Raw genomic sequence first — 55532 nt, forward strand, 5'->3', positions numbered from 1 at the left:
CGGGGTGGAGCAGCCCGGTAGCTCGTCAGGCTCATAACCTGAAGGTCACAGGTTCAAATCCTGTCCCCGCAACCAACGATATTACAACAGCCCCGTCCCTCATCGGACGGGGCTTTGTTGCATCCGGGCCTCCCGCTGTCGCCACCTCCAGCATCCGGAACAGGGCGCAGCGTGCCGGGCTGACATCAGAGGCGCTCTTTTCATAACGCCTCGGCGCCCGCCCGCCACCCCGAGATCTCAGCGGCAGCTCGTGGCGTGGCGGATCGCGACGTCGACAGGAACGTCGTGCAACCGGCGGAAACGCGCCTCTACAAGGCTGAACAGACCACAGCATGCGCTGATCGCATCAACACGGCGTTCCGGTTTGCAGTCTGTCGATGCCTGATGGGCCAGATCGACAAGTTTTCGGTTAACGTATTCAGCAACAGAGACTAAGGGCCCGCGACCTCGGGGAGGCTTAAAAAATCTGGAGCGTGTCTCTTGGCAACGGAAAGTAACAAACTGTTAGGATTGCGAGATGTTCGGCGGTGGATCACGCAGATCCTTTTGCCGGACGCATCCTTCATGAGGATGGCGATCATCTACGGCATCGCAATCAGTTTGTTATCCTTGGCGACGCCTATATCTGTTCAATTGTTGATAAATTCAGTTGCGAACACGGCCCTTCCTGCGCCCTTGTTCACGCTGTCGATGATCCTTCTCATCCTGTTGTTGATTTTCGTCGCACTATCGGCGTGCCGCATTCACCTGATGGCGTTGTTCGAACGCCGGCTATTCGCGCGGATCGTGGCCGAGATCACGTTGCGCGCCGTTCACGCGCAAAACCCGTTCTTCAACGACGAACGGCGCGGCGACCTGTTCAATCGCTATTTCGATCTGATCACCGTGCAGAAGGCGATCCCCAGCCTGTTGATCGGCGGCTTTGCTATCCTGCTTCAGGCCGCGGTCGGCCTTGCGGTGACGAGTTTCTATCACCCCTTCTTCCTCACCTTCAATCTGCTGCTGGTGTTCTGCATCTGGCTGATCTGGCAACTGGGCGTCGGCGGCGGGGTGCGAACCGCGGTCTGCCTCAGCCATGCCAAGCATGATGCCGCCCGGTGGCTGGAAAGCGTCGGCAGTTCCAACGGCTTCTACAAGTCGCATCGCCACCTGTCGTTCGCGATGGATCGATCAGACGCGATGACCGCCGCTTACGTGGCGGCGCACCGGCATCATTTCCGCTACACCTTCACGCAGAACATCGCGTTCATGCTGCTCTATGCCGTGGCAAGCGCGGCGCTGCTGGCGCTTGGTGGCTGGCTTATCATCCAGAACCAGCTTTCGATCGGGCAACTGGTGGCGGCCGAACTGATCCTTTCGGGCGTCTTCTACGGCATTTCGCAGCTCGGCATCTATGTGGAGTCCTTCTACGATCTTGCCGGATCGCTGGAGGAGCTGTCGCTGCTCTACGCGATCCCCAGGAGCGCTCTGCGGGCCACGAGGGGCGCCGTCCGCGGGACGGGTCGGTCCGGCTGCGCAACGTGGCGTTCGGCGAAGACCGGTTCGATTTCGAGCTCGATAGCGGGGAGCGGCTGGTCGCCGTGGCCGAACCGGGCGCCGATCATGCCGTCGCGCTGCTGCTGAAGCGCCATGTTCATCCCGATCGGGGCATGGTGATCGTTGGTGGCGCCGATCTTGAGGCGCTCGACATGTACCTGCTGCGATCGGACGTGACCGTGCTCGATCGGCCGAGCATCGTCGAGGTTACGATCCGTGAATATCTTCGGCTCGCGCAGCCCGATGCGCCTCCCGCGGCGGTGATGGACGTGATCGCGCTGATCGGGCTGGAAACGCGCATCGCGCAGCTTCCCGAGGGGCTCGACACCATGCTCTCCGCCTCCGGCAGCCCTCTTCTCATCGACGAGGTGATGGCGCTGAAACTTGCCGCGGCGCTGCTCCGGCGGCCGCGGGTGCTGATGCTCTCGCCGCTGTACGACATGCTGCCCAAGGCGTGCCTGACTGCGGCGCTGGATCAGCTTCGCACCAGCGAGACGACGGTGCTGCTCTTCTCCAACCGCCCGGAGGAGATCGTGCTCGACGGCTATCTGTGGCTCGGTCGCAAGCGACAGGAGAGGGTGGCGAATCCGGAGGCGCTTGCCGCCCGAACTGGTGGGGTGGAGGTGAACGATGCCCTTCCGCGCTGAACATATTACGCACTTCCAGACGCTGGCGTCGCTCCGTCCGCCCCGGGCGCTCACCGCGATTGGCTGGATGCTGGCGATCGGCATGGTGCTGGTGACGGTGCTGCTGTTCGCCGTCCCCTGGGTTCAGACCGCTGCAGGCGCCGGTCAGGTCGCGGCGCTCAACCCCGGAGACCGGGTGCAGGCGATTACCGCGCTCGTGCCCGGGCGGGTGGAGCGTTGGTACGTGCAGGATGGCCAGGCCGTGCGCCGCGGCGATCCGATCGCCCGGATCGTCGATAACGATCCCGATCTGCTCACCCGCCTGGCGGCCGAGCGTGACCAGGTGGTGGCGGAGATCGCTGCCGCAGAACAGGCGCTGGCCGTGGCCCGCGTCGACGTCGACCGATCCCGGCAATTGCTGGAGGAAGGGCTGATCGCGCAGCGCGACCTGGAGGCACGCCAGATTGGCGTGGCCGAGCGCCAGGCCCGGATCGCAGACGCGCGCGCGAAGCTGACGCGGGTCGACATCTCGCTGAAGCGCCAGTCGGTGCAGACCGTCTATGCGCCGCGCGACGGGCGGATTCAGCAGATCAATGCCGCCGCTGGCGCGACGCTGGTCAGCGCGGGTGATCTGCTGGCGACGCTCGCACCGGAAGCGCCGGTCCGCGTCGTCGAGTTGATGGTCGTCGGGCGCGACGTGCCACTCGTGAAGCGCGGACAACCGGTGCGGCTGGAGTTCGAAGGCTGGCCCGCCATCCAGTTCAGCGGCTGGCCGTCGGTGGCAAGGGGTATGTTCGACGGACGCGTGCGCTCGATCGATCCGGCGCCGCAGACCACCGGGCTGTTCCGGGTGCTCGTCGAGCCCCGTCCCGGCTTTCCGCCATGGCCGGATCAGGACTTTGCCCGCGTCGGCGCCAAGGCACGCGGCTGGATCCAGATGGAAACCGTCTCGGTCGGCTACGAACTGTGGCGGCAGCTCAATGATTTCCCGCTCGAGTTCCGCCGCCCGGCAAGCGACGCCAAGCCAGCCGGCGAGGTCGAGCCGATCGTGAAGGTGAAGGCGAAATGAGGCGCTTCCTGCTTCTCGCCGCGGCCTTGCTGTTGCCCGCCAAAGTGATCGCGCAGCCAGGCGTCGCGCCCTTGTCCCTCGACGAGGTACTGCGATCCTCCGCCACGCATTCGCCGCAGATCGTCGAGGCGCTGGCGCGGGTTCGCTCGGCAGAGGGGCGCGAGCTCTCCGCGGCCGGGGCGTTCGACACGGTGTTCCAGGGCGAGGCGCGCAGCCGGCTGAGCGGCTATTACGACGGAAGCGTCGTCGAGAGCCGGCTGTCGCGCCCGCTCAGCAATAACGGCGGCGAGGCCTATGCCGCCTATCGCCTCTCACGCGGCGCCTTCCCGGTTTATGAGGATCGCAACTACACCAATCGCCGGGGCGAGGTGAAGATCGGGGCGACCTTCGCCCTCATGCGCGATCGACTGATCGACGAGCGTCGCGCCCGGCTGGGGCTCGCGGCGGCGGACGTCGACATCGCCCGGTTCGAAGGCGAGCTGGTCGCGATCGGCGTGCAGAGCAGGGCGCTGCAGGCCTATCAGGCCTGGGTCGCCGCCGGGCTGCGGCTCGCGACCTACCGTAGCCTCCTCGATCTTGCCGTGCAGCGCCGCTCCAGCATTGGCCGGCAAGTGGCGCTGGGCGCACAGCCGCGTATCCTGGAAACCGAGAACGAGCAGAATATCGTACGACGGCGTGCCCTGGTGGTGCGGACCGAACTGGAGCTGGCGACGGCAGCGAACACGCTTTCGCTCTATTACCGCGACGCGAACGGCACGCCGATCGTCCCCGATTCTGCCCGGCTTCCGGACGCCCTGCCGGCAATTCCGCGCGCGCCGCGAACGGCGGGTGCCATGGACCTGCCCGATCGGCCGGACTTCAACACGATCATGGCCCGGATCGGGCAGGCGGAGGATCGCTTGATGCTCGCCGAGAACGAGCTGCGTCCCAAGGTGGACGTCTTCGCCGAAGGCGCGCGCGATCTCGGCCCGATTGGTCTGGGCGGCCCGTCGCGTGAGGGGACCGACGCGATCGCCGGCGTTCGCTTCTCGGTGCCGCTGCAACGCCGCGTCGCGCGCGGAAAGGTTGCCGAGGTGCGGGCGGAAATCGATGCATTGCAGAGCCGGCGCAGGATGCTCGTCGATCAGGTGACGGCCGACGTGAATGCCATCGTCGTTGCGGTGGATGCGGCAGCGCGGCTGGTGACGCTGGCCAGCGAGGAAGCCGATCTGGCGGAACGCATGGCCCAGGCCGAGCGCCGCCGGTTCGGCCTGGGGGCAAGTGACTTCCTGATCGTCAACCTGCGTGAGGAAGCCGCCGCCGATGCCCGCATCCGCCTGCTCGACGCCGATTACCGGCTCGCGACAGCGCGTGCCGATTACGTCTCGATCACCGTCAACCGGGAGGCGCTGAGGTTGCCGGCGCTGTAGCGGAAAGCTCCGCTTCGCATTGCACGGCCCGCGCGATCAGGCCGTCGCGCGCGGCATCGCTTGCCGCGCCCGCGAGCAGCAGGGCGTAGCCGAGACGGATCGTCGGGCCGAGGGCGTCTGGCGCGAGATCGCCGGCTACCCAGTCCAGCATCACGGAGCGGAACTGATGGTCGAGCTGTGTCAGCAGCATTTCGGGGTCGATCTCCGGCCGGATCGATCCGTTGGCGGCGGCCTCGTCCACCAGATGCTGCCAGAAGGCGGCGCGCGTGGGGTTGTAGATCGCCTTGCGCACCTCGCCGGACGCGGCGAACACCTCGCGCCACAAGGTTTTGTAGAACGGCGGATCGGCGAGGTAGAAAGCGACGGCGAGGTCGACCGCGGCGAAGATCTGCTCCAGCGGATCGGCGTCGCGCAGGCCCGCGAACCGCGCCTGGAACTCGCGCACGTCCTGAAGCACGCCAAGGATCACCGCGCCGCGCGATCCGAACAGGTTGTAGGGTGTCGCCAGGCTGACTCCGGCACGGGCGGCAAGCGCCCGCATCGAAAGGCCGGTGCTGCCGGATTCGCGGATCATCTCGCGCGCCGTCTGGATGATGCGCCGGCGACGCTCTTCCTTCCCCGCCTCCCGGCGGCTGCCCTTGGCTGCGCGGACGCCAGCACCGGCGCTGGGCATGGCTTGCGGTGGGTCGCGCTGGGTCAACGATCCGGCTCCTTCATCAGCCATGCCGGAGCACCTGTCAGGTTCCGTATGAACTATAACGGGTTGCAACTGACGGCATCGCTACGCTGATCTCGGCCGGTTGGCGCTTCGCAATTCCACCTAGCCGTTGGCGGGTGCAGAGGCGCGAATGAGGCCCCGTCAAAGCGAGAGGAGGGTGGACCGGCGCCACCACCATCCTCGGTCCGATCGGGCCCAGCTGCTGTTTCGGCGGGACGGCATGCACTCGGCCTGGTTCGCGCGATTGGGCACGGGCAAGCAGTTCTAACGGCCGCTGGGCCGCCGTTCGCTCCCGCCGGCCTGACCAACTTACTTACGTTAAGACGGTCGGTTCAGCTCGGAACCCTGCCCGCGCGCCGATGGTTCGCAGCGAAAGCCCAGAACATCAGCGTGTTCGCGCACGTGTCAGTCCTGCTGCCACGAGCGCAGCGCTTGCAACAAGGAGCATCGACATGGCCGATCCGACGCCGCCGTTCCCCGATCAGCAGCAACCCGTGCCCGGCACCACCGCGGCAATGAACCCGCGGCCGGATCATGGCGAGGAAAGCTATGAGGGCCACGGGCGCCTCGCCGGCAAGAAGGCGATCATCACTGGCGGCGACAGCGGCATCGGTCGCGCGGTCGCCATAGCCTTCGCGCGCGAAGGCGCGGACGTGCTGATCTCCTACCTCAACGAAGACGAGGACGCGCAGGAGACAGCGCGCTGGATCGAGAAGGCCGGGCGCAAGGCCGTGCTCGTCCCGGGCGATATCGGCTCGCCGCAGCATTGCCGCACCATCGTCGACAATGCGGTGGAGGCGTTCGGCCGCATCGACATCCTCGTCAACAATGCCGCGCACCAGATGACGTTCGAGAAGCTGGAGGACATTCCGGACGAGGAGTGGGACATGACGTTCCGCACCAACATCCACGCCATGTTCTATCTGTCGAAGGCCGCGGTGCCGCACATGGGCGAGGGCGGGGCGATCATCAACACGACGTCGGTGAATGCCGACAATCCGAAGCAGACACTGCTTCCCTATGCCACCACCAAGGGCGCGATCCAGAACTTCACCGGCGGCTTGGCGCAGTTGCTGGCGGAAAAGGGCATTCGCGTGAACTGCGTCGCTCCCGGTCCGGTGTGGACGCCGCTGATCCCCTCCACCATGCCGCCGGATCAGGTGAAGGAGTTCGGCCAGGCTTATCCGATCGGCCGGCCGGCGCAGCCACGCGAACTCGCCCCTGCCTATGTGATGCTGGCAAGCGACGAGGCGAGCTACGTCTCGGGCGCGACAATTGCGGTGACGGGCGGCAAGCCGGTGATCTGATTGGCGAGCCGCCAGGCAGCTCCGCGATTTCGGATTAGGTTCTAAGTCGATCGTGTTATATGTTCTCCCGAAAAGACGGGAGAGGATGCCATGGTCGTCGACTGGGCCGAGAAGCGTGCTGCCTATAAGCGGGACGGGGTGGTCCATGTCCCGGGCCTGCTCGATCCCGATCAGCTCGCCGCCACGCTGAAGGCGTGGGAATGGAGCCTCGCCAACCCCACGCCGCGCAACGCCCCCGCGCTGAAGCGCGACGGCACGCCGCTGTTCTACAACGATTCCTTCCACCCCAATGTGCTCGATGGCTATCGCGAGATGCTGGAAAGCTCGCCGATCCCGGCGGCGTGCGCGCAGCTCTGGGGCCGCGACCCCGTCTGGTTCATCTACGAACAGGTGTTCCTGAAGGAAGGCGGCGATACGCGGCGTACGCCCTGGCACCAGGACGGCTCGTACATCCCGATGGATGGCGAGGATAATGCCGTCGCCTGGATCACCTTCGATCCGCTCGCGCGCGGGGACAGCCTGGAATTCATCCCCGGCTCGCATCTAGGCCCGATGTACAACACCTCCGCCTTCGATCCGAAGGATGACACCCGCCCGATCGACGATCGCCTGCCGCTCCCGCGCCTGCCCGACGTCGAGGGCGAGCGTGACCGGCACCGCATCGTCTCCTGGGCGGTGGAGCCCGGCGACGTCATCTTCTTCCACTTTCGCACCCTGCACGGCGGCGCACGCACGCGCCCCGGCCAGCGCCGCCGCACGCTGACGCTGCGCTTCTTCGGCGAGCGCACGCATTACGATCCAAAGGCGGCGAAATCCCTGCCCAACTTCCCCGACATGGCGACGAAGCTGAAACCCGGTGACACGATGCGCGCGCCCGGCTTCCTGCGCCTCCACCCCAAGGCCGCGGCGTCCGCCGCGTGATCCGGCGCCGCGCCAACACGACAAGGAGAGCATCGCGATGAAGGATTTCGGCGGAAAGCTGGCGGTGGTCACCGGCGGCGGCACCGGCATGGGCCGCGAACTGGTGCGCCAGCTCGTCGCGCAAGGCGCCAGCGTCGCGATGTGTGACCTGTTCGCCGAAACGATGGCCGAGACGATGGCGCTGTGCGAGGCTGACGGGCTGCCCCAAGGCGTGCGCATCACCAGCCACATTGCTGATGTGGGCGACGAGGATCAGGTGACGCGCTTCGCTGCGGAGGTCGCGCGCGATCACCAGAGCGATCACATTCACCTCCTCTTCAACAATGCCGGCATCGGTGGCGGCGGCAGCTTCGTGCTCGATGACCGCGCCGAATGGGACCGCGTGTTCCAGATCTGCTGGTTCGGCGTCTATTATTCCTGCCGCGTCTTCTTCCCGATGCTGGAACGCGCGAGCGAAGGGCATATCGTCAACACATCGAGCGCCAACGGCTTCTGGGCGGCGCTGATGCCGGGCGTGTCGCACACCGCCTACAGCGCGGCGAAATTCGCGGTGAAGGGCTTCACCGAGGCGCTGGTGACGGACCTGCGCAACTATGCCCCGCACATCAAGGCGTCGATCGTCATGCCCGGCGGCGTCGGCACCCCGATCGGTCGCAACTCGCGCCGCGTCCTGTCGGGCGATGTCCTCACCGACGCGAGCCGGCGCAAGCTGCGCCAGCATCTGAAGGCGGTCGGTATCCCGAACGCCGAGGCGATGGACGATGCCGCGCTGCAGGCGGCGCAAGCCGAACTCACCAAAAGGTTCGAGGAACTGGCGCCGACCAGCGCGGCGCGGGCGGCCACTATCATCCTCGATGGCGTGAAGGCGGATCGCTGGCGAATCCTCGTCGGTGAGGATGTGACCCGGCTCGACCGCCGCGTCCGCGCTGATCCCGAGCGCGCCTACGAGCCCGATTTCCTTGCCTACGCCGAGGAATAGCGACGGGGCAGCGACACAAACAAAGAAACTGGAGAGGCACGATGAGCAACGGCGAGACCCAGGAGGCGGCGCTCGAGGCTGATTTCGACATCGAGGCACTGCGCGCGCGCTACAAGGCGGAACGCGACAAGCGGCTGCGCACCGATGCCGACCGGCAGTACAAGGAATTGTCCGGCGATTACGCCCGCTACGCCGAGGAAGACCCCTATGTCGAACCCGGCTTCACCCGCGATGCGCTGACCGATTTCGTTGAGGTGGCGGTGATCGGCGGCGGGTTCAGCGGGATGCTCGCCGCCGCGCGGCTGAAGGAAAAGGGCGTCACTGACCTGCGCATCATCGAGGCGGGCGGCGACTTCGGCGGCACCTGGTATTGGAACCGCTATCCGGCGCGCAATGCGACATTGAAAGCTATTGCTACCTGCCGCTGCTCGAGGAACTGAATTACCTCCCGAAGGAGAAATATTCCTACGTCACCGAAATCTACGAACACTGCCAGCGGATCGGGAAACACTACGATCTTTACCCGATCACGCTGTTCCAGACGCGCGTGTCGGAACTTGCCTGGGACGATGCGGAAAAGGTCTGGGTGATCCGCACCAATCATGGCGATGCGATCCGCGCGCGCTTCGTCGTCTCCGCGCTCGGCACCGCCAGCCGCGCCAAGCTGCCCGGCATCCCCGGCATCGAGAGCTTCGAAGGGCACAGCTTCCACACCAGCCGCTGGGACTATGGCTATACCGGCGGCGACACGACCGGAAACCTTTGGAAGCTGGAGGACAAGACCGTCGCCATCATCGGCACCGGCGCCACTGCGATCCAGTGCATTCCCGCGCTCGGGCGCCATGCGAAGCAGCTCTACGTCTTTCAGCGTACGCCCTCATCGGTCGACACGCGCGGCAACAAACCGACCGACCCCGAATGGGCGCAATCGCTGCAACCCGGCTGGCAACGCGCCCGGCGGCATAACTTCGCCGACATCATCGAAGGCCGCCCGTTCGAACATGACCTCGTCAACGACAATTGGACCTCGATCTTCCGCGAGGTTCAGTCCTTCGTGATCCGCAATGCCAAGACGATGGGGCCGGAGGCTGCGATCCGCCATGCGGAGGTCGCCGACTTCCGCAAGATGAACCGTATCCGTCAGCGCGTGGACGAGGTGGTGAAGGATCCCGAAACCGCCGAGAAGCTGAAGCCCTGGTACCGCCAGTTCTGCAAGCGGCCGACCTTCAACGACGAATTCCTGCCGACCTTCAACCGCCCGAACGTGACTCTGGTCGACGTCAGCGAAAGCAAGGGGGTGGAACGGATCACGCCCAAGGGGCTCGTCGCCAATGGCCGCGAATATGAGGTCGATTGCATCATCTACGCCTCAGGGTTCGAGATCACGACCTCGTTCAAGCGCCGCGTCGGCTTCGACATCAAGGGGCGGGACGGCGTGCTGCTGCACGATCACTGGGCCAACGGGTACAAGACGCTGCACGGCTTCGCGACCACCGGCTTTCCCAACTGGTTCTATATCGGCGTGTCGCAGAACGGCCTGTCGGTGAACATGACCGCGATGTTCGACGATCAGGCGCAGCACATCGCCTATATCATCGCGGAGGCGAAGAAGCGCGGCGCGACCGAAGTGGAACCGACGCCGGAGGCGCAGGACGCCTGGGTCACCACGATCAAGAAGCTGTCGGTGGTGAACCGCGCCTACCTCGAAAGCTGCACGCCCGGCTATTACAACAATGAGGGCGATCTGGAGGGTGGCCAGGCGGGGCAGACCTATGCGCCGGGCATCAACGCCTTCAACGCCTTGCTCGCCGACTGGCGCAACAATGGCGAGCTGCAGGGGCTGGCGCTCAGGGCCTGATGACAAAGCCCGGCGATGGCGCACAGTCATCGCCGGATCGGCGGGAGATAGACGATGGCGACGATGATCCGCGCCGGTGATGGCGCAGCGAACGATCAGGCCCGGCCCGCCGGCGAGATGGCCGCGGCCAGGCAGCAGCTTCGCGAGGAGGGGTGGTGCGTCATTCCCGACGTCATCGATGCGGAGACCACCCGCCAAGCGCTCGACCGGCTCTATGCCGCGGCGGAGGCCAGCGAGGCGCGCGGCGTCTCCACCTTCATGCCGGTGCTCGATCCCAACGACAGCAACGTGCGCGTCTTCTACCTCCTCGAACATGACGCGATCTTCCGCGAACTGATCTGCCATCCGCTCGCGCTGGACATCGTCGAGGCGGTGCTTGGGCGCGGCTTCATGATCTCGAACTTCACCGCCAACATCGCGCGGCCGGGTGCCCGGTCCATGGCGCTTCATTCCGACCAGTCGATCGTCGTGCCCGCGCCGTGGCACGATGCCTGGGCGATCAACATCATCTGGTGCCTCAGCGACGTTCGCTTCGAGAATGGCGCCACGCTGTTCATCCCGGGCGGCCACCGCTGGCAGTCGCATGATGACGTGCCGGGCGACGCGAAGGATCGTCTGCGGCCGTTCGAGGCCAAGGCAGGGTCGATCGTCGCAATGGACGGTCGGCTGTGGCACACCTCCGGCGCGAACGTCACCGCGGACGAGGAGCGCGCCCTGCTTTTCGGCTATTACAGCAAGGCGTTTCTGCGCCCGCAGGTGAACTGGAACGCGGCGCTGTCGTCCGAAACGCAGCGCGCGGTCTCGCCAGAACTGTTCCAGCTTCTCGGCCTTGGCGTCACCGCCAACACGGGTGAGGCGCGCCACATCAGCCGTAGTGAAGCGGCCGCCTGAGCAGCGCCCGGCTGATACCAGCTGGCCGGATCGCCTGACAGTCGCGCCAGTTGACCGGCCGGAATGTTCAGCGCCACGGCCGCTGCCAAGATCCGATCGACATCAAAGGAGAGGGTGATGAGCGAAGAACTGCTGACGCACGACCAGGACGGTATCCTGGTCATCACGATCAACCGGCCCGAAGCGAAGAACGCGATGACCAAGGCGGCGGCGGAGGGCATCGCCGCGGCGCTCGATCGGCTCGACAGTGAGGATTCCCTGCGTGTGGCGATCATCACCGGTGCGGGCGGCACCTTCTGCTCGGGCATGGACCTCAAGGGCTTCCTGCGCGGCGAGACGCCGTCGGTTGCGGGCCGCGGTTTCGGCGGTCTCACCGAGGCCCCGCCGAAAAAGCCGCTGATCGCCGCGGTCGACGGTTATGCGCTCGCCGGCGGGCTCGAACTGATGATCGCGTGCGATCTCGTCGTCGCAAACGCCTCGGCCAAGTTCGGCATTCCCGAGGCAAAGCGTGGTCTCGTTGCCGGTGCCGGCGGCCTCATCCGCCTGCCGGAACAGATCCCGCCGCGCGTCGCGATGGAGCTGGCGCTGACCGGCGACTTCATCGATGCCGAGCGTGCTTATGCCCTTGGCCTCGTCAATCGCCTGACGGATGGCCCCGCGCTTGATGCAGCGCTTCAGCTTGCCGCGACGATCAGCGCCAATGGCCCGCTCGCCGTGCAGGTCTCGAAGCAGATCATCAGTGAGTATAAGAGCTGGCCGGTCGAGGAACGCTGGAGCCGCCAGGGTGCGCTGATGGGCCCCGTATTCACCAGTGCCGATGCACGCGAAGGCGCCGCGGCCTTCGCCGAAAAGCGCAAGCCAAATTGGACTGGCAAATAAGTCGATCGGCTCATTTGCTGCACTGCAAGTAAAACGTGGATATCACCTCGGGCATGTACCCGAGGTGATATTTCGTTAAGCGTTACCTTATTTCGAGCCACGCGGATTTGCCGCGCACGGATCAATCAAGCCTTTGTCGCTGACTGAGCGTTCAGGCACGGTATAATCTTCGCGGGCTAATCTACATCATTGTGTGTCGTTGTTATATTCGACAAAGTCGAGAGAAGACCAGAGTGGAGCCCCGAGTAATTCAGCAGCTCCATTTTGTCATAGCATGAATGTTGCTAGCTAATTGACTTGCGGCCGGACCGTCCAAGGGCGCTTCACGCCTAGGCGGATTTGTCTCATTTTGGTCGCGTTATCGCTCGCCGCCATGTCCTGGCCGACTGGCGCCTGACGTGAAGCTGCCGTATCAATTACGCAGTCACTATCGGCCTGGGAGCAATGCACGTTCAAAGCGCCGCGCAGATGTGGTTCACGGCAGAGCAGTCTCTAGCCGATGCAATGGCGGTCACGGCGGCGCGTCACCCCGATGCGCGGCTTGTCGTCAGCGGTGGCGAGCGGTCCGGTCCCTATCGTCTGAATGAGGTGCACGCCGCCGGTTTGCGCTTCGGTGCGCATCTGAGCCGGCTCGGGATCAAGCCGGGTGATTGCGTCGCGGTACAGCTGCCGGCCAGCGTCGAATGGCTGATCACCACCATCGGCGTCGTTCATGCCGGCGCCGTGTTGCTTCCGATCGTGCCCGGCCGTGCCGAGGCGGATACCAGCTTCATGCTGAAAGAATCCCGCGCCCGCCTGATCGTCTCCGTCAGGCACGATCCCAATCGTTCGCGTGATGCATCGCTGCAGCAGATCGTGATCGTCGATGCATCCGAAGGGACGATCCCGTGGGAGGCGATGTTCGCGCCGATCGCCGCAACGCCGGGCGCGCCGCGCGCGCCCGATGATCTGGCGATGCTGATCTACACCTCGGGCACCGTCGCCGGCCCAAAGGGGGTGAAGCACAGCGGCCGATCGTTGCTTGAGGAATTGCTCGCGCTCGCATCGGTGCGGGATGATCAGGCGGGCGCGCTGTCGCTCAACGCTTGGCCGCCTGGCCATGTCGCTGGCGCGCTTTCGATGCTGCGTTTCGCCGTGCTGGCGGCGCCGATGGTGATGATGGATCGCTGGGATCCTGCCCAGGCAGCCTGGCTGATCGAGCAATATGGCGTCACTACCTGTTCGTTCACGCCGCTGCATCTTGCCGAACTGATCGACGCAGTGGAGCGGGAAGGGCGCAGCCTCGCGACGTTGCGACAATGTCTGGTCGGTGCCGCGCCCGTGCCACCGACGCTGATCGACCGGTGCGCCGCACATGGCGTGCGCACCTTCCGATGTTATGGGTCGAGCGAACATCCGACGATCACCATCGGCCATCCCGATGATCCGCTCGAAAAACGGCTGACCACCGAAGGGCGCCCGATGCGCGGCGTCGAGATCCGCTTTGTCGACGAGGACGGGCTGGACGTGCCCGCCGGCGAGGAGGGGGAGATCGCCGTGCGCGGCCCGGATCAATTCATTGGTTATCACGATGAGAGGCTGAACGAGGAGGCGTTCCTGCCCGGCGGATGGTTTCGCACCGGCGATATCGGCCGGCTCGATCCGGACGGCTATCTGATCGTCACGGATCGCAAGAAGGACGTGATCATTCGCGGCTGGCACCACATCGCCAGTCGTGGCGTGGAGGAACATCTGCGCGCGCATCCCGACGTCGCGGAGGTCGCCGTCGTCGGCGCGCTCGATCGCGGCGTGGTGGAAGTGGTGTGCGCCTTCGTCGTTCCCAAGCCCGGCCGGACCACCACGTTGGCTGCCATCCAGGCGCATTTCGCCGCCGCCCGCATGCCCGAGCATATGGTCCCCGAGCGGCTGGTGCTGATGACCGAGCTGCCACGCAACCAGGCCGGCAAGGTATTGAAGGCGGATCTGCGCCAGCGCGTCCGCGGCGTCGCTCTCTAACCATCGGCTCCGTGTCAGCGGTGACGCTTCGGCGGCCGGCCATGCCCTCCCTACGGCCTGCTACGAGTTGAACCTGCCCCGGCTTTGTGGCTGTTGCGGCGCAGTCCGATTGTAGCAGGGAGCGAGTTCATGGTGGACGATCGGGTGGTGATCGTCGGTGGGGGCTTTTCAGGCGCGCTGCTCGCGATCAACCTCATGCGCTACGAAGGCCCGCGCGCCACACTGATCGAGCGACGCCGGCCGCAGCTTGCCCGCGGCGTCGCCTATAGCGCCGCCAGCGAGGAGCATCTGCTGAACGTGCGCGCCGGCAACATGAGCGCGTTTCCTGACGAGCCGGATCATTTCGTCACCTGGCTGGAAAACCACGGCCTTGGCAACCGGGGCACCTTCGTGCCGCGCCGCGTCTACGGCGCCTATCTGCGCGACATGCTGGACGAGGCGAAGCGGGAGCACGGCGACCGCCTGACGTTGGTGGATGGCGAAGCGATCGCGGTGGACCGCGGCGAAAGCGTCTCCACTGTCCGGCTTGCCGATGGTCGAACGATCGAGGCGGAGACGGTGGTGCTCGCGCTCGGCAACCTTCCGCCGCACACCCCGCCGGGCCTCGACCCCGATGCGCTGCCGCCCGGCACCTATGCCGGCGATCCCTGGGCAGAAGATATTACGCGGGGCCTGTCGAAGGACGATACCGTCGTGCTGGTCGGCAGCGGCCTCACCGCGATCGATGCGGCGCTCCTGCTCGATGCATCCGGCTTTCAGGGCCACATCCTGTCGATGTCGCGCCGCGGGCTGGTGCCGCGCGCCCATGCCACCATCCCGCCAGTGACTGGCCTCAGCGAACGGCCAGGCACGCGCCTCTCCGCGCTCGTCGCTACCCTGCGCCGGCGCGCCGAGGAGGTCGACTGGCGCACCGCCGTCGACGAGCTTCGTCCCGTCACGCAAATGCTGTGGGGGGCGCTCAGTGACGAGGAACGCCAGCGCTTCCTGCGCCACGCACGCCCGTTCTGGGATGTGCACCGCCACCGCCTTGCGCCGTCGGTCGCGGCGCGGATCGACGGCTTGTGCGCGGCCGGCCGGCTGCGCTTCGCTGCCGGCAAGATCGTCTCGGCCGCTGCCGAAGGGGAGGGGGTTCGCCTACGCTGGCGCCCGCGCGGCATCGATCGCATCGAGGAAACGCTCGCCCGCCGTATCGTCAACTGCACCGGGCCGCAGGGCGATCTTCTTCGCTCGCCCGAGCCGCTGATCAAGCAATTGCTGGCAGCCGGCGCGATCCGCCCCGATCCGTTGCGGATCGGGCTGGAGGTTGATGCCCAGTCACGGGTGATTGCCGCTGACGGCACGGTCCAGGACTCGCTCTACTGCATCGGCCCGATGACCCGCGGCGGGCTGTGGGAAGTCGTTGCGGTGCCCGATATCCGGCAACAGAACTGGACGCTCGCCCGCCGGTTGGCGAATGCGCAATGGGTCGGCGGCGAAGGGCTTTGACGGCAGCCGTTGCCTTTGCCGCTCCGCCATCGCTCGACCGGCTAAGATGACGGTAGTGCCTTGCCCGCCAAACCATACGCCGATCCCTTCCTGGCGGAGCGCGAGAAGCTGGCGCTTGGTTGATCGGCCATTTCGCTCCCGCCGCGGCCATCCTAAGGGCGCGGCATGACTGATGCCCTGCTGCCCCCGCCGTCGCTCGAACCCGCCCGGCACTGCCTGCTGCTCGATTTCGACGGCACGCTCGTCGATCTGGTCGATCGTCCCGACGGGGTCGTCGTCGATGCCCCGCTGGTTGATCTCCTGTGTCGCCTGCGCGGAACTTTTGCCGGCCGAATTGCCTTAGTCAGTGGGCGGTCGATCGCGCAGGTCGATGCGTTCCTAGGGGAAAAGGTGCCCGGGATCGCGGTGGTCGGCAGCCACGGGGCGGAGCTGCGTATCGGCGATGCGCTGATCGTGCCGGATCGGCCGGCTGCGCTGGTCGATGCGGAGCAGGCGCTGCGTGACGAATTCAGGGGGGACGACAGGGTAGTGATCGAGGTGAAATCGCTGGGGGTCGCAGCGCATTACCGGATGGCGCCGCAGCATGAAGCCGCCGCGCGGCATCTGGTGACGGAATATGCCGGTGCCGACGGCCTCGTGGTGCAGGACGGCAAGATGATGGTCGAGCTGCGCGTCGGCGGTCAGGACAAGGGAAGCGGGATCAACGCGCTGCTCGATCACGCGCCATTCGCCGGCCACGTGCCCGTCTTCGCGGGAGACGATGTGACGGACGAGGCAGGGTTCGTCGCAGTCGCCGATCACGGCGGCATCGGCGTGCTGGTCGGCGCCGAACGGCCCACCGCCGCGCGCTATCGCCTCGATGACGTCGCGGCCGTGCGGCGCTGGCTGGGGGAGGCGGCATGACCGCGACGCTCGATCTCTGGCCGATCGGCAATTGTCAGGTCTCCGCGCTGGTCGATCGCGCCGGCCGCTTCGTGTGGGGCTGCACGCCGCGCGTCGACGGGGATCCAGCCTTCTGCTCGCTGCTCGACGATAAGCCACCCGCCGGCGAGGACGCCTATGGCTTCTGGGAGATCGACATCGATCAGCCTGCCAAGGTCAGCCAGCGGTACAAGCGCAACACCCCGATCCTCGTCACCCGGCACGAGGACGTGCACGGCAATGCGATCGAGGTGACCGACTTCTGCCCGCGCTTCCATCGGACCGGCCGGATGTACCGCCCGGTCGCGTTCGTGCGCATCGTCCGCCCCGTCGCGGGCAGCCCGCGCATCCGCGTTCGCCTGCGCCCGGCGGTGGACTGGGGCAAGGCGCGGCCGGAAACGACGCGCGGTTCGAACCACATCCGCTATCTCCTCGACGATAGCGTCATGCGCCTGTCCACGACGGCGCCGGTCGGCTGGATCGAGGACGAGCGGCTGTTCCGCGTCGAACGCCCGCTGCACTTCTTCCTCGGGCCGGACGAAAGCTTTTCGCAGGATATCCCGGCCGCGCTCGAGAACATGCTCGATCGCACGACGGAGGAATGGCGCCACTGGGTACGCGGCCTCGCCACGCCGCCGGAATGGCAGGAAGCGGTGATCCGCTCGGCGATCACGCTGAAGCTGTGCCAGCATGAGGAAACCGGCGCGATCGTCGCGGCGCTCACCACCTCCATCCCCGAACATGCCGGATCTCAGCGCAACTGGGATTATCGTTACTGCTGGGTGCGCGACGCTTATTACACCGTCCAGGCATTGAACCGCCTGGGCGCGCTCGATGTGCTGGAGGGCTATCTCGAGTATCTCCGCAACATCGTCGACAACGCCACCGGCGGCCATATCCAGCCGCTGTACGGCGTCGGCGGCGAAGCGACGCTGATCGAACGCGAGGCGCCCGCGCTGAACGGCTATCGCGGAATGGGCCCGGTGCGCGTCGGCAACCAGGCCTATGAGCAGGTCCAGCACGACGCCTATGGCCAGATCGTCCTGTCGAACGCCCAGGCCTTCTTCGACCACCGCCTGCTGCGCATCGCCGGGCGCGACGATTTCAAGGCGCTGGAGCCGGTCGGCGAACGCGCGTGGGAGAAGTTCGACCAGCCCGACGCCGGCCTGTGGGAGCTTCGCACCAAGAGCCACGTCCACACCTATTCGGCCGCGATGTGCTGGGCCGCGTGTGACCGGCTGGCGAACGCTGCCGGCGCGCTTGGTCTTGGCGATCGCCAGATGTTCTGGCGCGATCGCGCGGATCGCATGCGCGTGCGCATCGAGGAAGCGGCATGGCGGCCGGAGAGCGATCGCATGTCCGCGACGTTCGGCGGCGACGATCTCGACGCCAGCCTGCTTCAGCTGCTCGACCTGCGCTTCCTCGCGCCGGACGATCCCCGCTTCCGCTCGACGCTCGACGCCTGCGAGGCAGGGCTGCGGCGCGGGTCGCACATGCTGCGCTACGCGACCGAGGATGACTTCGGCCTGCCGCATACCGCTTTTAACGTCTGCACCTTCTGGTTGATCGAGGCGCTGCATTTCACCGGGCGAGACGCGGATGCGCGCGAATTGTTCGAGGAGATGCTGTCGCGCTGTACCCCCGCCGGCCTGTTGTCGGAGGATATTGATCCGGTGACCGGCGAGTTGTGGGGCAATTACCCGCAAACCTATTCGCTGGTCGGCATGATCAACTGCGCGGTGCTGCTGAGCCAGCCGTGGAGTGCCTTCCGTTGAGCCGCCTGATCGTCATCTCCAATCGCGTTTCCGCCCCCACGAAGGAACAGCCCACCGCCCAGGGCGGCCTCGCCGTCGCGCTGACCGCCGCGTTGCGCGAGGCGGAGGGGATCTGGTTCGGCTGGTCGGGCGAAACGGGCGAGACCGGCGAGCTGAAGTTCGAAACCTACGCCGGCGTCACCTCCGCCACGATCGACCTGCCGGAGCAGGACGTGGAGGAATATTACGAGGGCTATGCGAACCGCACCCTCTGGCCGCTGTTCCACTATCGCCTCGGCCTCACCGAGTTCGAACGCGATTTCCAGGGCGGCTACGAACGGGTGAACCAGCTGTTCGCGGACGTGATCAGCCCGCATGTCGAGCCCGAAGACCTCATCTGGGTCCACGATTACCACATGATCCCGCTTGGCTGGCTGATGCGTCAGCGCGGGGTGTCGAACCGGCTGGGCTTCTTCCTCCACATCCCCTGGCCGCCGACCGATCTCCTCGTCGCCCTGCCTGATCATCGCCGCATGGTGGAGGCGCTGTTCGCCTATGACGTGATCGGCTTCCACACGCGCGAGTGGCTGGAAACCTTTCATGACTATGTGGTGCGCGAGATGGGCGGCTCGGTCGGGCCGGACGATCTCGTCACCGTTGGCGGGCGGACGATCCGCGCGATCGCCTGCCCGATCGGCATCGACGCGCGCGAGTTCATCTCTGCCGCGCGCGGCGACGCGGCCACCGCCACCTATGAGCGGATGATGCAGAGCGCGGACGGGCGCGCGCTGCTCGTCGGTGTCGACCGGCTGGATTATTCCAAGGGCATCGAAGAACGCTTCAACGGCTACCAGCGCTTCCTCGAAACCCGGCCCGAGGAGCGTGCCAAAGTGACGCTCCTGCAGATCGCGCCGCCGTCCCGCGCCACGGTGCAGACCTATCAGGATATCCGCAACACGCTCGATGCCCTGTCCGGGCGCATCAACGGTGCCTTCGCCGATATCGACTGGGTGCCGCTTCGCTACGTCAACCGCGGCTTGCCGCGCGACGTCCTCGCCGGCGTTTACCGCGCCGCGCGCATCGGCCTCGTCACGCCGCTTCGCGACGGGATGAACCTCGTCGCCAAGGAATTCGTCGCCGCGCAGGATCCGGAGGATCCCGGCGTGCTGATCCTGTCCCGCTTTGCCGGCGCCGCCGCCCAGCTGGAGGGCGCGCTGCTGGTGAACCCCTACAGCCCGGACGAGATCGCCGACGCGATCGCGCGTGCGCTTTCCATGTCCCGCGAGGAGCGGATCGAACGCTGGCAGCCGATGTTCGAGAATGTCCGCGATCATGACGTGATCTGGTGGCGCAAACGCTTCACCAACGCGCTCGCCGCCGTGCAGCCGACCGAGCAATTCGCCTGAGCAACCCGTGACATGCGGGTTGCGCCGGCCCGCCTACCCAACCCATAGGCGGGCGATGATCCGCCTGTCCTCCGCCGCGCTCGGCGCCGTATTCCTGTCCACCACCGCGCTGGCGCAAAGCGGGCCGGATATCGTCGTTACCGGCCGTGGCCTCGACGAGCGGGCAGGGGATCGCACGGCGGACGTCGTCACGATCGATGCCGATCGGATCACGGCCAACGCCAGTGACCGGCTGGAAAGCGTGCTCGCCGATGTCGCCGGCCTGCAGCAGTTCCGCCGCTCCGATTCGCGCTCCGCCAACCCGACGAGCCAGGGCATCTCGCTGCGTGGCATCGGTGGCAATGCCTCCAGCCGGGCGCTGCTGGTGCTGGACGGTGTGCCGCAGGCCGATCCGTTCGGCGGCTGGGTGCCGTTCCCGGCCTATGCCACCGATCGCATCGGCAGGGTCCGCGTCACGCGCGGCGGCGGCAGCGGCTATTTCGGTCCGGGCGCGCTCGCCGGCACCGTGGAGCTCGAAAGCGCCGATCCGCGTGATCGCCCCGCCCTGATGGGTAGCCTCGCGTACGGCAGCCGCGATTCGGTCGAGGCGCAAGGCTCGGGCACTTTCCTCTCCGGGCCGGGCTTCGCGACCGTCTCGGCAGCGTACGCCCGCGGCGACGGCTTCATCCCGACGGTGGCGGAGGACCGCGGCCCCGCCGATCGCCCGGCGCCCTACGAACAGGCGTCGGCCGCGATCCGCGGCGTCATTGCCGTTGCCCCGGACACCGAATTGCAGGCAAACCTCAGCGCATTCACCGATACGCGCGACCGCGGGACGGACTTCACGCGCAACCGCAGCGAAGGCGCCGACGCCAGCCTCCGCCTCGTCGGCCGCGGCGACTGGGGCTTTTCGGCGCTCGCCTATCTGCAGACGCGCGCCTTCGCCTCGCAGTTTGCCAGCCTCTCTGCCGGCCGCACCACCGCAACGCAGACGCTCGACCAGTACAACACGCCCGCCACCGGCCTCGGCGCTCGCGTCGAACTGGTGCCACCGGTGGGCGAGGGGCGGGAGCTGCGCATCGGCGCCGATGTCCGCGACGTGACCGGGCGGACGCAGGAGAATTACACCTTTGTCGCTGGCGAGCCGACCCGCCGCCGCGTGGCGGGGGGCAGCAGCCGCACTTTGGGCCTCTTCGCCGATGCCAGCGCGGAGGCAGGCGCCCTCACGCTGACGCTCGGCGGCCGGATCGATCGCTGGCGGATCACCGATGGCCGCCTCGATGAATATACGATCGCGACGCTCGCCCCGCTAACTGACGTTAGCTACGCCGATCGCAAGGGGACCGAATGGACCGGCCGGGCCGGCGCTGCCTTTGCCGCCAGCGACGCGGTGACGCTGCGGGTGAGCGGCTATCGCGGCTGGCGCCTGCCGACCTTGAACGAGCTGTATCGTCCGTTTCGTGTCGGCGCGGACGCGGTCGTTGCCAATGCCGCGCTCGCGCCTGAACGGCTGACCGGGGTGGACGGCGGTGTGACGATCACGCCGGCCGCCAACGTGTCGCTCGCCGCCACCGTGTTCTGGAACCGGCTGAAGGGCGCAATATCGAACGTCACCGCCGGCCGCGGGCCGGGCAATTTCCCGGGCGTCGGCTTCGTCGGCGCGGGCGGCGTCTATCGTGTGCGGCAGAATCTGGACGCGATCCGCTCGACCGGCTTCGAGCTAGACGCGAACTGGTCGTCGGGGCCCGTCTTCGCGATCGCGTCGTGGAGCCATGTCGATCCGCGCGTCGAGGCGTCCGGCGCGGCCGCGCCGCTCGATGGCCTTCGCCCGGCGCAGACGCCGCGCGATCTGGTTTCCGCGACGCTCGGCTTGCGGCAGGATGCGCTGACGGTGTCGGCAACCGTGCGCCATTCGGCGCGCCAGTTCGAAGACGATCAGAACAGCCGCAGCCTGGTGCCGGCCACCACGCTCGACGGCTATCTGGCGCTGCCGATCACCCGTGCGCTGGCGATCGAGGCGCGCGGCGAGAACCTCTTCGACGAGCGGGTGGAGGCCGGCATCAGCGGCGCCGACATCATCGAACGCGCCATGCCACGCACGCTTTGGATCGGCCTGCGCTTCCGTAGCTGAGGCCCGTCACCCCAAGCCCGATCCGGGTGACGCCGTTTCTCTCTTCAGATAGTCACGTGGGGGACGCGCAGCCAGCTCACGGTGCCGCGCGAAGCTCCTCGATCGTCGCATCGATGCAGTGCATCAGCCCATCGATCGCCGCATCACTAGGCTGGTCGACCGCGGTCAGCCGTCGCTGGAACACGCCGGCGGCGACGGTGTGGATCATCTCCGCCACCTGCTCGATCCGCTCCGATGGCGCGGCTGGCCCGGCCAGCACGCGCAACGCCGCGGTCAGCTTCCCGCGCATGCCGTCGTGCAGGGTGCGGACGATCTCCGCGATCCGCTGGTTGCGTGATGCCTCGGCCATGATCTCGGCCACCAGGCGGCCGCCTTCCGGGTCCGCGCAAGTGACGAATCGCGTGATCCAGTCGTGGACGGCGGCGGCATCGCCCTTTGCGCCCGCTTCGCACAGGCCGCCCTCGGACAGGAACTCCTCCAGATCGCGAGTCACGATCTCGGCGACGATCGCCTCCTTGTTGGCAAAGTCGCGATAGATCTGGCCGACGGCCACGCCGGAGGCGTGCGCGATCTGCGCAATGCCGGTGGCATGGAACCATTCGCCTTGAAAGCCGTTCTCGCCGCTTGGATTACCTTTTCGCGTCGAGCGGTGGCACGCCCGGCGCGCGCATTTTGCGTTGAGGGGCAGCACACGGTGATGTCAAAATCTCCTCTGTCGCTTCTTTTGTCGCTTCTTGACGCGTGCGCCTGTTCGCAGTAGCAAAAAACGTGAGTGAACGATCACTCACAATAATCACAGAGAATCGCATGTCTTTCAAGAGGGTCGCGCTTTCGGCGCTGATGCTGGCGCCGTTGGTGGCGTGCGGGCAAGGTAACGATGCGCAACAACAGCAACAGCAGGGGCCCGCTGAGGTTGGCGTTGTAACCGTTACCAGCCAGCCGGTGACGCTCACGACGGTTCTGCCGGGTCGTACGTCCGCGTACGAGACGTCGGAGGTCCGCCCGCAGGTCAACGGCATCATCATCGAACGCCTGTTCCGCGAAGGCGACATGGTGAAGCGCGGCCAGCCGCTCTTCCGTATCGATCCTCAGCCCTATGTCACCGCGGTCGCCAGCGCGCGCGCCTCGCTCGCCCGTGCCCGCGCGGCGATCGCGTCGAGCAGCGCGCTGCAGCGGCGCTACGGCGAACTGGTCAAGATCAACGCGATCGCCCGGCAGGATTACGAGAACGCGATCACGTCGGCGCAGCAGGCGCAGGCCGATGTTGCCGCGCAGCAGGCCGCGCTTCGCTCCGCCCAGATCGATCTGGAGCGCACCACCGTTCGCGCGCCGATCTCGGGCCGCATCGGCACTGCCGTCGCCACGACCGGCGCCTTGGTCACCTCCGGTCAGGCCAGCGCGCTGACCACGATCCAGCGGCTCAACCCGATCTATGTCGACGTGCCCCAGTCCAGCGCCGATCTCCTTCGCCTGCGTCAGCAGATCGCGGCGGGCGATCTCGCCCGCGGCGGCGGCGCGGCGCGCGTCCGGCTGCGCCTGGAGGACGGGTCGATCTACCCGATCGAGGGCCGATTGCTCTTCACCGACGTCAGCGTCGATCCGGCCACGGGCACGCAGACGATTCGCGCGATCTTCGATAATCCGCAGGGGCTGCTGCTCCCGGGCATGTACGTCCGCGCCGAACTGATCGAGGGGACGCAGGAGAACGGCATCCTCGTGCCTCAGCGCGCCGTCTCGCGTGACGAGCAGGGCCGCGCCACGGTGCTGGTCGTCGGCAAGGACAGCAAGCTTGAGCCGCGCGTCCTTTCCACCTCGCGTACCATTGGTGAGGACTGGCTGGTCACCAGCGGCCTGAAACCGGGCGACAAGGTCGTGGTCGAGGGCGCGATGATGCTCCGCCCCGGCATGCCGGTGAAGCCGTTCGCCTGGAGCCCTAACGCAAAGCCCGCCGGTGGCGCGCCCGGTGCGCCCGGCGGCGCCCAGCAACAACAGGGCGGCCAGCCCCAGGGTCAGGCCAGCAACCAGGCCCAGGCGCAGGCGAAGTAACCCCAGATGTCACGCTATTTCATCGATCGCCCCATCTTCGCATGGGTGATCGCGATCGTCCTGATGCTGGCTGGCGCCATCGCCATCCGCTCGCTCCCGGTCGCGCAGTTCCCGGAGATCGCGCCGCCCGCGGTGTCGATCACCGCGACCTATCCCGGCGCCGACGCGGAGACGCTCGAGCGGACGACGACCCAGATCATCGAGCAGCAGCTGCGCGGCATCGACAACCTGCGCTACTTCTCCTCCTCGTCGTCCTCGGCCGGCATCCTCACCATCACGCTGACGTTCGAGCAGGGCACCGATCCTGACATCGCGCAGGTGCAGGTGCAGAACAAGATCCAGGCCGCGACGCCGCTGCTGCCGCAGGAAGTGCAGCAGCAGGGGCTTCAGGTGCAGAAGTCCGCGGCGAGTTTCCTCGTCATCGTCGGCCTCTATTCGCAGGATGAATCGCACAGCGCGACCGATCTTGCCGACATGGTCGTCTCGCGCCTGCAGGATCCCGTCAGCCGCGTCACCGGCGTTGGCGAACTCCAGGTGTTCGGCGCGCAATATGCGATGCGCATCTGGGTCGATCCGCTCAAGCTCAACAATTACCAGCTGACGATCGCGGACGTGCAGAACGCCGTGCGCGCCCAGAACGCGCAGGTTTCGGCGGGCCAGATCGGCGCGCAGCCAGCGCCCAAGGAGCAGATGCTGAACGCGACCGTCTCGGTACAGTCGCGCCTCCAGACGCCCGAACAGTTCGGCGCGATCCGCATCAAGACGTCGCAGGACGGCGCGATTGTGCGCCTGCGGGACGTCGCCCGGGTCGAGCTCGGCGCGGAAAACTACGGCTTCGATGCGCGCTACAACGGCAAGCCCGCCTCGGGCTTCGGCGTCCGCCTCGCTGCCGGCGCCAACGCGCTCGACACCGTCGAGGCGGTGAAGGCGCGGGTGGAGGAGATCGCCAAGAGCTTCCCGTCCGACGTCAAGGTCGTCTACCCATACGATACCACGCCGTTCGTCCGCCTGTCGGTCGAGCAGGTCGTCCACACGCTGATCGAGGCGGTGGTCCTCGTCTTCCTCGTCATGTTCCTGTTCCTGCAGAACTGGCGGGCGACGATCATCCCGACCATCGCGGTGCCGGTCGTGCTGCTCGGCACCTTCGCGGTGATGGCGATCGCGGGTTATTCGATCAACACGCTCACCCTGTTCGGCATGGTGCTCGCCATCGGCCTGTTGGTCGACGACGCGATCGTCGTGGTGGAGAATGTCGAGCGCCTGATCGTCGACGAGGGGCTCAGTCCCAAGGACGCCGCGCGAAAGTCGATGGACGAGATCTCCGGCGCGCTCATCGGCATCGGCATGGTGCTGTCCGCGGTGTTCCTGCCGATGGCCTTCTTCGGCGGATCCACCGGCGTCATCTATCGCCAGTTCTCGATCACGATCGTCTCGGCGATGGTGCTCTCGGTGCTGGTCGCCTTGATCCTGACCCCGGCGCTTGCCGCGACGATCCTGAAGCCGCACGATCCGAACAAGAACCAGGGCAACGGGATCTTCGCCCGCTTCTTCCGCTGGTTCAACGACAAGTTCGATCGCGGCCAGGCGAAATACGAACGCGGGGTGCGCAAGACGGCGCGCAACTGGAAGCGCTCGATGCTCGTCTATCTGCTGATCGTCGGCGGCATGGTCGTGCTCTTCGCGCGCCTGCCCAGCGCCTTCCTTCCCGACGAGGATCAGGGCACCGTGATCGCGCTGGTGCAGGGCCCCGCCGGCGCCACCACCTCGCGCACCGAAAAGGGCCTGCAACTCGTCCGCAACTACTTCCTGTCCCAGCCGGGCGTGGAGGCGGTGTTCACAGTCAACGGCTTCAGCTTCGCCGGCCAGGGCCAGAATGCCGGCCTTGCCTTCGTGAACCTGAAGCCGTGGGACGAGCGCAAGGGTGGCGAGAACAGCGCCCAGGCAATCGCCGCCGCCGCGATGGGCCCGTTCTCGCAGTATAAGGACGGCATGATCTTCGCCCTGGTGCCGCCCGCGGTGCAGGAGCTCGGCAATGCCACCGGCTTCGACGCGCAGCTCGTCGACGTCGGCAACATCGGCCACGCGAAGCTGACGCAGGCGCGAAACATGCTGCTCGGCATGGCCGCGCAGGATCCGCGCGTCGCGCAGGTCCGCCCGCTCAGCCTGGAGGACGCGCCCAGCCTCAAGGTCGATGTCGATGAGGACAAGGCGCGCGCGCTTGGCCTCGATCTCGGCCAGATCAACTCGACGATCGCGACCGCGCTTGGCGGCTCGTACATCAACGACTTCATCGATCGCGGCCGCGTGAAGCGCGTCTATGTGCAGGCGGACGAGCCCTATCGCATGCGCCCCGAAGACATCGGCTCCTTCTACGTGCGCGGTGACAATGGACAGATGGCGCCGTTCAACGCCTTCTCGAAGCTGGAATGGACCAACGCGCCGGTCCAGCTGACCCGCTACAACGGCCAGCCGGCGATGCAGCTGCAGGGTTCGCCCGGGCGCGGCGTCAGCACCGGTACGGCGATGGAAGCAATGCAGGAAATGCAGGCCAAGCTGCCGCCCGGCACGCAGCTCGAATGGACCGGCCTTTCCTATGAGGAGCGGCTGTCGGGCGGCCAGGCACCGGCGCTCTATGCCCTGTCGCTGCTGATCGTGTTCCTTTGCCTTGCCGCGCTGTACGAAAGCTGGTCGGTCCCGATCTCGGTCATCATGGTGGTGCCGCTCGGCGTCATCGGTGCGCTGCTCGCGGCGGCGATGACCGGGCTCAACAACGACATCTATCTGCAGGTCGGTCTCATCACCACGATCGGCGTGTCAGCGAAGAACGCGATCCTCATCGTCGAATTTGCGGAGGAACGGATTGCCGAAGGCATGAAGCCGTTCGACGCCGCCGTGGAGGCAGCCAAGCTGCGCTTGCGTCCGATCCTGATGACCAGCCTTGCATTCATCTTCGGCGTGCTCCCGCTTGCCTTGTCGAGCGGCGCGGGCGCCGGTGGCCAGCATGCGATCGGTCGCTCGGTCGTCGGCGGCATGTTCAGCGCCACCGTGCTGGCGATCTTCCTGGTCCCGATGTTCTTCGTCGTGATCGCGCGGCTGTTCGGCCACGGTAAGGGCGACGATGCCGAGGGCAACGATCCGCAGCCGCACAATTACCCACCGTTGCGGGAGCAGGACGAGGGTCCGGCGCCGCAGGGAGCATGATTACGATGAAGCGCCGTTCCCTCCTTGCGCCCCTGGCGTTCGCGACTGCCCTGTCGGGGTGCAACCTCGCGCCGAAGTACGTGCGCCCGGTCGGCGCCGTCCCGGCGACTCTGCCGGAAGGCGGCGTCTATCCGCGCGCCGCCACCGACGTGCCGGACATCACGGCGGTCGGCTGGCGCGACTTCTTCGTCGATCCGCGCCTGCGGCAGGTGATCGAGACCGGCCTCGCCAACAATCGTGATCTGCGTGTCGCCGCGGCGAACGTGCTTCAGGCGCGCGCGCAATATCGCGTCCAGCGATCCGATCTCGTGCCCACCACCTCGCTCTCGGGCGGCGCGACCTACACCAACAACATCTTCGGCGCCCAAGGTGCCGGGGCGGGCGCGGGTGGCGGCACCGGCGCTGGCGGCGGCACTGGTGCCGGCGGCGGAGTGGGCGGCGGGGTCGGCGCAGGGGCGGGCGCTGGCGCGGCGACCGGCGGTTCGTCCGATCTCAGCATCTACACCGCCAATCTCGGCTTTTCGGCCTTCGAACTTGATCTGTTCGGCCGCGTCCGCAACCTGAGCCAGGCCGCGCTCGAGCAGTATTTCGCCTCGGAAGAGGCGCAGCGGTCGGCCCGGATCAGCCTGATCGCGGAAATCGCCACCGCGTGGCTCACGCTGGCGGCGGATCAGGAACAGCTGCGAATCAGCCGTGAAACGCTGAAGGCTTTCCAGCAGTCGCTGGACCTTACCCGCGCGCAATTCCGCATCGGCGTCGCGTCGGAGCTTGCCGCGCGGCAGGCGGAAACCAACTATCAGGCCGCCCGCAACGACATTGCCGTGCTCGAAACGCGCGTGGCGCAGGATCAGAATGCGCTGAACCTCCTCGCCGGCACCACCATTCCGGCCGATCAGCTGCCCGGCGGCCTCGGCGCCGAGACGCCGACGCGTGACGCGCTGCCCGGCAACCTTTCCTCCGAAGTGCTGCTGCGCCGTCCGGACGTGCTCCAGGCGGAACACCAGCTCATCGCGCAGAACGCCAACATCGGTGCCGCGCGCGCCGCCTTCTTCCCGCGCATATCGCTGACGGCGGCGATCGGCACCATCTCCACCGCGCTGTCCGGCCTCTTCGGCAGCGGCAGCTTCACCTATTCGGGCAGCCCGCAGGTTGCGCTGCCGCTATTTGATGGCGGTCGTAACGCGGGCAACCTCGAATATGCCCGCGCGTCTCAGCAGGCGGCGGTCGCCACCTACGAACGCGCGATCCAGAACGCCTTCCGCGAAGTGTCCGATGCGCTGGCGCAGCGTGGCACGATCGAGGAACAGGTTGCAGCGCAGACCGCGCGGGCAGAGGCGGCACAGGTCGCCGCTCGCCTCTCGGACGCGCGCTACCGCGCCGGGGTCGATTCATTCCTCGTCGCACTGGATGCGCAGCGCACGTCCTATGCGGCGCAGCAACAGCTGGTGACGACCCGTCAGGCACGCGCGACGAACCTTGTGGAGCTTTACCGGGCGCTCGGCGGCGGCCTCAACTGAGCGGCTTGCACCCCGGAACCAAATGGTTACTCTCCCGTACTATAAATAGGAGAGAACCCATGGTGCATGAATCGCACTCGGGCGAGGAAGCCGTCGTCATCCTGCAGAGCTTGCTGTGTCTGCTTCGTGAAAAGAACATCCTCACCCGGGCTGATATCGAAACCTTGTGCGATCGCGTCGCGATGCGCGCGACCCAGGCGGACGTTGATCCGCTGCCCTGCTGCGGCGAAGCGGCCCGTGCCGCGGCCGATCAGATGGCGCGCATCGGCGGCTATATCGGCAAGCAATATGGCGGGAAGCATCGTCGTATCTGATGATGTGATTGCAACCATCGCGATTGCCCGCGAACCATTAGGCGGGCAGGGCGTTGGCCATGCCAATGAAGCTATTTCACGTAAGCGACGTGCACTTCGGTGCGGAGGATCCTGCGGCGCTCGCCTGGTTCGAACGCTGCGTCGCCGAAGAACGGCCGGACGCGGTGATCATGACCGGCGATCTGACGATGCGGGCCAAGCCGCACGAATTTGACGCTGGCGGCAAATGGCTGCGCTCGCTGGGCGTGCCGGTCACCGTCGAAGTCGGCAATCACGACATCCCTTATTATTCCGATCCGATCCGCCGCCTGTTCAGCCCCTACAAGCGCTACGGCGCGGCCGAACGCCTGATCGAACAGCCGCTCGACCTTCCCGGCGTCTCCATCATCCCGCTGAAGACGACCGCGCGGGCGCAGCTTCGTCTCAACTGGTCCAAGGGTCGCGTCAGCGACGGCGCCCTGCAGCGGGCGCTCGATCTCACCCGCCAGGCGCCGAAGGGCAATCTCATCTTCGTTGCGGCGCATCACCCGTTGATCGAAGGTCCGACGCGCGGCACGGCGCGCACCCGCAACGGCGCCGAGGCACTGGCGGCGCTCGCCGATGCCGGCGCACATGCGGTGCTGACCGGCCATGTCCACGATCCCTTCGACGTGCCCTATCAGCGCGGCGACTGGACGGTGCGGCTGATCGGCGCCGGCACGCTGTCGAAGCGGCTGCGCACCTCGCCGCCCGCCTTCAACGAGATCCGTATCGCCGATGGCGGGTTCGAGACGCTCGCCCGCACGCTGTCGCCCGAACCGAAGCATCCGATCAGCGAGACCACCGCAGCCGGCGCGCAGGGCTGATCACCACGCTTGCGCGTACCAGCGCGCTTCTTTGACATAATCGTGCGACAAATTCGTTCCATGGGGTGGCGCACGAGGATTTGTGAGAATGAGCGAACGATCGATCGCGCTGAACCGCTTTGGCCTGGGTGCGCGTCCCGAAGATGCGCTGCCGGATGATCCGCGCGGCTGGCTTGAACGGCAGTTGAAACAATATCAGCCGCGCCCCGCGTCGCTCAAGTCGCTGTCCTCCACCGCCACCGTGGTGCAGGACATCGCAGACTATCAGGAGCAGGCCCGCGCGGTGAGGCGCGCCGGCCGTGATCAGGGCGACGGCGCCGGTCAGGGAGGGGCGGGGGACGACGACGTCACTGCCGCGATGATCCTGCGCCGCGATGCGCGCCGCGCGCTTCGCTTCCACTATAATGATGCGGTCGACGCGCGGATCGCCGCAGCGCTCACCACGCCTACCCCGTTCGCCGAGCGGCTGGTGCATTTCTGGGCCAATCATTTCGCCGTATCGGCGGACAATGCGCCAAGCACCGCGCTCGCCGGCGTCTTCGAAATGGAGGCGATCCGGCCGAACATCATGGGCAGCTTCGCCGATCTGCTGCTGGCGGTGGAGCAGCACCCCGCGATGCTGCTCTATCTCAACCAGGCCGAATCGATCGGCCCGGGCAGCAGCTTCGGCCAGCGTCCCCGCGTCATGGCGCGCAAGGGCGGGCTGAACGAGAATCTCGCGCGCGAGATCCTCGAGCTTCACACCATGGGCGTGCGCACCGGCTATTCCCAGGCCGACGTCACGGAGCTTGCCCGCGCGCTCACCGGCTGGACGGTGCCGGGAATCGGCCGCCGCACCGGCGCACGCGAGGTAACCGGCGGCTTCGCCTTCGCCGCCGATCTGCATGAACCGGGCCCGCGGACGATCCTTGGCAAGACTTATCCCGAAGCCGCGGAGGATCAGGCCCGTTCAGTGCTGTCCGATCTTGCGCATCATCCCGCCACGGCGCGCCATCTGGCGACCAAGCTTGCCCGTCATTTCACCAGCGATACCCCGCCCGAGCCCATGATAGCACGGCTGGAACGGGCTTTTCTGGGCTCCGGCGGCGATTTGCCGACCGTCTATCGCGCGATCATCGCCTCCCCCGAAGCCTGGTCGCCGCAGCCCGCCAAGTTCCGCAGCCCGTGGGAATGGTCGATCGCCGCGATGCGCGCGACGGGCAGGGAGGCGGTCGCTGCCGGCTCCGGCGCAGGCCTCCAGAACCAGCTTGGCCAGCCCGTCTGGAAGCCCGGTCAGCCGAGCGGTTTCGACGACATATCAACAACCTGGTCGAGTTCCGACGCGCTGATGCGCCGCGTCGAAGCGGCCGAGCGGCTGGCCCAGCGCAGCAGCGATGTGGACGCCCGCGCGCTCGCCGCCCGACTCTTCCCCGATGCCCTGTCTCCCGCAAGCGCGGAAGCGCTGCGCCGCGCGGAAAGCCCGGGGCAGGCGCTCGCGCTGCTGCTCGTCACGCCCGAAATGATGCGGAGGTAACGCCATGTACGATCGTCGTTCCTTCCTCATCGGCGGCGCGCTGACGACGCTCGCCGCCGGCCTCGCCCCGCGCATGGCCTTCGCCCGTGCCGCCACCGAGCGCCGCTTCGTCTTCATCATCCAGCGCGGCGCCGCCGATGGCCTCGCCACCGTGATGCCGGTCGGCGATCCCGCCTTCGCCGGCCTGCGCGGTGCCTTTGCGGAGGATGCCGCCGCCGCGACGAAGCTCGACGGGATGTTCGCGCTTCACCCGTCGATGACGAACGCGGCACAGCTGTACCGCCAGCGTCAGGCCCTGTTCGTCCAGGCGATTGCCTCACCCTATCGTGATCGCTCGCATTTCGACGGCCAGAACGTGCTCGAGACCGGGGGCGCCGCCGCCTACCAGTCGCGCGATGGATGGATGAATCGCCTACTCGGCCTGCTGCCGCAGGACGGCGCGCGCGCGATTGCGGTTTCCTCCACCGTGCCGATCGCGCTTCGCGGCGACAACAAGGTGGCGAGCTACGCCCCGTCAGCGCTGCCCGATGCGTCGGACGACCTGCTCCAGCGCGTCTCGATGCTCTACCAGGGCGATGCGCAGCTTCACGCGCTTTGGAGCGAGGCGCTCGGCACGCGCGAGCTCGCCGGCGATCTCACCCGGAACAACGGCCAGAACGCTGCGCAGACCGGTGCACTCGCGGCGCGCCTGCTGTTGCCGACGGATGGCGCGCGAATCGCGATGATCGAGACCGGCGGGTGGGATACGCACAGTGGCCAGAAGGGCCGGCTCGCCGCGCAGCTCAAGGGGCTGGACGCGATGATCGCCGCGCTCGAACAGGGGCTCGGCCCGGTGTGGAACGACACCTTGGTGCTGGTCGCCACCGAATTCGGCCGCACCGTCGCGGTGAACGGCACCGGCGGGACGGATCACGGCACGGGCGCCGCGGCGATGCTGCTGGGTGGGAGTGTGAAGGGCGGCCGCGTGCTGGCCGACTGGCCGGGGCTCGCCCCGGCGACACTCTACGAAGGGCGCGATCTGAAGCCGACCATGCGGCTCGACGATCTGATCGCCGGCGCGCTCGCCGGCCATTTCGCGCTCGATCCCGCGCGTACCGGCGCGGCGCTGTTCCCGGCGATCGGAAAGGGCGCGCCGCTCTCAGGCCTCGTGGCCTGAACCCGGGCGGGCGCTGTAGCCCGCCCGTCTTCAGCTCAGTTGGCGGCGGTGACGATCGCGGTGCCGCCGGCCGGCGGCGCGCGGAACGCGACCGGCGTGTTGCCGACGTTGCCCGTGACGCGCTGACCCTTCAGGATCAGGCGGAAACGCTCACCACCGATGCGGCGACCCGTGATCACGGTGCTGCCATCGGCGTTGTTCGCGGTCTCGTAGACATAGGTGTCACGCTCGTGCGTGAAGGTCTTCTGATCGTCGGCATGCGCTGCAACGGGGGCCAGGACGGTCAGGAAAGCGGCGGTGGTGATCAGCTTACGCATCGGATATCTCCTGAGTGGAAAACCCGGCACCCCTCCTTGATCTTCTGCAATGCAGCGTATGTGCTGCGCTGCAACATGGCGATGGCAAAGTGTGCCGATCCGGTTGCAGTTTCTGCACGCGCTGCTCACCGTTTGTCGCATCGCTCCGGTTGGTCTATCGGGCGCGGCTTCACGGACAGAACGGTAGTCATGACGCTTTATCCCCGCTTCGCCGCGCATGTTGACGCTGCGCTCGACGCCCTCGTTGCCGCCGGCGCGCTGGATGCGTCGGTCGATCGCCGCAACGTGACGGTGGAGCCGCCGCGCGATCCCGCACACGGCGATCTTGCTACCAATGCAGCCATGGTGCTGGCGAAGCCCGCCAAGCAGAACCCGCGCGCGCTGGCCGAGAAGATCGCGGCGGAACTCGGCAAGCTCGAGGATGTCACCGCCGTCGAAGTCGCCGGACCAGGCTTCATCAACCTGCGCCTGACGGACGAAAGCTGGCGCGCCGAGCTGGCGGCGATCGCCACCGCCGGCGCGGACTATGGTCGAGCGACTCGCGGGCAGGGGACGACGGTCAACATCGAATATGTCTCGGCCAACCCCACCGGCCCGATGCACATGGGCCACTGCCGCGGCGCCGTGGTCGGCGATGCGCTTGCCTCGTTGCTGGAATTCGCCGGGCACAAGGTGATCCGCGAATATTACGTCAACGACGCCGGCGGCCAGGTCGACGTGCTCGCCCGCTCCGCACACCTGCGGTATCGCGAGGCACTGGGCGCCGACATCGGCACCATTCCGGAGGGCCTGTACCCGGGTGACTATCTGGTCCCGGTCGGTGAGCACCTCGCCCAGACCTATGGCGATCGGTACGTCGACGCACCCGAGGCCGAGTGGCTGGCGCTGTTCCGCAAGGAAGCCGTCGCTGCCATGCTGCGCCTGATCAAGGCGGATCTCGCGCTGCTCGGCATCCATCACGAGATCTTCTCGTCCGAAGCGGAGCTGCAGGCGGCGGGCAAGCCGGAGGCGGCCGAAGCGTGGCTGCGTGCGCGCGACCTGGTGTATGACGGCACGCTCGAAGCCCCCAAGGGCGAGACGCCGGAGGACTGGGAGCCGGTCGAGCTTCCGCTGTTCAGCTCTACGCAATTTGGCGACGATCAGGATCGCCCGATCAAGAAGTCGAACGGCCAGTGGACCTATTTCGGCGCCGATCTCGCCTATCACTTCCAGAAGGCGCAGACCGCTGACGAACTGATCGACATCTGGGGCGCCGATCACGCCGGCACGGTGAAGCGCATCCAGGCCGCCGTCGCCGCGCTCACCGAGGGGAAGGTCCGCTTCGACGTCAAGCTCGTGCAGATGGTGCGCCTGCTCCGCGCCGGTGAGCCGGTTAAAATGTCCAAGCGTTCCGGTAACTTCGTTACGCTTGCTGATGTGGTGCGTGAAGTTGGAAAGGACGTGGTGCGCTTCACGATGCTCACCCGGCGGTCTGACGCGCAGATGGATTTCGACTTCGCCAAGGTGGTCGAGGCGTCGAAGGACAATCCCGTCTTCTACGTGCAATATGCGCATGCGCGGATCGCCTCGCTCCGTCGCCGTGCCGCGGAGGCGAAGGTCGAACTTTCCGCGCCGGACTTGTCCCGGCTTGATACGGAGGAACTGGCGCTGGTGAAGCTGGCTGCGCAATTCCCGCGTGTCGTGGAAACCGCCGCGGCGGCGCGCGAGCCGCACCGGATTGCCTTTTATCTCTATGACTTGGCGGCTGCGTTCCACGCCTTGTGGAATGTCGGCAACGATCGCCCCGATCGCCGCTTCGTCCTCGCCGACGATCCCGCCGTCACGGCCGCACGACTTTTCTTGGCCGATGGGATCGGGCAAATCATTCGTAACGGTCTCTCCATTATGGGGGTGGAGGCAGTATCGGAGATGTAGGGCATGGCGAGCGACGAATTCGATCTCAGGGACGAGGACCGGCTACCCTGGCTCGAAACCGTTGAGCCTGACGAGCCGGAAGGCTCGGGCATCTTCCGCGTCGTCGTCCTCGTTCTCCTTGGCTTGGCGCTGCTTGCCGCGATCGTCTTCGGCATCTTCAGGATGCAGGGCAGCGCGCCGGATGGGCAGGGCGAGCTGATCGTCGCCCAGGAAGGCGATTACAAGATCAAGCCGGAGGATCCGGGCGGGCTGAAGGTGGAAGGCGAGGGCGATTCCGCCATCGCCGCCAGCGCGGGCGCCGATTCCAAGGCCTCGATCGATCTGAAGGCAGTGCCCGAAGCGCCGATCACCGGCCGCCGCGCCAGTGATCCTGCCCCTGCCAAGGATGGCGCGCCCAAGGTCGTCGCATCGGTGCCGCAGGCGGTCGAGAAGCTGAAGGCTGCCGCCCCGATGACGGCGCCGAAGGGCCCGGTCCCCGGCGCCGCCTCGGGTGGCTCGCTCGTCCAGCTCGGCGCCTTCCCCAGCGAAGCCTCGGCCAATGCCGCGTGGAGCGCGATCGCCAAGCGCTTTGCCTATGTCGCGACGCTCGGCAAATCGGTGCAGCAGGCGGAGGTCAACGGGCGCAAGGTCTATCGCCTGAAGGTCAACGCCGGCAGCGCTGGTGCCGCCGCTGACATCTGCGGTCGCCTCACCGTCGCCGGCGAAAAGTGCTTCGTCACCAGCTGAGCCGACGAAGCGAACGGCCCAATGCGCCCGCGGGGTGACGGATTCCGCGGGACCGGCTAACCACCGCCCATGAAGCCAGTGATCTTCGGCCTGTCCGGCCCGGTCCTCACCCCCGACGAGCGCGCCTTCTTCGCCGAGGCGCGCCCCGCCGGCTACATCCTGTTCAAGCGCAACGTCGTCGATCGCGCACAGCTTCGCGCGCTCTCCGACAGCCTGCGCGATCTGGAGGGGCGCAGCGATGTCGCCATCCTCGTCGATCAGGAGGGCGGCCGCGTCGCCCGGCTCGGCCCGCCCGAATGGCCGGCCTTCCCCGCAGGCCCGGCCTTCGACGCATTATACGAAAAGGCGCCGATCTCCGCGATCGAGGCGGCGCGCGCGAACGCGACGGCCCTTGGCCTGATGCTCTCGGAAGTCGGCATCACCGTCGATTGCCTGCCGCTGCTCGACGTTGCTCGCGCCGAGACTACCGAGGCAATCACCAGTCGTGCCTATGGCTGCGAGCCCAAGCGCGTCGCTGCGATGGGCCGCGCGACGCTGGAAGGGCTGGCGGCCGGCGGCGTCGTCGGCGTGGTGAAGCACATGCCCGGCCACGGCCGCGCGATCGTCGACACCCATTATCACCTGCCCACCGTCACCGCGTCCGAGGCGGAGCTGGAGGACGACCTTGCGCCGTTTCGCGCGCTCGCCGGCGCGCCAATGGGGATGACCAGCCACATCATCTTCGAGGCGTGGGACAAGGAGCGCCCCGCTACCCTCTCGCCGATCGTGATCGAGGACGTGATCCGTCGCCGCATCGGCTTCGACGGCCTGCTCATGACCGATGATATCGACATGAAGGCGTTGTCCGGCACGCCGGGAGAGAAGGCCGCCGGCGCGATCGCTGCCGGTTGCGATCTCGTGCTCGATTGCTGGGCGCGCATGCCGGAAATGATCGAGATCGCCGGCCGCCTGGGCGAAATCGCCCCCCGCTCGCGCGAACGGCTCGATGCGGCGATGGCCTGCGTGCCCCCTGCCGCTGGAGATTTCGCGGCGCTGATCGCGAAGCGCGACGCGTTGCTTGCCGTGGCGGCGGCGTGATCGGGGAGCAGCTGACGCTCGATCTCGACGGCTGGGAAGGGCCGCTTGACCTTCTGCTCAACCTCGCGCGTGCCCAGAAGGTCGATCTCAAGCAGATCTCGATCCTCGCGCTGGTCGAGCAATATCTTCTGTACGTCGAGCGCGCCCGCACGCTGAAGCTGGAGCTTGCCGCCGACTATCTCGTCATGGCGGCGTGGCTCGCGTACCTCAAATCCGCACTCCTTCTGCCGCGCGACCCGGAGGTGGAGCCCAGCCCGGAGGAATTGGCGCTTCGCCTCCAGCTGCGGCTCGAACGGCTGGCCGCGATGCGCGAGGCGGGCGCCCGGCTGATGGCGCGGGACCGGCTGGGACGTGACGTCTTCGGCCGCAAGGCACCCGAGGGGCTGCGCACGATCCGCAAGGCGCGCTGGTCGGCCGAGATCTACGATCTCATCGCCGCTTATGGCCGGATCAGTGCGCGTACCCGCCCCGTGATGCACGTCGTGCAGGATCGCCAGGTGATGACGCTTGAGGCGGCGATCGCCCGCGTGTCGGAGCTGCTCGGTACCGAGATCGACTGGACGGTGATTGAGGAGTTCCTGCCGCCCGCCGCGAGTGAAGGCTTCCGTCGCTCCGCGCTCGCCTCGAGCTTCCTTGCCGCGCTGGAGCTTGCGCGCCAGGGCCGGGTCGAACTGCGCCAGGCATCCCCATTCGCACCCTTGTACCTGCGTACCCCGGCATGACCCCGCCCGATGAACTCACCCGCGCGGTGGAGGCGGTCCTCTTCGCCGCGGCCGAGCCGCTGACGCTCGATTCGATCCGCGCCCACGTCGGCGAGGGGGACGTGCGCGCCTCTCTAGATCGGCTGGCGCAGGACTATGCCGGCCGCGGCATCAATCTCGTCCGGCGCGGCGATCGCTGGCTGTTCCAGACCGCGGGCGACATGGCGCACCTCTTGCGCCGGCACCGCGAGGAGGCACGCAAGCTCAGCCGCGCCGGTATCGAGACACTCGCGATCATCGCCTATCACGAACCCGTGACCCGAGCGGAAATCGAGGCAATCCGCGGGGTTCAGATCTCCAAGGGCACGCTCGACGTGCTCATGGAGGCGGGCTGGGTCCGTCCCGCCGGCCGCCGCGAAGTGCCCGGCCGCCCGCTCACCTTCGTCACCACGCCGGAATTCCTCGCCCATTTCGGCCTTCAGTCACGCCGCGACCTCCCGGGTATCGAGGATCTGCGGGCGGCTGGCCTGCTCGACCCGATCGATCTCGCCTTCGATCAACTCGCGGTGGAAAAGAGCGACGATCAGGACTAGATGGGCGGGACTTCAGGAGAATTCCCATGGGTAGCTTCAGCCTCCCGCACATTCTTGTTCTTGCAATCGTTGCCATCCTGCTGCTCGGCGGCGGGCGCTTCTCGAGCATGATGGGTGACGTCGCCAAGGGCGTGAAGAACTTCAAGAAGGGCATGGCCGACGAGGAGGACGAGGTGTCCGCCAAGCCGGCGCAGCGTATCGAGGCGCAGTCGGCAGCCCGCCCGGCCGCCGAGACGACGGTGCATGAGGACAAGGTGGCGCGCTGATCTGACGATCCGTCGCGCCGGGTTCTCGCATGCTTGATTTCAACTTCTCCGAGATGGCGGTCGTCGCCGTCGTGGCGCTGGTCGTCATCGGCCCCAAGGATCTGCCCAAGGCGCTGCGCGTCGCGGGCTATTGGGTCGGCAAGGCGCGTGGTGTCGCGCGCCAGTTCCGCGCCGGCTTCGACGAGATGGTGCGGGAAGCCGAACTCGCCGAGATGGAGAAGAAGTGGCAGGCCGAGAATGAGCGGATCATGCGCGAGCATCCGATGATCACGGCGACGCCGGCGCCGTCCGAACCTCAGGCCGCTTCACAGTGGACGGCGGGCGAGGATGAGCCGCCGGTAATGGTCGAGAAGCCGTTGATCGAGCCTGCGCCGGAGGCCCAGGACGGCGCTCCGGCGGGGCCCGGCGTGCCGACGCCCCCGCCAGCTGAGCGTCCCGCCGCAGCCGAGGGCAGGGCCGCGTCCTGATGTCCGACGAGCTCGACGAAACCCGCGCGCCGCTGCTCGATCACCTGATCGAGCTTCGCCGCCGCTTGCTCTATTGCATCGCCGCGATCGTGGTCGCTTTCGCGATCAGCTATTATTTCGCGGAAGACATCTTCTCCTTCCTGGTTCAGCCGCTGCTTTCCGCCGGCCAGACCAAGCTGATCTACACCGAGATCTTCGAGGCCTTCTTCGTCCAGATCAAGGTCGCCTTCTTCGCGGCGATGATGGTCTCCTTCCCGGTCATCGCGAACCAGTTGTGGCAGTTCGTCGCGCCCGGCCTCTACAAGAGCGAGAAGCGCGCGCTGCTGCCGTTCCTGCTGGCGACCCCGGTTCTGTTCCTCGCCGGCGCCTCGATGGCCTATTACATTGCGGTGCCGATGGCGCTCCACTTCCTCCTGGGGTTCCAGGGCGATGTCGGCGGCGTGAACCAGGAGGCGCTGCCGGCGATCGGCAATTACCTCTCGTTCATCATGCAGTTCCTGTTCGGCTTCGGCATCGCCTTCCTGCTGCCGGTGCTGCTGATGCTGCTGGAGCGGGCAGGGATCGTCACGCGGCAACAGCTGGTCTCCGCGCGCCGCTACGCCATCGTCGGCGCCTTCGCGATCGCTGCGGTGCTCACGCCGCCGGACGTCGGGTCGCAGCTGCTGCTCGCGATCCCCTTGTGCTTCCTCTACGAACTGGCGTTGATCGGCATCTGGTTCACCGAGCGCCGCCGGGCGCGCACCGCGGAAAAGCCCGCCGCCGCCGAATAAGCGAACGGCGGGCGCGGCCCCCTTGGCCGCGCCCGCCGTCGCGAATTCCTTGTGTCTCGAGGTTACTTGGCGGTGTTCGCGATCGCGTCGCCCGCCGAGGACACGTCCTCGCCTGCGCCCCTGACGGTGTTGCATGCCGACACCATCAGCGCACCGGCCACCACAATCATTCCGATCATCTTCTTCATAAGATTCCTCCTGGACGCGGCGTGCTGCCGAAAGCGCAAATGCGTCACGCCGCGCTTCGTTCCGCTGCATCAATGATGTGGAGAAGCCCCGAAATAATAAGGCCCGGAAGCGTCACCGGGGGGGGGGGAGGGTTGACGCTTCCGGGCCTATGTCGCGGATAGCGAGAGCGGGGGGGCATAAGGTCGCTATCCGAAGTACAAAACGTCGCTTTCGAAGGGCGGTTCCGCAGAATTCGGCGTGCTGCGAAAAAACTTTCGCGCCTCGCCAAACCGCTCAGTCGCGGCCCAGAACCGCGATCGTGATCTCGTAGGCGCCGGCCAGCGGATCGTGGTGGAGCGGCGCGCGCAACTGGCGTGACAGCCCCTCGATCACCCGACCGAAACGGGTCGCCAGTCCCTCGCGCAGCGCCGGGCTCTCGACCAACGCGCGGGACGAGACGCGCAGCGTCGCCCGTCCGGGCTCCGACGATTCCTTCAACGATACCCGCAGTTGGGCGGAAGGATCGCACAGCACCGCAAGCTCGATCAGCTCGGTGACGATGAAGGCCACCGCCACCGCCACGTCCTGCGTGACGAGATAGGGATCGATGTCGAGTTGGATGCGCAGCTGCGTTCCCTCGGGCGAGGTCGCGCGAATGTTCGATGCCAGCTCGCCCAGCATGGGCCGCAGCCCCAGGCCGCGATTTTCCTCCAGCTCGGCGAAGTGATTGCGGTGCACCACCGCCAGCGCATCCACGCGGCGCTGGATAGAGGAATAGGCCTCGGTCGCCTCGGGCGATTTCGCGCCGCGCGCGTGGAAGTTGATCAGGCTGGAGATTACCTGAAGGTTGTTCTTCACCCGGTGGTGAACCTCGCGGGTAAGCTTCGTCTGGCGCACCAGGCCCTCGGCCAGCCCGGCTTCGTGGACCGCCACCGTATGGGTCAGCGCGCGGAACGTGTCGCCAAGCTCGCGCAGCTCCTGCGCGGGCAGGGATCGAACGATCGTCTCGTCCGGCTCGTCTCCCGGCGTGAAGGCAGCGACATGCCGGCGTAGCCGCCGCAGCGGCCGGATCAACAGATGGTCCACCACGAACCAGGCGATGCCCGCCGCCGCCGCCCACATGATCAGCGGCAGCAGCAGCGCGATGACCAGCGGGGATGTTATGGGGGCCGAGCGCACCTCCATCTCCAGCGCCAGCTCGCCAATGCCCAGCTCGGTCCGGCTCGCCTCGCGCCGCTCAAGCGCCGATTCGCGCGGCATCGGGCGAAGCACCAGCGCCTGCCCATCGCGTACCAATGTCGCCGCATAGGCGGGGGTGAAGCCGCTCGGGCGGCTCAGGTCCGCTAGGAAATCGGTCGGGAAGAAGGCCGCTGCCGTCACCTGGCGCTTGTCGCCGGCGACCCCCAGCAACAGTCCACGATCAGGCAAGATCTGTGCTGCGACCGCGCTGTCACGCGCCTTGCGGGCCGTCTCGTGTGCCCCCTGGAAGCCGGCACCGCATAGAACCGCACCGCGCCGGTCGAAGATGACGAAGCGGGCGCCATTCGCTGCCTGTTGCGCGAAGACACCCTGGACCCGGGCGCAGCTTGGCGCGTCACGCGCATCGCTTTCCATAGCGTCGACCGCAACGCGCAGCGCGGTCATGTCACCGACGAGCTCGATCGCCAGCGCGCGGCTGCTCTCGGCCGCGGCAACCCGCAGGCCGGCGCGGGCCTCGGTATCGGCGATCTGGGTGATCCGCAGCGTCGCGAAGACGGCAATGATCGCGAGTGGAAGCAGCGCGATCGAGAGAATGAACAGGAGTTTCGCGCCGGTCGGCCAGCGCATCATGAAGGTCGGCGGCGCCGCGCCAACGCGCGAATCATCCGCCGCGTCTGTCATGGTTGGGGCTCTAGCCGAGCTTTCCGAGCAGTGAAATGAACTCGTCGGGGACGGCCTCGTCGACGGTCTTCTGATAGATCGATCGCAGGGCGGCTCCCATGTCCCGGTCCTTGGACTGGGGCTTGGCCTCCCCCTTCTTCACCGGTTTGACTGGCGCTTCCTTGTCCGAAACCAACACTAACCCCCCGAGAACACCCGTTCCGTGAAAATGATGTCTGCCAATGGCCGGATACGGGCCGCAGCGCCAGCCACTGAATAGCGTGCTGGCGTTCGTGAAACCAAAGAGCCGTTCGTTGGTTCCATCACCCGGTAACGAAATACGTTGCCGGGCGTCGTGTCGCCCCCGGGGGGGAACGACGAAGTTGATCAATCCGGGCATGGCGCCCAAAGCCATGCTCTTTTTCTATGGAGTCGTTCCGCCTCATGTCGCTTGGACAACAGCTCGCGCCGCACCTGCCGTTCCTTCGTCGTTATGGGCGCGCGCTTACCGGCAGCCAGTCGCAGGGCGACAAATATGTGCGTGCAACGCTCGAGGCGATCGTTGCCGCACCGGAGGAATTCCCGCGCGACGTGGATCCGCGTCTCGGCCTCTATCGCACCTTCCAGGCGATCTGGAATTCCACCAACAGCGATGAGGAAGCCGATCCGGGCCTCGTCGACGATCAGGAAGCGGTCGCTCGCGCACGTCTCGCGCGGATGACGCCGCTGTCGCGCCAGGCGTTGCTGCTCACCGCGATGGAAGGTTTCTCGACCGAGGACGCGGCCTATCTGATCGACGTCACCCCGTCGGAAGTCGAAGCGCTCGTCGCCGAGGCGCTGGGCGAAATCGAGAAGCAGACGCGTGCCCGCGTGCTGATCATCGAGGACGAACCGATCATCGCGATGGACGTGGAGACGATCGTGCGCGATCTCGGCCACGAAGTGACCGGCGTGGCCGTCACGCGCGACGAAGCGGTGGCGCTGGCGATGGAGGATCGCCCTGGTCTGGTCCTGGCGGACATCCAGCTCGCCGACGATTCCTCGGGCATCGATGCGGTGAAGGACATCCTCGCCGAATTCCAGGTGCCGGTGATCTTCATCACCGCGTTCCCGGAACGTCTGCTGACGGGCGAACGGCCGGAGCCGACTTTCCTCATCACCAAGCCGTTCCAGCGTTCGACGGTGAAGGCCGCGATCAGCCAGGCTTTGTTCTTCGATCAGTCGACCGCGCCGGTTTCGTAAATTCGATACGGACCCAAAACAGTCTTCGGGGGTTGAACAGCCATGGCTGATGAAAACGAACGGGTCGAGGTTACCGGAACCGAAGCGCGTGCGGGTGCGACCCCCCATATGACGCGCTACATTCTGCCGATATCGCTTGTGTTGGTGATCGTGATCTTCGCGATTATCCTTCTTTCCAGGCAGTAATCAGGCGCAATGCTGACTGAACAGCTGGCAAAGCACGCCGGCACCACCTATCTTGCCGGAGGAACGCCGGGTGCTACCGGCGCGGGGATTGATCGACAGACTATGGCCGAAACTGAACCGCGCGACGAAGTCGCGGCCGAAGACGGCCCGGTTGAGCACGTTTCTCTATCCGATCCGGAATTCAAGCAGCAGCTGGGTCAGGTGATCCCGCATCTTCGCGCCTTCGGGCGCTCGCTGTCGGGAAACCGTGATCTCGCGGACGATCTTGTCCAGGAGACGCTGCTGAAGGCTTGGGCCGCGCGCAAACGCTTCCAGGCAGGCACGAACATGCGTGCCTGGACGTTCATCATCCTGCGCAACCTCTATCTGTCGCAGATGCGCCGCGCGCGCTTCAAGGGTGAGTGGGACGATCTGGTTGCCGATCGGTTGCTCGCCGCACCGGCCAGCCAGGACAAGCACGTCGAGCTGGCCGATATGCAGCGTGCGCTCCTCCACCTTCCGCAGCCCCAGCGCGAGGCGCTGATCCTCGTTGGGGCAGGCGGCTTCGCTTACGAAGAGGCGGCAGAGATCTGCGGCGTCGCGGTCGGCACGATCAAGAGCCGTGTCGCCCGCGGCCGTGTCGCGCTTGAGGCGCTGATGGCGGGCAATGACATGACGACCCGTACGGCGCAGGGCCTCATCCGCGAAAAGCCGACGCTGGACGAGATCATGGACGAGGTGGACGAGCTCAGCCGCGATCGCTGAGCGTCCATTTCCTCGCGTCAGTGTGACCAGGTGATCCGGTCGAGCGCGTCCAACGCCTTGCTCAGATCATCTGGAAGACGGCGCCCGCCGTTGAAGGCGCAGCGCAGGGACTCTCCCAGCGCATCGGTTGCACGGGGGCGCGGCACGAAATAGGCATCTCCGCCGCGCTGATCGTCTCGCTGTTCAATACCCATCATGCCGACTAAAACGGCCAAATGATCGGTAAGTTGCGCGCAGACGCGAAATGAGCGCCTTGTCAAGCGAAAAAATGCAAGCTTCGGCCTTTGACGATGCCGTCGGCCGGGCGCGGGATTTCGCACCCTTTCTGGCGATGCTGCTCCAGCGCGATCCGGAATTTTCGCTCGCATCGCTGGCGTCACCGGTGGACGTGGATCCGTCGCTGCCGCCCGCCGTGGCGCTTCGTCGCGCGCGTCGTCGGGTGGCGCTCAGCGTCGCGATCGGTGATCTCGCCGGCATCTTCGACCTGACGGAAGTTACACACCGGCTTTCGGATTTTGCCGACAAGGCGCTTGATCTCGCGATCCAAACGGCATTGGTGGAGCGCTATCCCGATGCCGAGCCGCGCGGTTTCGCCGCGATCGCGCTCGGCAAGCAGGGCAGCCGCGAACTCAATTACTCCTCCGATATCGATCCGATCTTCCTGTTCGATCCGGCCACGCTGCCGACCCGCCGTAACGAGGAGCCGGTGGAAGCCGCGGTGCGCATCGGCAAGCGCGTCGTCGAGCTGCTGCAGGCCCGCGACGGCGAAGGCTATGTCCTTCGCGTCGATCTTCGCCTTCGCCCGACGCCCGAGGCGACACCGATCGCGCTGCCGATCGATGCCGCGATCACTTATTATGAATCGCAGGCGTTGCCGTGGGAGCGCGCGGCCTTCATCCGCTCGCGCGCCGCGGCGGGCGACATCGCGCTCGGCAACCGCTTTCTCGATGCGATCCGCCCGTTCGTCTGGCGCCGCAGCCTCGATTTCGGTGCAATCGGCGAGATCGTCGCCATCACCCAGCGGATCCGCGATCATTATTCGCAAGGCCAGGCGTTCGGCCCCGGCTACGATCTGAAGCGCGGCCGTGGCGGCATCCGCGAGATCGAATTCTTCGCGCAGATCCATCAGCTGATCCACGGCGGTCGCGATCCAGCCTTGCGCGTGCCTGACACGCGCGAGGCGCTGGCCGCGCTTGCCGCGGCCGGGCGGATCGATGCGCGCGAGGCGGCGCTGCTCAGCGACGCTTACGTTGCGCTGCGCACCGCCGAGCACCATGTGCAGATGATCGATGATCGGCAGACCCATGAACTGCCCGGTGCAGAAGCGCTCGATCGCGTCGCAAAGCTGGACGGACGTGCCCAAGGCGCCGCCATGCTTGATCATCTGCGACCGCATGTCGACCATGTCGCCGCCATTTTTGATCGGCTTGCCGCGCCTGCCGCGCCCTCCTTGTCGGCCGATCCGGTCAAGTTGAACGACCAGCTCGCCGCCGCCCGCTTCGATGATCCGGACACTGCCGCCGCTCGCATCGCCGCCTGGCGCGCCGGCCGCTATCCAGCGCTGCGCAGCGCCGCGGCCCAGGCGGCGCTCGAAGCGGTCCTGCCCAGCCTCGTCGGTGCACTCGCGGACGCTCCCGTGCCGCAGGCGGCGCTGCTACGGCTCGATCGGCTGCTCGAAAGATTGCCCAGCGCGATCAACATCTTCCGCCTGCTGGAGGCGCGTCCGGCGCTTACCGCGCTGCTCGCGCAACTGCTCAGTCACGCGCCCACCCTGGCCGATGAACTGGCCCGCCGCCCTGATCTGCTGGACGGCCTGATCGACGCCTCCGCCTTCGATCCGGTCCCGTCGGTCGAGGAACTAGCCGCCGAAATGCAGACCCGCGAGCGCGGCGCGGATTACCAAGTCCGCCTCGAGCACGTCCGCCGCGTCGTCGGCGACCGCCGCTTCGCGCTCGGCACCCAGATCATCGCCGGCGCCGCCGATCCGCTGGCCGTCGCGTCCGGCTACTCGCGCGTCGCCGAGGCGGCGGTGGAAGTGCTCACCAGCGCCACGATCGCCGAATTCTCGCGTGCTCACGGCCGCGTGCCCGACAGCGAATTCGTGATCCTGGCGCTCGGCCGGCTGGGCGGCGGCGCGCTCACCCATGCCTCGGATCTGGATCTTATCTACCTGTTCACAGGCGACTTTTCGGCCGAGTCCGATGGTCCCAAACCGCTCGGTGCGACACTCTACTACAACCGCCTCGCACAGCGCGTGACGGCCGCTCTGTCGGTGCCGACCGCCGCCGGCCCGCTCTACTCGATCGACACGCGCCTACGCCCCTCCGGCACGCAGGGCCCGCTCGTGGTGAACGTGGATTCGTTTGCGCGCTACCAACGCGAGGACGCCTGGACATGGGAGCATATGGCGCTCACCCGGGCCCGCCCGGTGTTTGGTTCGCCAGCCGCCCGTGCCGCGCTCGATGAGATCATCGGCGGCGTGCTTGCTGGGGACAGGCCGGAGCGGGACGTCGTCGCCGATGCGATCAGGATGCGCGCAGAGATGGCCGCGCACAAACCGCCGCAGGGGCCGCTCGATGCGAAGCTGCTGCCCGGCGGGCTCGTCGATCTGGAATTCACCGTGCACGTGGCGCAACTCACGCGCCGCACGGGCTTCGACCCCGATCTTGGCCGCGCGATCGAATTGCTCGGCCTGCCGGCGTCGCTGCGGGAAGCGCACGATCTGTTGACCCGGCTCCTCGTCACCATGCGGCTCGTTGCGCCCGACGCGGCCGAGCCCGAGGCACCCGCGACCCGCGCGCTCGTCGCCCGCGCGCTGGGGCAGGGGAACTGGGAAGGGGTGGTTGTGGCTTTCGATGCCGCGCGGCAGGAGGTGCGCGCCGCATGGGATGGAGTGACGCATGGACAAGCTGCCCGATCTGACGCTGACGGGATCTGACGGCGCACCGCTCCGACTGCGCGGTCTGCCCCTGCCGCTCGTCGTCTATTTCTATCCCAAGGACGATACGACCGGCTGCACGCGTGAAGCGCAGGACTTTTCGGCGCTCTCCGCCGACTTCGCCGCCATCGGCGTGCACGTGATCGGCGTATCCAAGGATCCGCCGAAGAAGCACGAGAAGTTCATCGCCAAATACGATCTCACGGTGGCGCTCGCTAGCGACGAGGATGGCAGCGCGTGTGAGGCGTTCGGCACCTGGGTCGAGAAGTCGATGTACGGCCGCACCTACATGGGCATCGAGCGCGCGACCTTCCTGTTCGGCAAGGATGGGGCGCTCGTGCAAGAATGGCGCAAGGTGAAGGTCCCCGGTCACGCGGCCGCCGTGCTTGAGGCGGCGCGCGCATTGTGACGGAGCTTCACGCGAGCATCGCGCAGGCGGCGCGGGCGGTGCTCCTCGCAGGCGAGCCCATGGCCAAGGTAAAGGCAGCACGGCAGGCGGCGCGCGACTGGCGGGCGGGGCGCCTTGCCCACCGCTTCGACGTGGCGATGCCGGATGAGCCGGCGCGGCCCGCGCGGCCGGAGCTTCTGCCGCCCAACCGGATGCCCAAGCGCGGCAAAGGCGGCTCGGAACGCGGTCGCCTCGCGCTGCTCCACGCGCTGGCGCATATCGAGTTCGTCGCGATCGATCTCGCGTTCGACATGGCAGGCCGCTTCGGCGCGCAATTCCCGCGCAGCTTTGTTGATGACTGGATCTCGGTCGGCGCAGACGAGGCGATGCATTTTGCGCTGCTCGATCGCCGGCTTCGTTCGCTCGGCAGCGAATATGGCGCGCTGCCCGCGCACGCCGGTCTGTGGGAAGCCGCGAGCGCTACTGCCGAGGATGCCGTCGCGCGGCTCGCTGTGGTGCCAATGGCGCTGGAGGCCCGCGGCCTCGACGTTACGCCGGTGACGGTCGAGCGCTTCGAGGCGGCCGGCGATCATACAAGTGCTCGGATTCTGCAGCGAATCTATAACGATGAAATTCGCCACGTGCGGTACGGCACGACATGGTTCCAGCATGCCTGCGCCGAATCCCGCCTCGCCCCAGCGGAGCATTGGCGCGGCCTCATCGCGGCGCATTTCAGGGGCGTCATTAAAGGTCCGTTCAACGACTCGGCGCGCAACTCTGCCGGCTTGACGCGGGATTACTACGCCGCGCTTGCGTAATTGTTCCCGACCGGGTCAGTAGCATCCGTCCGGGTGCGGGGGGCCGCTTCCAGACAAGTGAACAACCAATGCGCGTCGGGTCGCCTCGACGTCACTCGTTTCAACGACTTGTTCGGGGTTCGATGACCAAGATTCTAACCGCACCGGCCACTCGCATCGCTGCTGGTGCACGCTTCCTCTTTTCGCCGCGCAACGTGATCTTCCATGATGGCCAGACTGTCCGCCGTGTCCGCCTCCGCGGCACGTCGCAGGGCGTTGCGGCCAGCGTTGCCGCGGTTGTCGTCGCCTTCGCCGGCTATGGTGCCGCGACGGCGACCAGCCATGCCGCGATCGCTGCGGGCATTTCGGAGCCGGCGCAGCACGAACAGCGCGTTGCGACGATGGAGCGCAAGCTCGCCAGTATGCAGACGCGTGTTCAGACGATCCGTGAAACCGCTGAGCAGCATGCGAGCCGGCTTGAGCAGCGCCAGGCGCTGCTCGCCGCGGCACTGACGGGCGAGGGCGACGAGAAGAAGCTGGCGCTTGCCACGCTCAAGATCGATCCGGCGGGCGATCGCCTCGCTGCCTATGCCGTCGCGCCGTTCGCCAAGGTCGAGCGTCACCAGGCGATGCTGGCACAAGCCGCGACCGAGCAGCTGCGCGAGCGCTACGATCTTGCCACCCGTGAGCTGCGCGAACGCGGTGTACGTCTTGAGCGGATCGCCAAGAACAAGAAGTCCACCGCGATGGGTGGCCCGCTGATCCCGGCGGCAAGCGCCGAGGCGACCGCCGATCTGACGGCCGATGCGCAGTTCCGCTCGCTGTTCATGACCTGGAAGAAGCTCGACACGCTTGAGCAGGGCGTGATCTCGATCCCGTCGGTTCAGCCGGTCCAGCACCTCACCTTCACCAGCAATTTCGGCATCCGCAGCGATCCGTTCCGCGGGTCGGCCGCGATGCACGCCGGCGTCGACATTCCCGGGCCGACCGGCACGCCGATCTACGCCACGGCCGATGGCATCATCAGCCACGCTGCGCGCCAGGGCGGCTATGGCAACATGATCGAGATCAACCACGGCAAGGGCATCGCGACCCGCTATGGTCACCTCTCGAAGATCATCGTCAGCGATAATGCCCGCGTGCGCCGCGGTCAGATCATCGGCCTGATGGGCTCGACCGGTCGTTCGACGGGCCCGCACCTCCATTATGAAGTGCGGATCGACGGCCGCGCGGTGAACCCGGTGCCGTTCCTCACCACGGCGGATTATCTCCTCGCCGCGCAGGATCGCTCGGTCGGCCAGATCCCGGTGTCGAGCACCGGCCCGGCTGCGCAGGACGGCCTCTGATCCTGAAGCATTGATCGGCGCCCGGGTCCTGTTGCGGGCAGGGCCGCGGGCGCCTATCTCTCAAGTCATGGCAACGCTCGCGAACGACATCGCCCTGACCAGTTCCGCCGCAGCGCGGGTCGCCGCCATCGCGGTCAAGCAGAATCGGCCCGCGATCCTCCGCCTGTCGGTCGAAGGCGGCGGCTGTTCGGGCTTCCAGTACAAATTTGGCTTTGCCGACGCGCCGGAGAGTGGCGACGTGGTCGTCGAAACCGATGGCGTACGGCTGGTGGTGGACGACGTCAGCCTCGATCTGGTCCGCGGGGCCTCGGTCGATTACGTAGAATCGCTCGGTGGTGCCGCGTTCAAGGTCGACAATCCGGTCGCGGCGTCGGGATGCGGTTGCGGGACCAGCTTCTCGGTGTAATCACCTGGCCGTGAAGATCGTCACTTACAACGTCAACGGCATCAAGGCGCGCCTGCCGCGCCTGATGGAGTATCTCGCCGAGCAGCAGCCCGATATCGTCTGCCTGCAGGAGCTGAAGTCCAGCGACGAGACCTTTCCGGAACAGGAGATCCGCGACGCCGGCTATGGCGCGGTGTGGCATGGTCAGAAGGGATTCAACGGCGTCGCGGTGCTCGCCAAGGGCGCCGACCCGGTCGAGCGGCAACGTGGCCTCGGGGGCGAGCCGGAGGATGATCACAGCCGCTACCTCGAGTGCGAGGTGGACGGGCTCACCGTCGCATCGATCTATTTGCCCAACGGCAATCCGCAGCCCGGCCCGAAGTTCGATTACAAGCTGCGCTGGATCGAGCGTCTGTCCGCGCGTGCGGCCGAACTGTTGCGGGCAGAGGAGCCAGCGGTGCTCGCCGGCGATTATAACGTCATCCCGAACGACGACGACACCTTCTCGGTGCGCGCCATGGCGAGCGACGCGCTGATGCAGCCGGAAAGCCGCGCCGGCTACCGCCGCCTGCTGGCGCAAGGCTGGACTGATGCGCTTCGCGTTCGCCAGCCGAACGGCGGTGTCTGGACGTTCTGGGATTACCAGGCCGGCGCGTGGCAGCGGGATGCCGGCTTCCGCATCGATCATCTGCTGCTCTCTCCCGCTGTCGCCGATCGGCTCGTCGAAGCGGGGGTCGACAAGGAATATCGCGGCCGGGAAAAGGCCAGCGACCACGCCCCCACCTGGGTCCGCCTGCGCTAAAGGCCCCGCGCGCACATCCTTCCGTTGCAGAAAAATGTCGTTCGGGTGCGGACGCCGCTGCGTGCACTGTCCGGTAATGCACACCAGCTTCTTGGCCTGATCCGCCGCGGGTTGGTGAATTTCGCCGAAGATCGGGAGGTGGCCGGACGGGCTAATCTGGCAAGTCATTGAAATCACGTGCGACGAGAAACTGGCACGCGGGATGCAATGGGTCAGGCAGGTAGCGCTTGGGGCGCTGCCTGAACTGAGAGGAAGCCCACCATGACCATCTTCGCCATCGCCGCCGCCCTGTTCGCCGCCGCTCCCGAGCCGACCCCTGCGCCGCCCGCGCCCGTCGCTCCCACCGCCGCTCAGGACAGCTCGCGCATCAGCGTCGCGCCGCGCGACGATACCCGCCGCATCTGCGTGGTCGATACGTTCACCGGCACCCGCATTGCCAGCAAGGTTTGCCGCACCCGCGCGCAGTGGATCGCCGAGGGCGTTGACCCGCTCGCCAAGCAGTAAGTCGACCAGCGCGGAGCCCGCAAGGATCCGCACGCCCTGAAGGAGAGGGTAGAATGAAGGCGCTAGAGTTCGCGATGGTGGCGACGGCGGTTGCCGGCCCGGTGGTCCATGCCGATGGCATGGGCGCCGGACGGCCCCGGCCGCACCGCACCCTGGCGTCGGGCCCAGCGCCGAAAAGCCGGGCATCCACCAATCGGCCCGGCTTCTACGAGAGCATCACCCAGCCGGCAGTGATTGCTGGCTGAGGTCTGCCGGCCGGCGTGCGAGGGCGCCGGCCACCGGGCTTCTAGAGGGTCTTCTCGTACACCTGATACACCTTGTTCACGCGGCTCTGGATCGTCTCGGCGATCGAGCGCATCCCCTGATTGTCGTCGAGGATCCAGCCGATCTCGCCCCGCGTCGCCCCATAATGCGTCACGGCCGCGCGGCGGATGTACTCGATCATCATGAAGGCGAGCTGGCTCGCAATGCGCGATGACTGCAGCTCCTTAACCACCCCCATCAGCGGCACGCGCATCGTGCGCGCCTTCGGGCGCCGCAGCCACAGCAGCATCTTCGCCCAGCCGAACGGCAGCAGCGAACCGTTCAGACCGGCCAGCGGCTCGTTCAGGTCGGGCAGGGTGATCATGAACGCCACTGGCCGGCCATCGAGTTCGGCGATCCGGATCAGGTCGTTGAACACGATCGGCTTCAGCTTGACGCCGACGTCCTTGATCTCGGGCGGGGTGAGCGGAACGAAGCCCCAATTGTCGCTCCACGCGTCGTTCAGGATCGACAGGATGATCGCCGCTTCCTCGTCGAAGCGCGTCTTGTCCACTTCGCGCACGACAATCCGCGAATTTTTCTCACCCGATTTGATGATCCGCTGCACGATCGGCGGAAATTCCTGCGTGATGTCGAGCTCATAGGTCATCAGCTGCTTCACCGGCTGATAGCCCGCCGCCTCGATCCAGCCGCGATATGCCGGCTTCGCATGGCCCATCATCACCGTTGGTGGATGGTCGAAGCCCTCGATAAGCAGGCCGGGCTCTTCCCAGATCGACTGGGAGATCGGACCGATCGCGCGTGTCACGCCCTGGCTGCGCAGCCACTCCTCGGCGCTGGCGACGAGTGTGCGGAACACCTCCTCATCCTCTGCCTCCATCAGCCCCCATTGCCCGCTGCCCGGGCCAAAGCCGCGCTCGACGGGCATCTCCTGCGCCAGCGTGTCGATATGGGCGGAGATTCGCCCGACAACTTGGCCGCTGCGCTCAGCAAGGAAAAGCTGGGCCTTTGCATGGCTGTACCACCCGTTCTTCTCGGGCGTGATGAGGCCCAGGGCTTCCCCCTTCAGCGGCGGCACCCAATTGGGATCGTCGCGATAAAGGCGGAAGGGAAGATCGACGAAGGTCCGGCGATCGCGCTTGCTGACAACCGGGCGGATGGTGACGGGTGAAGCCATGGTCGTCATCTAATCGCCCGGAACGATCATGGCGAGTGACCTTTCCATTGCTGATGCAGCCTGTTGTAGCCACCGTCTCGCCACTATCTTCTGGCAATGCCAACCGCCATGAACACCATCACTCTTGATCGAGCCGGCGCCGGAAAGCCGGCGGCCCGGGTGCCGATCGCCGACGACCGCGCGATGCTGAAGGCTGCGGCCGATCTCACCCGGGATCTCACGGCGGCGCGCCCGGCGATCTATTGGGCCGATTTCCTTGCCTCGGCGGTGATCGGCTATGGCGCACTGGCCGTGGCGATCATGGCGGGTCCGCTGTGGCTGACGATCGTCGCCGGTTTGGTCGCGATGCTCGCGCTGTATCGCGGCATGAGCTTCATCCACGAGCTGACGCACGTGAAGCATGCGTCGCTGCCGGGCTTCCGCGCAGGCTACAATGCCCTGATCGGCGTGCCGATGCTGGTGCCGTCCTTCATGTACGAAGGCGTCCACAATCTGCATCACGCTCGCACGCGTTACGGCACGTCGGAGGATCCGGAGTATCTGCCGCTCGCGCTGATGAAGCCGTGGTCGCTGCCCGTCTTCGTCGTCATCGCCGCCCTCGCGCCGATCGCGCTTATCTTCCGCTATGGCGTGCTTTCGCCGCTGTCGCTGGTGATCCCGCCGCTGCGCCGCGTGGTGGTTGAGCGGTTCTCCGCGCTCGCCATCAATCCCGATTTCCGCCGCCGCATGCCGGAAGGTGCGTTCGCCGCACAGTGGAACCGGATTGAGGCAGCCTGCGCGATCTGGGCCATGACGCTGATCGCGCTGGTCGCGACCGGCACCATGTCCTGGCGCACCTTTGCCATCATCCTCGTCATCGCGTCTGGCGTCGCGGTGGTGAACCAGCTGCGCACGCTAGTCGCGCATCTATGGGAGAATGACGGCGAGGCGATGACGGTGACGGCGCAGTATCTCGATACGGTCAACGTGCCGCCGCCGGCCACGCTGCCCGCGCTCTGGGCGCCGGTTGGCCTGCGCTATCATGCGCTGCATCACTTGCTGCCGGGCCTGCCCTATCATTCGCTGGGCGAGGCGCACCGCCGGATCAGCGCGGTGCTGGACATGGATTCGCCGTACCACAAGGCCAGCTACGCCGGCATGCCGGGGCTGGTGGCAAAGATCGCGCGAAGCACCATGCTCCCGCGCTGAGCCACGCCACGGCGGCGCCGCTCACTACAGTTCAGCCTTTTAGCGCCACCCCGGTTCGGGCCGGGGTGGCGCTCTCTTTATGGTCAGTGCTTCTTCTTCAGCCCGTGGAGCTTGTGCCACAGGTAGAAGCCGCCGGCCGCCACCAGCACGAGGCCGATCGCGAGGTCCGCCTGGTGGAAGAAGGCCTTCAGCCGCGGATCGCTGTTCCACGCCGTGCCAAGCTGCGCGCCGATCCAGGCGAGGAGGTAGCAGAACGGCCAAGAGCCGACGAACGTATAGACGTGAAAGGGGATCAGCTTCATCCGCGCCACCCCGGCGGGGAAGGCGATGAAGGTGCGAATGATCGGCAGCATGCGGCCGATCAGGATCGCCGCCGCGCCCCAACGGTTGAAGAAGCGGTCGGCCATGTCGAGCTCACCCGGCCCGATCAGGACGTATTTCCCCCATTTCTCCGCCATCGGACGCCCGCCGCGACGCCCCACCTCATAGGCCACGATCGAGCCGAGGTTGCAGCCGAGCGCGCCAGCGGTGGCAGCCAGATAGATGTTCATCTCCCCCGTCGACACGAGGTAACCCGCAAAGGGCATGATGATCTCGGACGGCAGCGGGATGCAGGCGCTCTCGATCGCCATAAGCAGCACGATGCCCCAGTAACCCCCAGCACGAATGACGCCCACGGTGAAGATCGCGAGCGCAGCAATGATCTTTTCGAACATGGCGGCGGATGTGCGGGAAGGGCATCGGCCGGTCAATCGGCGATGCGGCAGCGCAACAGATACTTATCCGAAGCCGGAAGCGCTGAAGTTCAGCCTGCCGCCGCCTTTGCCAGCTTCAGGTCTTCCACGAACCGCGCAAACTCGCTCGTGCGCGCCGCCTCGTCTGGAAGCCGCAGCAGATAACTCGGGTGGACGGTGATCCACGCCTCGCCGCCATCGCCGGGAAGGGCAAGAGCCCGCCCGCGTTCGCGGCTGATCGTCATCACCTTGCCGAACAGCGATCGCGCAGCGGTCGCACCCAGCGCCACCGTCACCTTGGGGCGTACCAGCATCTGTTCCTGCTCGATCCACCAGCGGCAGGCCTCGATCTCGCCGCCATCGGGCTTGGCGTGGATCCGCCGTTTGCCGCGGGGCTCGAACTTGAAGTGCTTCACGGCATTGGTGACATAGGTAGCGGCGCGGTCGATCCCCGCTTCCCCCAACGCCCGGTCGAAGACTTGCCCTGCCGGGCCCACGAAGGGATGTCCTGCCAGATCCTCCTGGTCGCCCGGCTGTTCGCCGACGAACATGATGCTGGCGCTTACCGGCCCTTCGCCGAACACGGTTTGGGTCGCATTCTTGTACAGGTGGCAGCGCGTGCAGCCCATCGCCTCCTCGCGCAGTGCGTCCCAGGCGATCTGGCTGTTGCCGCCGAGGTCCGTCCTCGCCGCCGTCCGTGCCTTTGCGATCATCCCGCTCTCCCGTGCCTGCGCCGTCGCCAGCAGTTCCGAGACCAACGCGGTTTCCGGCATGTTTTTCCAGTATTTGCGCGGCATCTCCTTCAGCATCGCGCCCACCTTCACCCGCGCGGGATTGAAGATCGATGCATAATAGGTCTTCCACACCTCCTCGATGGGATCGCCCTCGGGCGCATCCGCCTTGGTGGCACCGGGGCCCTCGCTCAGCGCCGCGCCATCCCAGTGAAGCGATACCTCCGGCGTCAGAATCGACCAGCGCATGCTGGCGAAGCGATTGACGAAGAAGGCCGCGTTGGCGCGCACGATATGATGCTCGGGCTCGAACCAGGCGACATAGCGGCCGGCGCCATCGTCCTCCGTCACTTCGCGGAAACGCAGGAAGGCGCGCATCTTGTGGATGTCGCGCCGCACATGCTTGGCCAGCCCCTCCAGCCGCCGCACCAGCGGGTCGGCATGATCCTCGATCAGCCCCGTCTCGCGCCGCAATCGGGTGAGCAGCCGGTAGAGCAGCGAGAACCGCTCGGGATCGCGGTTCAGGATCGCGTTGCGCGCCAGATCGAGGAACGCGCGCGGCACCTTGAACGCCGGTGCCGCCGTCGCGGCACTTGGTTCAGCCGCAGTCGCGAACAGGTCGGTCGCTTGCCCGCCTGCTTGCCACACCACGTCCTCCGCCGGCACGTCGTCCGCCAGCAGCCCGCGCGCCGCGTCACGCCAGGCGTCGAAATCGTCCGACGCGGGAAGGGTGATGAGGCGCATCTAGCGGGCGGCGATCACTCGCGCTCGTCGCTGCCCGGCGGATTGTC

55 protein-coding genes (1 of these 55 running past the window's edge) are annotated in these 55532 nt (G+C 66.7%); 44 read left to right on the top strand and 11 right to left on the bottom strand.

Features of this window, described 5'->3' with window-relative positions:
* Positions 1-690: 690 nt before the first annotated feature.
* From ACH0AE_RS09370 to ACH0AE_RS09385, 4 genes are read left to right on the top strand one after another with little or no spacing between them, the layout of a single operon-like run.
* A complete protein-coding gene (locus ACH0AE_RS09370; protein WP_294444576.1) occupies positions 691-1623 on the top strand; it encodes a hypothetical protein in 933 nt (310 codons plus the stop codon).
* On the top strand, positions 1581-2183 hold the full coding sequence (locus tag ACH0AE_RS09375; RefSeq protein ID WP_294444577.1) for a hypothetical protein: 603 nt from the start codon (positions 1581-1583) through the stop codon (positions 2181-2183). The genes ACH0AE_RS09370 and ACH0AE_RS09375 overlap by 43 nt, the downstream gene beginning before the upstream one ends.
* Positions 2167-3231, top strand: a complete 1065-nt coding sequence (locus tag ACH0AE_RS09380; protein ID WP_294444578.1) for an efflux RND transporter periplasmic adaptor subunit — start codon at positions 2167-2169, stop codon at positions 3229-3231. Before ACH0AE_RS09375 ends, ACH0AE_RS09380 begins: the two co-directional genes overlap by 17 nt.
* On the top strand, positions 3228-4640 hold the full coding sequence (locus tag ACH0AE_RS09385; RefSeq protein WP_294444580.1) for a TolC family protein: 1413 nt from the start codon (positions 3228-3230) through the stop codon (positions 4638-4640). The genes ACH0AE_RS09380 and ACH0AE_RS09385 overlap by 4 nt, the downstream gene beginning before the upstream one ends.
* Here ACH0AE_RS09385 and ACH0AE_RS09390 read toward each other — a convergent pair.
* A complete protein-coding gene (locus ACH0AE_RS09390; RefSeq protein ID WP_294444581.1) occupies positions 4606-5340 on the bottom strand; it encodes a TetR/AcrR family transcriptional regulator in 735 nt (244 codons plus the stop codon). The genes ACH0AE_RS09385 and ACH0AE_RS09390 overlap by 35 nt on opposite strands.
* 470 nt (positions 5341-5810) lie before the next feature.
* On the opposite strand from ACH0AE_RS09390, the gene ACH0AE_RS09395 reads away from it, so the two are divergent.
* The 13 genes from ACH0AE_RS09395 to ACH0AE_RS09455 all read left to right on the top strand — a co-directional run bounded on the left by ACH0AE_RS09395 (position 5811) and on the right by ACH0AE_RS09455 (position 21864).
* On the top strand, positions 5811-6665 hold the full coding sequence (locus ACH0AE_RS09395) for an SDR family oxidoreductase (RefSeq protein ID WP_294444583.1): 855 nt from the start codon (positions 5811-5813) through the stop codon (positions 6663-6665).
* A 90-nt stretch (positions 6666-6755) separates the two neighbouring features.
* Positions 6756-7586, top strand: coding sequence for a phytanoyl-CoA dioxygenase family protein (locus ACH0AE_RS09400; RefSeq protein ID WP_294444584.1), 831 nt, complete (start codon positions 6756-6758; stop codon positions 7584-7586).
* A 37-nt stretch (positions 7587-7623) separates the two neighbouring features.
* Positions 7624-8565 (top strand): SDR family oxidoreductase, encoded by a 942-nt coding sequence (locus ACH0AE_RS09405; RefSeq protein ID WP_294444585.1) that lies wholly within the window; start codon positions 7624-7626, stop codon positions 8563-8565.
* Positions 8566-8606: 41 nt separating this feature from the next.
* Entirely contained in the window at positions 8607-9005 is a 399-nt protein-coding gene (locus ACH0AE_RS09410; protein ID WP_365928870.1) for an NAD(P)-binding protein, read from the top strand.
* A complete protein-coding gene (locus ACH0AE_RS09415; RefSeq protein WP_406875686.1) occupies positions 8936-10423 on the top strand; it encodes a flavin-containing monooxygenase in 1488 nt (495 codons plus the stop codon). Before ACH0AE_RS09410 ends, ACH0AE_RS09415 begins: the two co-directional genes overlap by 70 nt.
* A 54-nt stretch (positions 10424-10477) precedes the next feature.
* A complete protein-coding gene (locus tag ACH0AE_RS09420; RefSeq protein ID WP_294444586.1) occupies positions 10478-11314 on the top strand; it encodes a phytanoyl-CoA dioxygenase family protein in 837 nt (278 codons plus the stop codon).
* 117 nt (positions 11315-11431) lie between these two features.
* Positions 11432-12193: a crotonase/enoyl-CoA hydratase family protein gene (locus tag ACH0AE_RS09425; RefSeq protein WP_294444587.1), complete on the top strand. Its 762-nt coding sequence runs from the start codon at positions 11432-11434 to the stop codon at positions 12191-12193.
* Positions 12194-12661: 468 nt separating this feature from the next.
* On the top strand, positions 12662-14188 hold the full coding sequence (locus ACH0AE_RS09430) for a class I adenylate-forming enzyme family protein (RefSeq protein ID WP_294444588.1): 1527 nt from the start codon (positions 12662-12664) through the stop codon (positions 14186-14188).
* Between the two features lie 129 nt (positions 14189-14317).
* A complete protein-coding gene (locus tag ACH0AE_RS09435) occupies positions 14318-15673 on the top strand; it encodes an FAD/NAD(P)-binding protein (RefSeq protein ID WP_294444589.1) in 1356 nt (451 codons plus the stop codon).
* Positions 15674-15838: 165 nt separating this feature from the next.
* Positions 15839-16576 carry a trehalose-phosphatase gene (gene otsB / locus ACH0AE_RS09440; RefSeq protein WP_294444590.1) on the top strand — a complete coding sequence of 246 codons (738 nt, stop codon included), beginning with the start codon at positions 15839-15841 and terminating at the stop codon, positions 16574-16576.
* Entirely contained in the window at positions 16573-18369 is a 1797-nt protein-coding gene (locus tag ACH0AE_RS09445) for a glycoside hydrolase family 15 protein (protein WP_406875689.1), read from the top strand. The genes otsB and ACH0AE_RS09445 overlap by 4 nt, the downstream gene beginning before the upstream one ends.
* Positions 18366-19754, top strand: coding sequence for a trehalose-6-phosphate synthase (locus tag ACH0AE_RS09450; RefSeq protein WP_294445216.1), 1389 nt, complete (start codon positions 18366-18368; stop codon positions 19752-19754). The genes ACH0AE_RS09445 and ACH0AE_RS09450 overlap by 4 nt, the downstream gene beginning before the upstream one ends.
* A gap of 55 nt (positions 19755-19809) precedes the next feature.
* Positions 19810-21864, top strand: coding sequence for a TonB-dependent receptor (locus ACH0AE_RS09455; RefSeq protein WP_406875691.1), 2055 nt, complete (start codon positions 19810-19812; stop codon positions 21862-21864).
* Between the two features lie 76 nt (positions 21865-21940).
* On the opposite strand, the gene ACH0AE_RS09460 is transcribed toward ACH0AE_RS09455, so the two are convergent.
* Positions 21941-22555 (bottom strand): TetR/AcrR family transcriptional regulator, encoded by a 615-nt coding sequence (locus ACH0AE_RS09460; protein ID WP_406875692.1) that lies wholly within the window; start codon positions 22553-22555, stop codon positions 21941-21943.
* Between the two features lie 116 nt (positions 22556-22671).
* Between ACH0AE_RS09460 and ACH0AE_RS09465 the strand changes: the two genes are divergently transcribed.
* From ACH0AE_RS09465 to ACH0AE_RS09495, 7 genes are all read left to right on the top strand, one after another.
* Positions 22672-23910 (top strand): efflux RND transporter periplasmic adaptor subunit, encoded by a 1239-nt coding sequence (locus tag ACH0AE_RS09465; protein ID WP_406875693.1) that lies wholly within the window; start codon positions 22672-22674, stop codon positions 23908-23910.
* 6 nt (positions 23911-23916) lie between these two features.
* Entirely contained in the window at positions 23917-27111 is a 3195-nt protein-coding gene (locus ACH0AE_RS09470) for an efflux RND transporter permease subunit (RefSeq protein WP_294444449.1), read from the top strand.
* The gene (locus ACH0AE_RS09475) at positions 27108-28628 is read left to right on the top strand and encodes an efflux transporter outer membrane subunit (protein ID WP_294444450.1); all 1521 of its coding nucleotides are present in this window, start codon (positions 27108-27110) and stop codon (positions 28626-28628) included. The genes ACH0AE_RS09470 and ACH0AE_RS09475 overlap by 4 nt, the downstream gene beginning before the upstream one ends.
* Positions 28629-28687: 59 nt before the next feature.
* The gene (locus tag ACH0AE_RS09480) at positions 28688-28942 is read left to right on the top strand and encodes a hypothetical protein (RefSeq protein ID WP_294444451.1); all 255 of its coding nucleotides are present in this window, start codon (positions 28688-28690) and stop codon (positions 28940-28942) included.
* A 65-nt stretch (positions 28943-29007) separates the two neighbouring features.
* Positions 29008-29787, top strand: coding sequence for a metallophosphoesterase (locus tag ACH0AE_RS09485; protein WP_294444464.1), 780 nt, complete (start codon positions 29008-29010; stop codon positions 29785-29787).
* An 88-nt stretch (positions 29788-29875) separates the two neighbouring features.
* On the top strand, positions 29876-31300 hold the full coding sequence (locus ACH0AE_RS09490; protein WP_294444452.1) for a DUF1800 family protein: 1425 nt from the start codon (positions 29876-29878) through the stop codon (positions 31298-31300).
* A 4-nt stretch (positions 31301-31304) separates the two neighbouring features.
* Positions 31305-32456 (top strand): DUF1501 domain-containing protein, encoded by a 1152-nt coding sequence (locus ACH0AE_RS09495; RefSeq protein WP_406875694.1) that lies wholly within the window; start codon positions 31305-31307, stop codon positions 32454-32456.
* Between the two features lie 35 nt (positions 32457-32491).
* Here the strand turns inward: ACH0AE_RS09495 and ACH0AE_RS09500 are convergent, their stop codons facing one another.
* On the bottom strand, positions 32492-32773 hold the full coding sequence (locus ACH0AE_RS09500) for a hypothetical protein (protein WP_294444453.1): 282 nt from the start codon (positions 32771-32773) through the stop codon (positions 32492-32494).
* A 189-nt stretch (positions 32774-32962) separates the two neighbouring features.
* Between ACH0AE_RS09500 and argS the strand changes: the two genes are divergently transcribed.
* From argS to tatC, 8 genes are all read left to right on the top strand, one after another.
* The gene (gene argS / locus ACH0AE_RS09505; protein ID WP_406875696.1) at positions 32963-34687 is read left to right on the top strand and encodes an arginine--tRNA ligase; all 1725 of its coding nucleotides are present in this window, start codon (positions 32963-32965) and stop codon (positions 34685-34687) included.
* Positions 34688-34690: 3 nt separating this feature from the next.
* Positions 34691-35413 carry an SPOR domain-containing protein gene (locus tag ACH0AE_RS09510; protein ID WP_294444456.1) on the top strand — a complete coding sequence of 241 codons (723 nt, stop codon included), beginning with the start codon at positions 34691-34693 and terminating at the stop codon, positions 35411-35413.
* Between the two features lie 69 nt (positions 35414-35482).
* Entirely contained in the window at positions 35483-36490 is a 1008-nt protein-coding gene (locus tag ACH0AE_RS09515) for a glycoside hydrolase family 3 N-terminal domain-containing protein (protein WP_294444457.1), read from the top strand.
* The gene (locus ACH0AE_RS09520) at positions 36487-37212 is read left to right on the top strand and encodes a ScpA family protein (protein WP_294444458.1); all 726 of its coding nucleotides are present in this window, start codon (positions 36487-36489) and stop codon (positions 37210-37212) included. The genes ACH0AE_RS09515 and ACH0AE_RS09520 overlap by 4 nt, the downstream gene beginning before the upstream one ends.
* Positions 37209-37784 (top strand): SMC-Scp complex subunit ScpB, encoded by a 576-nt coding sequence (gene scpB, locus ACH0AE_RS09525; protein WP_294444459.1) that lies wholly within the window; start codon positions 37209-37211, stop codon positions 37782-37784. Before ACH0AE_RS09520 ends, scpB begins: the two co-directional genes overlap by 4 nt.
* Before the next feature lie 26 nt (positions 37785-37810).
* The gene (locus ACH0AE_RS09530) at positions 37811-38050 is read left to right on the top strand and encodes a twin-arginine translocase TatA/TatE family subunit (protein ID WP_294444460.1); all 240 of its coding nucleotides are present in this window, start codon (positions 37811-37813) and stop codon (positions 38048-38050) included.
* 29 nt (positions 38051-38079) lie between these two features.
* Positions 38080-38517, top strand: a complete 438-nt coding sequence (tatB, locus tag ACH0AE_RS09535) for a Sec-independent protein translocase protein TatB (RefSeq protein WP_294444461.1) — start codon at positions 38080-38082, stop codon at positions 38515-38517.
* Positions 38517-39287 (top strand): twin-arginine translocase subunit TatC, encoded by a 771-nt coding sequence (gene tatC, locus ACH0AE_RS09540; protein WP_406875699.1) that lies wholly within the window; start codon positions 38517-38519, stop codon positions 39285-39287. Before tatB ends, tatC begins: the two co-directional genes overlap by 1 nt.
* Positions 39288-39349: 62 nt before the next feature.
* On the opposite strand, the gene ACH0AE_RS09545 is transcribed toward tatC, so the two are convergent.
* The 3 genes from ACH0AE_RS09545 to ACH0AE_RS09555 all read right to left on the bottom strand — a co-directional run bounded on the left by ACH0AE_RS09545 (position 39350) and on the right by ACH0AE_RS09555 (position 41730).
* Positions 39350-39475 (bottom strand): entericidin A/B family lipoprotein, encoded by a 126-nt coding sequence (locus ACH0AE_RS09545; protein ID WP_406875701.1) that lies wholly within the window; start codon positions 39473-39475, stop codon positions 39350-39352.
* A 274-nt stretch (positions 39476-39749) separates the two neighbouring features.
* Complete coding sequence (locus tag ACH0AE_RS09550; protein WP_294441747.1) at positions 39750-41336, bottom strand: sensor histidine kinase; 1587 nt, start codon at positions 41334-41336, stop codon at positions 39750-39752.
* A 10-nt stretch (positions 41337-41346) separates the two neighbouring features.
* Complete coding sequence (locus ACH0AE_RS09555) at positions 41347-41730, bottom strand: NepR family anti-sigma factor (RefSeq protein ID WP_294441746.1); 384 nt, start codon at positions 41728-41730, stop codon at positions 41347-41349.
* Positions 41731-41759: 29 nt separating this feature from the next.
* Here ACH0AE_RS09555 and ACH0AE_RS09560 point away from each other — a divergent pair, with 29 nt between their 5' ends.
* From ACH0AE_RS09560 to ACH0AE_RS09570, 3 genes are all read left to right on the top strand, one after another.
* Positions 41760-42557: a response regulator gene (locus ACH0AE_RS09560; protein WP_294441745.1), complete on the top strand. Its 798-nt coding sequence runs from the start codon at positions 41760-41762 to the stop codon at positions 42555-42557.
* Positions 42558-42599: 42 nt separating this feature from the next.
* Positions 42600-42743: a hypothetical protein gene (locus ACH0AE_RS09565; protein WP_294441744.1), complete on the top strand. Its 144-nt coding sequence runs from the start codon at positions 42600-42602 to the stop codon at positions 42741-42743.
* A 102-nt stretch (positions 42744-42845) separates the two neighbouring features.
* Complete coding sequence (locus tag ACH0AE_RS09570; RefSeq protein WP_294441754.1) at positions 42846-43487, top strand: sigma-70 family RNA polymerase sigma factor; 642 nt, start codon at positions 42846-42848, stop codon at positions 43485-43487.
* A gap of 17 nt (positions 43488-43504) precedes the next feature.
* Here the strand turns inward: ACH0AE_RS09570 and ACH0AE_RS09575 are convergent, their stop codons facing one another.
* The gene (locus ACH0AE_RS09575) at positions 43505-43747 is read right to left on the bottom strand and encodes a hypothetical protein (RefSeq protein WP_294441743.1); all 243 of its coding nucleotides are present in this window, start codon (positions 43745-43747) and stop codon (positions 43505-43507) included.
* 8 nt (positions 43748-43755) lie between these two features.
* Between ACH0AE_RS09575 and ACH0AE_RS09580 the strand changes: the two genes are divergently transcribed.
* The 8 genes from ACH0AE_RS09580 to ACH0AE_RS09615 all read left to right on the top strand — a co-directional run bounded on the left by ACH0AE_RS09580 (position 43756) and on the right by ACH0AE_RS09615 (position 50892).
* Positions 43756-46425: a bifunctional [glutamine synthetase] adenylyltransferase/[glutamine synthetase]-adenylyl-L-tyrosine phosphorylase gene (locus tag ACH0AE_RS09580; protein ID WP_294441742.1), complete on the top strand. Its 2670-nt coding sequence runs from the start codon at positions 43756-43758 to the stop codon at positions 46423-46425.
* Positions 46388-46834 (top strand): peroxiredoxin, encoded by a 447-nt coding sequence (locus ACH0AE_RS09585; protein ID WP_294441741.1) that lies wholly within the window; start codon positions 46388-46390, stop codon positions 46832-46834. Before ACH0AE_RS09580 ends, ACH0AE_RS09585 begins: the two co-directional genes overlap by 38 nt.
* Before the next feature lie 59 nt (positions 46835-46893).
* Positions 46894-47631 carry a ferritin-like domain-containing protein gene (locus ACH0AE_RS09590; protein ID WP_294441752.1) on the top strand — a complete coding sequence of 246 codons (738 nt, stop codon included), beginning with the start codon at positions 46894-46896 and terminating at the stop codon, positions 47629-47631.
* A 122-nt stretch (positions 47632-47753) separates the two neighbouring features.
* Positions 47754-48956 carry a M23 family metallopeptidase gene (locus tag ACH0AE_RS09595; RefSeq protein ID WP_294441740.1) on the top strand — a complete coding sequence of 401 codons (1203 nt, stop codon included), beginning with the start codon at positions 47754-47756 and terminating at the stop codon, positions 48954-48956.
* Positions 48957-49023: 67 nt separating this feature from the next.
* Positions 49024-49362 carry an iron-sulfur cluster insertion protein ErpA gene (gene erpA, locus ACH0AE_RS09600; protein WP_294441739.1) on the top strand — a complete coding sequence of 113 codons (339 nt, stop codon included), beginning with the start codon at positions 49024-49026 and terminating at the stop codon, positions 49360-49362.
* A 10-nt stretch (positions 49363-49372) separates the two neighbouring features.
* Positions 49373-50143 (top strand): exodeoxyribonuclease III, encoded by a 771-nt coding sequence (gene xth / locus ACH0AE_RS09605; RefSeq protein WP_294441738.1) that lies wholly within the window; start codon positions 49373-49375, stop codon positions 50141-50143.
* Positions 50144-50404: 261 nt separating this feature from the next.
* The gene (locus ACH0AE_RS09610) at positions 50405-50647 is read left to right on the top strand and encodes a hypothetical protein (protein ID WP_294441737.1); all 243 of its coding nucleotides are present in this window, start codon (positions 50405-50407) and stop codon (positions 50645-50647) included.
* Positions 50648-50700: 53 nt separating this feature from the next.
* Positions 50701-50892 carry a hypothetical protein gene (locus tag ACH0AE_RS09615; RefSeq protein WP_294441736.1) on the top strand — a complete coding sequence of 64 codons (192 nt, stop codon included), beginning with the start codon at positions 50701-50703 and terminating at the stop codon, positions 50890-50892.
* A 41-nt stretch (positions 50893-50933) separates the two neighbouring features.
* On the opposite strand, the gene ACH0AE_RS09620 is transcribed toward ACH0AE_RS09615, so the two are convergent.
* On the bottom strand, positions 50934-52088 hold the full coding sequence (locus tag ACH0AE_RS09620; protein WP_294441751.1) for an N-acetyltransferase: 1155 nt from the start codon (positions 52086-52088) through the stop codon (positions 50934-50936).
* 108 nt (positions 52089-52196) lie between these two features.
* Between ACH0AE_RS09620 and ACH0AE_RS09625 the strand changes: the two genes are divergently transcribed.
* A complete protein-coding gene (locus ACH0AE_RS09625; RefSeq protein ID WP_406875706.1) occupies positions 52197-53276 on the top strand; it encodes a fatty acid desaturase family protein in 1080 nt (359 codons plus the stop codon).
* An 83-nt stretch (positions 53277-53359) separates the two neighbouring features.
* Here ACH0AE_RS09625 and ACH0AE_RS09630 read toward each other — a convergent pair whose 3' ends face one another.
* From ACH0AE_RS09630 to ACH0AE_RS09640, 3 genes are all read right to left on the bottom strand, one after another.
* Complete coding sequence (locus ACH0AE_RS09630) at positions 53360-53992, bottom strand: DedA family protein (RefSeq protein ID WP_294441734.1); 633 nt, start codon at positions 53990-53992, stop codon at positions 53360-53362.
* A gap of 89 nt (positions 53993-54081) precedes the next feature.
* On the bottom strand, positions 54082-55485 hold the full coding sequence (locus ACH0AE_RS09635) for a UdgX family uracil-DNA binding protein (RefSeq protein WP_294441733.1): 1404 nt from the start codon (positions 55483-55485) through the stop codon (positions 54082-54084).
* 14 nt (positions 55486-55499) lie between these two features.
* A protein-coding gene (locus tag ACH0AE_RS09640) for a hemerythrin domain-containing protein (protein ID WP_294441732.1) crosses the window boundary here: on the bottom strand, positions 55500-55532 show its 3' portion. The gene runs 453 nt beyond the window's last position; only the last 33 of its 486 coding nucleotides appear in the window; the start codon falls outside the window, past its right edge; the stop codon is at positions 55500-55502.

Origin of the sequence: Sphingomonas sp. 179-A 2A2 NHS, from assembly GCF_045371305.1 — a bacterium.
GTDB lineage: Bacteria > Pseudomonadota > Alphaproteobacteria > Sphingomonadales > Sphingomonadaceae > Sphingomonas.

What these genes read in the sequence shown, in the direction of transcription:
- ACH0AE_RS09370 (WP_294444576.1), top strand. Translation starts at nt 691, where the DNA reads ATGATCCTTCTCATCCTGTTGTTGATTTTCGTCGCACTATCGGCGTGC.
- ACH0AE_RS09380 (WP_294444578.1), top strand. Translation starts at nt 2,167, where the DNA reads ATGCCCTTCCGCGCTGAACATATTACGCACTTCCAGACGCTGGCGTCG.
- ACH0AE_RS09385 (WP_294444580.1), top strand. Translation starts at nt 3,228, where the DNA reads ATGAGGCGCTTCCTGCTTCTCGCCGCGGCCTTGCTGTTGCCCGCCAAA.
- ACH0AE_RS09395 (WP_294444583.1), top strand. Translation starts at nt 5,811, where the DNA reads ATGGCCGATCCGACGCCGCCGTTCCCCGATCAGCAGCAACCCGTGCCC.
- ACH0AE_RS09400 (WP_294444584.1), top strand. Translation starts at nt 6,756, where the DNA reads ATGGTCGTCGACTGGGCCGAGAAGCGTGCTGCCTATAAGCGGGACGGG.
- ACH0AE_RS09405 (WP_294444585.1), top strand. Translation starts at nt 7,624, where the DNA reads ATGAAGGATTTCGGCGGAAAGCTGGCGGTGGTCACCGGCGGCGGCACC.
- ACH0AE_RS09410 (WP_365928870.1), top strand. Translation starts at nt 8,607, where the DNA reads ATGAGCAACGGCGAGACCCAGGAGGCGGCGCTCGAGGCTGATTTCGAC.
- ACH0AE_RS09420 (WP_294444586.1), top strand. Translation starts at nt 10,478, where the DNA reads ATGGCGACGATGATCCGCGCCGGTGATGGCGCAGCGAACGATCAGGCC.
- ACH0AE_RS09425 (WP_294444587.1), top strand. Translation starts at nt 11,432, where the DNA reads ATGAGCGAAGAACTGCTGACGCACGACCAGGACGGTATCCTGGTCATC.
- ACH0AE_RS09430 (WP_294444588.1), top strand. Translation starts at nt 12,662, where the DNA reads ATGTGGTTCACGGCAGAGCAGTCTCTAGCCGATGCAATGGCGGTCACG.
- ACH0AE_RS09435 (WP_294444589.1), top strand. Translation starts at nt 14,318, where the DNA reads ATGGTGGACGATCGGGTGGTGATCGTCGGTGGGGGCTTTTCAGGCGCG.
- otsB (WP_294444590.1), top strand. Translation starts at nt 15,839, where the DNA reads ATGACTGATGCCCTGCTGCCCCCGCCGTCGCTCGAACCCGCCCGGCAC.
- ACH0AE_RS09445 (WP_406875689.1), top strand. Translation starts at nt 16,573, where the DNA reads ATGACCGCGACGCTCGATCTCTGGCCGATCGGCAATTGTCAGGTCTCC.
- ACH0AE_RS09455 (WP_406875691.1), top strand. Translation starts at nt 19,810, where the DNA reads ATGATCCGCCTGTCCTCCGCCGCGCTCGGCGCCGTATTCCTGTCCACC.
- ACH0AE_RS09465 (WP_406875693.1), top strand. Translation starts at nt 22,672, where the DNA reads ATGTCTTTCAAGAGGGTCGCGCTTTCGGCGCTGATGCTGGCGCCGTTG.
- ACH0AE_RS09470 (WP_294444449.1), top strand. Translation starts at nt 23,917, where the DNA reads ATGTCACGCTATTTCATCGATCGCCCCATCTTCGCATGGGTGATCGCG.
- ACH0AE_RS09475 (WP_294444450.1), top strand. Translation starts at nt 27,108, where the DNA reads ATGATTACGATGAAGCGCCGTTCCCTCCTTGCGCCCCTGGCGTTCGCG.
- ACH0AE_RS09480 (WP_294444451.1), top strand. Translation starts at nt 28,688, where the DNA reads ATGGTGCATGAATCGCACTCGGGCGAGGAAGCCGTCGTCATCCTGCAG.
- ACH0AE_RS09485 (WP_294444464.1), top strand. Translation starts at nt 29,008, where the DNA reads ATGAAGCTATTTCACGTAAGCGACGTGCACTTCGGTGCGGAGGATCCT.
- ACH0AE_RS09490 (WP_294444452.1), top strand. Translation starts at nt 29,876, where the DNA reads ATGAGCGAACGATCGATCGCGCTGAACCGCTTTGGCCTGGGTGCGCGT.
- ACH0AE_RS09495 (WP_406875694.1), top strand. Translation starts at nt 31,305, where the DNA reads ATGTACGATCGTCGTTCCTTCCTCATCGGCGGCGCGCTGACGACGCTC.
- ACH0AE_RS09500 (WP_294444453.1), bottom strand. Translation starts at nt 32,773, where the DNA reads ATGCGTAAGCTGATCACCACCGCCGCTTTCCTGACCGTCCTGGCCCCC.
- argS (WP_406875696.1), top strand. Translation starts at nt 32,963, where the DNA reads ATGACGCTTTATCCCCGCTTCGCCGCGCATGTTGACGCTGCGCTCGAC.
- ACH0AE_RS09510 (WP_294444456.1), top strand. Translation starts at nt 34,691, where the DNA reads ATGGCGAGCGACGAATTCGATCTCAGGGACGAGGACCGGCTACCCTGG.
- ACH0AE_RS09515 (WP_294444457.1), top strand. Translation starts at nt 35,483, where the DNA reads ATGAAGCCAGTGATCTTCGGCCTGTCCGGCCCGGTCCTCACCCCCGAC.
- scpB (WP_294444459.1), top strand. Translation starts at nt 37,209, where the DNA reads ATGACCCCGCCCGATGAACTCACCCGCGCGGTGGAGGCGGTCCTCTTC.
- ACH0AE_RS09530 (WP_294444460.1), top strand. Translation starts at nt 37,811, where the DNA reads ATGGGTAGCTTCAGCCTCCCGCACATTCTTGTTCTTGCAATCGTTGCC.
- tatB (WP_294444461.1), top strand. Translation starts at nt 38,080, where the DNA reads ATGCTTGATTTCAACTTCTCCGAGATGGCGGTCGTCGCCGTCGTGGCG.
- tatC (WP_406875699.1), top strand. Translation starts at nt 38,517, where the DNA reads ATGTCCGACGAGCTCGACGAAACCCGCGCGCCGCTGCTCGATCACCTG.
- ACH0AE_RS09545 (WP_406875701.1), bottom strand. Translation starts at nt 39,475, where the DNA reads ATGAAGAAGATGATCGGAATGATTGTGGTGGCCGGTGCGCTGATGGTG.
- ACH0AE_RS09550 (WP_294441747.1), bottom strand. Translation starts at nt 41,336, where the DNA reads ATGACAGACGCGGCGGATGATTCGCGCGTTGGCGCGGCGCCGCCGACC.
- ACH0AE_RS09555 (WP_294441746.1), bottom strand. Translation starts at nt 41,730, where the DNA reads ATGGCTTTGGGCGCCATGCCCGGATTGATCAACTTCGTCGTTCCCCCC.
- ACH0AE_RS09560 (WP_294441745.1), top strand. Translation starts at nt 41,760, where the DNA reads ATGTCGCTTGGACAACAGCTCGCGCCGCACCTGCCGTTCCTTCGTCGT.
- ACH0AE_RS09565 (WP_294441744.1), top strand. Translation starts at nt 42,600, where the DNA reads ATGGCTGATGAAAACGAACGGGTCGAGGTTACCGGAACCGAAGCGCGT.
- ACH0AE_RS09570 (WP_294441754.1), top strand. Translation starts at nt 42,846, where the DNA reads ATGGCCGAAACTGAACCGCGCGACGAAGTCGCGGCCGAAGACGGCCCG.
- ACH0AE_RS09580 (WP_294441742.1), top strand. Translation starts at nt 43,756, where the DNA reads ATGCAAGCTTCGGCCTTTGACGATGCCGTCGGCCGGGCGCGGGATTTC.
- ACH0AE_RS09585 (WP_294441741.1), top strand. Translation starts at nt 46,388, where the DNA reads ATGGACAAGCTGCCCGATCTGACGCTGACGGGATCTGACGGCGCACCG.
- ACH0AE_RS09590 (WP_294441752.1), top strand. Translation starts at nt 46,894, where the DNA reads ATGGCCAAGGTAAAGGCAGCACGGCAGGCGGCGCGCGACTGGCGGGCG.
- ACH0AE_RS09595 (WP_294441740.1), top strand. Translation starts at nt 47,754, where the DNA reads ATGACCAAGATTCTAACCGCACCGGCCACTCGCATCGCTGCTGGTGCA.
- erpA (WP_294441739.1), top strand. Translation starts at nt 49,024, where the DNA reads ATGGCAACGCTCGCGAACGACATCGCCCTGACCAGTTCCGCCGCAGCG.
- ACH0AE_RS09610 (WP_294441737.1), top strand. Translation starts at nt 50,405, where the DNA reads ATGACCATCTTCGCCATCGCCGCCGCCCTGTTCGCCGCCGCTCCCGAG.
- ACH0AE_RS09615 (WP_294441736.1), top strand. Translation starts at nt 50,701, where the DNA reads ATGAAGGCGCTAGAGTTCGCGATGGTGGCGACGGCGGTTGCCGGCCCG.
- ACH0AE_RS09620 (WP_294441751.1), bottom strand. Translation starts at nt 52,088, where the DNA reads ATGGCTTCACCCGTCACCATCCGCCCGGTTGTCAGCAAGCGCGATCGC.
- ACH0AE_RS09625 (WP_406875706.1), top strand. Translation starts at nt 52,197, where the DNA reads ATGAACACCATCACTCTTGATCGAGCCGGCGCCGGAAAGCCGGCGGCC.
- ACH0AE_RS09630 (WP_294441734.1), bottom strand. Translation starts at nt 53,992, where the DNA reads ATGTTCGAAAAGATCATTGCTGCGCTCGCGATCTTCACCGTGGGCGTC.
- ACH0AE_RS09635 (WP_294441733.1), bottom strand. Translation starts at nt 55,485, where the DNA reads ATGCGCCTCATCACCCTTCCCGCGTCGGACGATTTCGACGCCTGGCGT.